This window comes from Streptomyces sp. NPDC000075 (assembly GCF_040301925.1).
Classification (GTDB): domain Bacteria; phylum Actinomycetota; class Actinomycetes; order Streptomycetales; family Streptomycetaceae; genus Streptomyces; species Streptomyces polychromogenes.
Map to the genome: position 1 here is coordinate 1 of NZ_JBEPFL010000043.1, position 55,794 is coordinate 55,794.

General features: G+C 72.6%; 53 protein-coding genes (1 of these 53 only partly in view). 13 read left to right on the top strand and 40 right to left on the bottom strand.

Annotated features, from left to right (window positions below; translation table 11 throughout):
* The 8 genes from ABT403_RS34070 to infC all read right to left on the bottom strand — a co-directional run.
* The coding region (locus ABT403_RS34070; protein WP_351650565.1) for a PP2C family protein-serine/threonine phosphatase at positions 1-780 on the bottom strand (780 nt) is incomplete at its 3' end.
* Between the two features lie 172 nt (positions 781-952).
* Entirely contained in the window at positions 953-3,481 is a 2,529-nt protein-coding gene (gene pheT, locus ABT403_RS34075; protein WP_344159124.1) for a phenylalanine--tRNA ligase subunit beta, read from the bottom strand.
* Positions 3,481-4,608 (bottom strand): phenylalanine--tRNA ligase subunit alpha, encoded by a 1,128-nt coding sequence (gene pheS, locus ABT403_RS34080; RefSeq protein ID WP_344159122.1) that lies wholly within the window; start codon positions 4,606-4,608, stop codon positions 3,481-3,483. The genes pheT and pheS overlap by 1 nt, the downstream gene beginning before the upstream one ends.
* A 160-nt stretch (positions 4,609-4,768) precedes the next feature.
* Positions 4,769-5,893, bottom strand: a complete 1,125-nt coding sequence (locus tag ABT403_RS34085) for a sensor histidine kinase (protein ID WP_344159120.1) — start codon at positions 5,891-5,893, stop codon at positions 4,769-4,771.
* Between the two features lie 56 nt (positions 5,894-5,949).
* On the bottom strand, positions 5,950-6,807 hold the full coding sequence (locus tag ABT403_RS34090) for a TrmH family RNA methyltransferase (protein ID WP_344159118.1): 858 nt from the start codon (positions 6,805-6,807) through the stop codon (positions 5,950-5,952).
* A gap of 112 nt (positions 6,808-6,919) precedes the next feature.
* Positions 6,920-7,306 (bottom strand): 50S ribosomal protein L20, encoded by a 387-nt coding sequence (gene rplT, locus ABT403_RS34095; protein ID WP_007263143.1) that lies wholly within the window; start codon positions 7,304-7,306, stop codon positions 6,920-6,922.
* Between the two features lie 105 nt (positions 7,307-7,411).
* Positions 7,412-7,606, bottom strand: coding sequence for a 50S ribosomal protein L35 (rpmI, locus tag ABT403_RS34100; protein WP_030387121.1), 195 nt, complete (start codon positions 7,604-7,606; stop codon positions 7,412-7,414).
* A 103-nt stretch (positions 7,607-7,709) separates the two neighbouring features.
* Positions 7,710-8,423 (bottom strand): translation initiation factor IF-3, encoded by a 714-nt coding sequence (gene infC, locus ABT403_RS34105; protein ID WP_344159114.1) that lies wholly within the window; start codon positions 8,421-8,423, stop codon positions 7,710-7,712.
* 326 nt (positions 8,424-8,749) lie between these two features.
* Here infC and ABT403_RS34110 point away from each other — a divergent pair, with 326 nt between their 5' ends.
* The gene (locus ABT403_RS34110; RefSeq protein WP_344159112.1) at positions 8,750-9,115 is read left to right on the top strand and encodes a DUF1844 domain-containing protein; all 366 of its coding nucleotides are present in this window, start codon (positions 8,750-8,752) and stop codon (positions 9,113-9,115) included.
* A gap of 84 nt (positions 9,116-9,199) precedes the next feature.
* On the opposite strand, the gene ABT403_RS34115 is transcribed toward ABT403_RS34110, so the two are convergent.
* The 3 genes from ABT403_RS34115 to ABT403_RS34125 are packed head-to-tail and all read right to left on the bottom strand — an operon-like array spanning position 9,200 to position 12,045.
* Entirely contained in the window at positions 9,200-9,940 is a 741-nt protein-coding gene (locus ABT403_RS34115; protein ID WP_344159110.1) for an SseB family protein, read from the bottom strand.
* A 12-nt stretch (positions 9,941-9,952) separates the two neighbouring features.
* Positions 9,953-11,227 carry a type VII secretion-associated serine protease mycosin gene (gene mycP / locus ABT403_RS34120; protein WP_344159108.1) on the bottom strand — a complete coding sequence of 425 codons (1,275 nt, stop codon included), beginning with the start codon at positions 11,225-11,227 and terminating at the stop codon, positions 9,953-9,955.
* A complete protein-coding gene (locus tag ABT403_RS34125; RefSeq protein WP_344159106.1) occupies positions 11,227-12,045 on the bottom strand; it encodes a hypothetical protein in 819 nt (272 codons plus the stop codon). Before ABT403_RS34125 ends, mycP begins: the two co-directional genes overlap by 1 nt.
* A gap of 141 nt (positions 12,046-12,186) precedes the next feature.
* Here ABT403_RS34125 and ABT403_RS34130 point away from each other — a divergent pair, with 141 nt between their 5' ends.
* Positions 12,187-13,380 carry an amino acid deaminase/aldolase gene (locus ABT403_RS34130; RefSeq protein ID WP_344159104.1) on the top strand — a complete coding sequence of 398 codons (1,194 nt, stop codon included), beginning with the start codon at positions 12,187-12,189 and terminating at the stop codon, positions 13,378-13,380.
* A 7-nt stretch (positions 13,381-13,387) separates the two neighbouring features.
* Here ABT403_RS34130 and ABT403_RS34135 read toward each other — a convergent pair whose 3' ends face one another.
* From ABT403_RS34135 to ABT403_RS34150, 4 genes are all read right to left on the bottom strand, one after another.
* A complete protein-coding gene (locus ABT403_RS34135; RefSeq protein WP_344159102.1) occupies positions 13,388-14,668 on the bottom strand; it encodes a haloacid dehalogenase-like hydrolase in 1,281 nt (426 codons plus the stop codon).
* A gap of 153 nt (positions 14,669-14,821) precedes the next feature.
* Complete coding sequence (locus tag ABT403_RS34140) at positions 14,822-15,616, bottom strand: 3-oxoacyl-ACP reductase (protein ID WP_344159100.1); 795 nt, start codon at positions 15,614-15,616, stop codon at positions 14,822-14,824.
* A 5-nt stretch (positions 15,617-15,621) separates the two neighbouring features.
* Positions 15,622-17,001: an aldehyde dehydrogenase family protein gene (locus ABT403_RS34145; RefSeq protein ID WP_344159098.1), complete on the bottom strand. Its 1,380-nt coding sequence runs from the start codon at positions 16,999-17,001 to the stop codon at positions 15,622-15,624.
* A gap of 41 nt (positions 17,002-17,042) precedes the next feature.
* Positions 17,043-18,407, bottom strand: a complete 1,365-nt coding sequence (locus tag ABT403_RS34150; protein WP_344159096.1) for a glutamine synthetase family protein — start codon at positions 18,405-18,407, stop codon at positions 17,043-17,045.
* 77 nt (positions 18,408-18,484) lie between these two features.
* On the opposite strand from ABT403_RS34150, the gene ABT403_RS34155 reads away from it, so the two are divergent.
* The 4 genes from ABT403_RS34155 to ABT403_RS34170 all read left to right on the top strand — a co-directional run bounded on the left by ABT403_RS34155 (position 18,485) and on the right by ABT403_RS34170 (position 22,423).
* Positions 18,485-19,231 (top strand): FadR/GntR family transcriptional regulator, encoded by a 747-nt coding sequence (locus tag ABT403_RS34155; RefSeq protein WP_344159094.1) that lies wholly within the window; start codon positions 18,485-18,487, stop codon positions 19,229-19,231.
* Positions 19,232-19,338: 107 nt separating this feature from the next.
* Positions 19,339-20,796 carry an ethanolamine permease gene (gene eat, locus ABT403_RS34160; protein WP_344159092.1) on the top strand — a complete coding sequence of 486 codons (1,458 nt, stop codon included), beginning with the start codon at positions 19,339-19,341 and terminating at the stop codon, positions 20,794-20,796.
* Between the two features lie 48 nt (positions 20,797-20,844).
* Positions 20,845-21,552, top strand: coding sequence for a gamma-glutamyl-gamma-aminobutyrate hydrolase family protein (locus ABT403_RS34165; protein ID WP_344159090.1), 708 nt, complete (start codon positions 20,845-20,847; stop codon positions 21,550-21,552).
* An 85-nt stretch (positions 21,553-21,637) separates the two neighbouring features.
* Positions 21,638-22,423, top strand: coding sequence for a hypothetical protein (locus ABT403_RS34170; RefSeq protein ID WP_344159088.1), 786 nt, complete (start codon positions 21,638-21,640; stop codon positions 22,421-22,423).
* Positions 22,424-22,948: 525 nt separating this feature from the next.
* Here ABT403_RS34170 and ABT403_RS34175 read toward each other — a convergent pair.
* Complete coding sequence (locus ABT403_RS34175; protein ID WP_344159086.1) at positions 22,949-23,872, bottom strand: LysR family transcriptional regulator; 924 nt, start codon at positions 23,870-23,872, stop codon at positions 22,949-22,951.
* A 70-nt stretch (positions 23,873-23,942) separates the two neighbouring features.
* Here ABT403_RS34175 and ABT403_RS34180 point away from each other — a divergent pair, with 70 nt between their 5' ends.
* Positions 23,943-25,067 carry a TDT family transporter gene (locus tag ABT403_RS34180; RefSeq protein ID WP_344159084.1) on the top strand — a complete coding sequence of 375 codons (1,125 nt, stop codon included), beginning with the start codon at positions 23,943-23,945 and terminating at the stop codon, positions 25,065-25,067.
* On the opposite strand, the gene ABT403_RS34185 is transcribed toward ABT403_RS34180, so the two are convergent.
* The 3 genes from ABT403_RS34185 to ABT403_RS34195 all read right to left on the bottom strand — a co-directional run bounded on the left by ABT403_RS34185 (position 25,036) and on the right by ABT403_RS34195 (position 28,550).
* Positions 25,036-25,770: a helical backbone metal receptor gene (locus tag ABT403_RS34185; RefSeq protein WP_344159082.1), complete on the bottom strand. Its 735-nt coding sequence runs from the start codon at positions 25,768-25,770 to the stop codon at positions 25,036-25,038. The two genes, ABT403_RS34180 and ABT403_RS34185, sit on opposite strands and share 32 nt — an antisense overlap.
* A gap of 4 nt (positions 25,771-25,774) precedes the next feature.
* The gene (locus ABT403_RS34190; protein WP_344159789.1) at positions 25,775-26,323 is read right to left on the bottom strand and encodes a helix-turn-helix domain-containing protein; all 549 of its coding nucleotides are present in this window, start codon (positions 26,321-26,323) and stop codon (positions 25,775-25,777) included.
* 253 nt (positions 26,324-26,576) lie between these two features.
* Positions 26,577-28,550 (bottom strand): Dyp-type peroxidase, encoded by a 1,974-nt coding sequence (locus ABT403_RS34195; protein WP_344159080.1) that lies wholly within the window; start codon positions 28,548-28,550, stop codon positions 26,577-26,579.
* Between the two features lie 269 nt (positions 28,551-28,819).
* Here ABT403_RS34195 and ABT403_RS34200 point away from each other — a divergent pair, with 269 nt between their 5' ends.
* From ABT403_RS34200 to ABT403_RS34215, 4 genes are all read left to right on the top strand, one after another.
* Complete coding sequence (locus tag ABT403_RS34200; RefSeq protein WP_344159786.1) at positions 28,820-29,725, top strand: 5'-3' exonuclease; 906 nt, start codon at positions 28,820-28,822, stop codon at positions 29,723-29,725.
* A gap of 49 nt (positions 29,726-29,774) precedes the next feature.
* Positions 29,775-30,620 (top strand): siderophore-interacting protein, encoded by an 846-nt coding sequence (locus ABT403_RS34205; protein WP_344159078.1) that lies wholly within the window; start codon positions 29,775-29,777, stop codon positions 30,618-30,620.
* A 166-nt stretch (positions 30,621-30,786) separates the two neighbouring features.
* Positions 30,787-32,328, top strand: a complete 1,542-nt coding sequence (locus tag ABT403_RS34210; RefSeq protein WP_344159076.1) for a serine hydrolase — start codon at positions 30,787-30,789, stop codon at positions 32,326-32,328.
* Positions 32,329-32,351: 23 nt separating this feature from the next.
* Entirely contained in the window at positions 32,352-33,335 is a 984-nt protein-coding gene (locus tag ABT403_RS34215) for a pseudouridine synthase (RefSeq protein ID WP_344159074.1), read from the top strand.
* Here ABT403_RS34215 and ABT403_RS34220 read toward each other — a convergent pair.
* From ABT403_RS34220 to ABT403_RS34275, 12 genes are all read right to left on the bottom strand, one after another.
* Positions 33,332-33,988 (bottom strand): TetR/AcrR family transcriptional regulator, encoded by a 657-nt coding sequence (locus ABT403_RS34220; RefSeq protein WP_344159073.1) that lies wholly within the window; start codon positions 33,986-33,988, stop codon positions 33,332-33,334. The genes ABT403_RS34215 and ABT403_RS34220 overlap by 4 nt on opposite strands.
* A 91-nt stretch (positions 33,989-34,079) precedes the next feature.
* Positions 34,080-36,932, bottom strand: a complete 2,853-nt coding sequence (locus ABT403_RS34225; protein ID WP_344159072.1) for a DEAD/DEAH box helicase — start codon at positions 36,930-36,932, stop codon at positions 34,080-34,082.
* Positions 36,933-37,052: 120 nt separating this feature from the next.
* Entirely contained in the window at positions 37,053-38,018 is a 966-nt protein-coding gene (gene tatC, locus ABT403_RS34230) for a twin-arginine translocase subunit TatC (RefSeq protein WP_344159071.1), read from the bottom strand.
* 59 nt (positions 38,019-38,077) lie between these two features.
* Complete coding sequence (gene tatA / locus ABT403_RS34235) at positions 38,078-38,368, bottom strand: Sec-independent protein translocase subunit TatA (protein WP_042814548.1); 291 nt, start codon at positions 38,366-38,368, stop codon at positions 38,078-38,080.
* A gap of 221 nt (positions 38,369-38,589) precedes the next feature.
* The gene (locus ABT403_RS34240) at positions 38,590-38,799 is read right to left on the bottom strand and encodes a hypothetical protein (RefSeq protein ID WP_344159069.1); all 210 of its coding nucleotides are present in this window, start codon (positions 38,797-38,799) and stop codon (positions 38,590-38,592) included.
* Between the two features lie 23 nt (positions 38,800-38,822).
* Positions 38,823-39,056: a CpXC domain-containing protein gene (locus ABT403_RS34245; RefSeq protein WP_344159067.1), complete on the bottom strand. Its 234-nt coding sequence runs from the start codon at positions 39,054-39,056 to the stop codon at positions 38,823-38,825.
* Between the two features lie 15 nt (positions 39,057-39,071).
* Positions 39,072-40,040, bottom strand: a complete 969-nt coding sequence (locus ABT403_RS34250) for a helix-turn-helix transcriptional regulator (RefSeq protein ID WP_344159065.1) — start codon at positions 40,038-40,040, stop codon at positions 39,072-39,074.
* A gap of 44 nt (positions 40,041-40,084) precedes the next feature.
* Positions 40,085-41,041, bottom strand: a complete 957-nt coding sequence (locus ABT403_RS34255) for a helix-turn-helix transcriptional regulator (protein ID WP_344159063.1) — start codon at positions 41,039-41,041, stop codon at positions 40,085-40,087.
* Between the two features lie 126 nt (positions 41,042-41,167).
* A complete protein-coding gene (locus ABT403_RS34260) occupies positions 41,168-41,560 on the bottom strand; it encodes an FKBP-type peptidyl-prolyl cis-trans isomerase (protein WP_344159061.1) in 393 nt (130 codons plus the stop codon).
* 55 nt (positions 41,561-41,615) lie between these two features.
* Complete coding sequence (locus ABT403_RS34265; protein ID WP_344159059.1) at positions 41,616-42,620, bottom strand: FKBP-type peptidyl-prolyl cis-trans isomerase; 1,005 nt, start codon at positions 42,618-42,620, stop codon at positions 41,616-41,618.
* Positions 42,621-42,748: 128 nt separating this feature from the next.
* Positions 42,749-44,110, bottom strand: coding sequence for a Pup--protein ligase (gene pafA, locus ABT403_RS34270; RefSeq protein ID WP_344159057.1), 1,362 nt, complete (start codon positions 44,108-44,110; stop codon positions 42,749-42,751).
* A gap of 58 nt (positions 44,111-44,168) precedes the next feature.
* The gene (locus ABT403_RS34275; protein WP_344159055.1) at positions 44,169-45,407 is read right to left on the bottom strand and encodes an MFS transporter; all 1,239 of its coding nucleotides are present in this window, start codon (positions 45,405-45,407) and stop codon (positions 44,169-44,171) included.
* A 137-nt stretch (positions 45,408-45,544) separates the two neighbouring features.
* Between ABT403_RS34275 and ABT403_RS34280 the strand changes: the two genes are divergently transcribed.
* The gene (locus ABT403_RS34280; protein WP_344159053.1) at positions 45,545-46,543 is read left to right on the top strand and encodes a LacI family DNA-binding transcriptional regulator; all 999 of its coding nucleotides are present in this window, start codon (positions 45,545-45,547) and stop codon (positions 46,541-46,543) included.
* Positions 46,544-46,604: 61 nt separating this feature from the next.
* On the opposite strand, the gene prcA is transcribed toward ABT403_RS34280, so the two are convergent.
* From prcA to arc, 6 genes are all read right to left on the bottom strand, one after another.
* The gene (gene prcA / locus ABT403_RS34285; protein WP_344159051.1) at positions 46,605-47,369 is read right to left on the bottom strand and encodes a proteasome subunit alpha; all 765 of its coding nucleotides are present in this window, start codon (positions 47,367-47,369) and stop codon (positions 46,605-46,607) included.
* A gap of 40 nt (positions 47,370-47,409) precedes the next feature.
* A complete protein-coding gene (gene prcB / locus ABT403_RS34290; RefSeq protein WP_344159049.1) occupies positions 47,410-48,249 on the bottom strand; it encodes a proteasome subunit beta in 840 nt (279 codons plus the stop codon).
* The gene (locus tag ABT403_RS34295; RefSeq protein WP_344159047.1) at positions 48,230-48,781 is read right to left on the bottom strand and encodes an endonuclease VII domain-containing protein; all 552 of its coding nucleotides are present in this window, start codon (positions 48,779-48,781) and stop codon (positions 48,230-48,232) included. The genes prcB and ABT403_RS34295 overlap by 20 nt, the downstream gene beginning before the upstream one ends.
* Before the next feature lie 33 nt (positions 48,782-48,814).
* Positions 48,815-49,027, bottom strand: coding sequence for a ubiquitin-like protein Pup (locus ABT403_RS34300; RefSeq protein ID WP_045947082.1), 213 nt, complete (start codon positions 49,025-49,027; stop codon positions 48,815-48,817).
* Positions 49,028-49,201: 174 nt separating this feature from the next.
* Entirely contained in the window at positions 49,202-50,713 is a 1,512-nt protein-coding gene (gene dop / locus ABT403_RS34305; RefSeq protein WP_344159043.1) for a depupylase/deamidase Dop, read from the bottom strand.
* A 248-nt stretch (positions 50,714-50,961) separates the two neighbouring features.
* The gene (arc, locus tag ABT403_RS34310; protein ID WP_045947094.1) at positions 50,962-52,728 is read right to left on the bottom strand and encodes a proteasome ATPase; all 1,767 of its coding nucleotides are present in this window, start codon (positions 52,726-52,728) and stop codon (positions 50,962-50,964) included.
* Between the two features lie 264 nt (positions 52,729-52,992).
* Here arc and ABT403_RS34315 point away from each other — a divergent pair, with 264 nt between their 5' ends.
* A complete protein-coding gene (locus ABT403_RS34315; protein WP_344159039.1) occupies positions 52,993-53,313 on the top strand; it encodes a ferredoxin in 321 nt (106 codons plus the stop codon).
* 4 nt (positions 53,314-53,317) lie between these two features.
* On the opposite strand, the gene ABT403_RS34320 is transcribed toward ABT403_RS34315, so the two are convergent.
* The 3 genes from ABT403_RS34320 to ABT403_RS34330 all read right to left on the bottom strand — a co-directional run.
* Positions 53,318-53,824 carry a hypothetical protein gene (locus ABT403_RS34320; protein WP_344159783.1) on the bottom strand — a complete coding sequence of 169 codons (507 nt, stop codon included), beginning with the start codon at positions 53,822-53,824 and terminating at the stop codon, positions 53,318-53,320.
* A gap of 314 nt (positions 53,825-54,138) precedes the next feature.
* Entirely contained in the window at positions 54,139-55,035 is an 897-nt protein-coding gene (locus tag ABT403_RS34325) for a tRNA (adenine-N1)-methyltransferase (protein WP_042814566.1), read from the bottom strand.
* 18 nt (positions 55,036-55,053) lie between these two features.
* A protein-coding gene (locus ABT403_RS34330; protein WP_344159036.1) for a site-2 protease family protein crosses the window boundary here: on the bottom strand, positions 55,054-55,794 show its 3' portion. 459 nt of this gene lie beyond the right edge of the window; 741 of the gene's 1,200 nt are visible here — the last part of the coding sequence; its start codon lies off the right edge, out of view — the gene reads right to left on this strand; the stop codon is at positions 55,054-55,056.

Sequence of the window (55,794 nt, forward strand, 5' to 3'; positions counted from 1 at the left end):
AATCGCCGGCGGGGCTTCATATAGCCCCGCCGGCGATTGAGGCGCGGGGTCTGGGGCGGAGCCCCGGGAAACGGTGAAAGGGCGGGGCGGGGAGAGGCTCCCGCAGGGCTCCGGCACGACCGCGCGGCGGAGGAGGTACGGCCACGGGTGGCCGCAGTTGAGGGCCAGGACCGTGCCGTCCGGGGCGATCTGGAGCAGGAGGACGGTGACGAAGTCCTCCGCGACCGGGGACTCCGGATCGGCCGCACAGGCCGAGGGGTGCTCCGCCCGCGCCCGCTCACGCAGGTGCCGCTGGAGGGAGCGCTCCATGCGGAGCAGCACCCCGCCCAGGGCCGGCTCGTCGTACGCGGCCTCCCGGAAGGAGCCGAGGACCGCCGCGGCCGCCCCCAGCGCCGGCAGCCCGTGCCCCCGTACGTCCCCGATCACCATCCGCACCCCGTACGCCGTCGGCACGGCCTCGTACAGGTCCCCGCCCACCGCCGCGCCCCGGCTCGCGGAGAGCTGGGCGGCGCACAGCGCCAGGCCGTCGATCCGCCCGGGCAGCGGCCGCAGCAGCACCCGCTGCGTGGCCCCGGCGATCTCCCGCGAGCGCCGCAGCTCGGCGATGAGGGCCCGCCGGACGTGCAGGGCGCTGCCCGTGGCCAGGATCAGGAAGGCGGCGCAGGTCGCGAGGCCGGCCCCCAGCGGCCCCGGCGTGGACAGCTCCCAGGACACCGCGGCGCCGCCCCAGGCGAGGACGCCCGCCAGGCGCGCCCGGTGCGGATCGCAGCGCGTGATCATCCGTAGGACGCTCCCCTCCGGCTCGTCGGCCGGAACGATTGTGTCGACCTCCTGACGTACCGGACACGGTGCGCCGCCCTTCTCACCCGAATGAGTGAGGATCGTCCGGAATGCGCGAAGGGCCCGTCCGGTGGTCCGGACGGGCCCTTCAGCGGTTCCTGCTCACGGCGGGTCAGGCGCCGCGCAGCACCGCCCCGGTCTGCTCACCGGCGAGGGCCACCGCGGCGTCGCGCGCGGCCGCGATCTCCTCGGCGGTCAGGGTGCGGTCGGGCGCGCGGAAGCGCAGCGCGTAGGCGAGGGACTTCTTGCCCTCGCCGACCTGCTCACCGGTGAACACGTCGAACAGCCGCAGCGATTCGAGGAGTTCGCCGGCGCCCTGGCGCAGCGCGGCCTCGACGGACGCGGCCGGGACGGACGCGTCGACGATCAGCGCGACGTCCTGGTGCGCCACCGGGAAGCCGGAGATCCGCGGCGCCCGGAGGGCCTCGCCGCCGGCCGCCGCGAGGAGGTCGAGGTCGAGCTCCATGGCGCTGGTGCGGGCGGGCAGGCCGAGGGCCTTGACCACGCGCGGGTGCAGCTCACCGGCGTGGCCGATGACCTTCTCGGCGCCGTCGAGGGTGACGACCAGCTCGGCGCAGCGGCCGGGGTGCCACGGACCGTACTGGCCCTGGCGGACGACCAGCTCGGCGCCGGCCTCGGCGGCCAGCACGCGGGCGGCCTGGACCGCGTCGGCCCAGTCGGCCGGGCGGCCCTTGCCCCACCAGCCGGCCTGCTCGCGAGCACCGGCCAGCACGACCGCGGCGTAGCGCGGCTGCGCGGGCAGGGCCGCGTCCAGGGTGGCGAGCTCCTCGTCCGTGGGACGGCGGTCGACGGGCAGCCGTACGGCGGCGCCCGGCTGCTCTCCGGCCAGGAAGACCGAACCGGTCTCGAAGAGCGCGAGGTCGTGGCTGCCGCGGCTGTCGTTGCGGCGCAGCGCGCCGAGCAGACCCGGCAGCAGCGTGGTGCGCAGCGCCGGCTCCTCGTCGGAGAGCGGGTTGACGAGCTTGACGACCCGGCGGCTCGCGTCGTCCGCGGGCAGCTGGAGCTGGTCGAAGACGCCCTCGCCGATGAACGGGTAGCTGAGCGCCTCGACGTAGCCGGCCCCGGCCAGGGCGCGGCCGACGCGGCGGTGCAGCTGCTGGCGCGGGGTCAGGCCGCGGCCGGAGGGCACCTGCGGGAGGGTGGAGGGGAGGTTCCCGTAGCCCTCCAGGCGGATGACCTCCTCGGCGAGGTCGTTGGGCGCGGCGAGGTCGGGCCGCCACGAGGGGACGGTGACGACGAGCTCGTCCTGGCCGTAGACGTCGCAGCCGATCTCCTGGAGGCGGCGCACGACGGTCTCGCGGCCGTACTCCATGCCCGCGACCCGGTCCGGGTGGTCGGCGCGCATCGCGACGGTGCGCGGGGCGCCCGGGGCGATGAGCTCGGTGACCCCGGCCTCGGCGGTGCCGCCCGCGAGCAGCACGAGGAGGTCGACGGTGCGCTGCGCGGCGGCGGCCGCCGCGAGCGGGTCGACGCCGCGCTCGAAGCGCTTGGAGGCCTCGGAGGACAGCTTCAGGCGGCGGGCGGTGCGCGAGATCGACACGGAGTCGAAGTGCGCGGCCTCGATCACCACGTCGGTGGTGCCGGTGACGACGCCGGTCTCGGGGTCGGTGACGGAGTCGGCGATCTCGGTGTTGGCGCCGCCCATGACACCGGCGAGCCCGATCGGGCCGCTGTTGTCGGTGATCACCAGGTCCTCGGCGTCGAGGGTGCGCTTGACCCCGTCGAGGGTGGTGAACTTCTCGCCCTGCTCGGCACGGCGGACGCCGATCTCGCCGTCGAGGCGGGAGCGGTCGTAGGCGTGCAGCGGCTGGCCGAGTTCGAGCATCACGTAGTTGGTGATGTCGACGGCGAGCGAGATCGGGCGCATGCCGGCCTTCTGGAGGCGGCGGGTGAGCCAGATCGGGGAACGCGCCTCGGGGTCGAGGCCGGTCACCGTACGGGCGGTGAAGCGGTCGCAGCCCTGCGGGTCGGAGATCTTCACCGCGTAGCCGTACGAGTTCGGCGCGGGCACGTCGAGCAGCGCCGGGTCGCGCAGCGGCAGGCCGTAGGCGGTGGCGGCCTCGCGGGCCACACCGCGCATGGACATGCAGTAGCCGCGGTCCGGGGTGATGTCGATGTCCAGGACCTCGTCGACGAGCTGGAGCAGCTCGATCGCGTCGGTGCCGGGCTCGTACTCCGGCGGCAGCACGATGATGCCGTGCGTGCCGTCGTCGCCCATGCCGAGCTCGTCGCCGGAACAGATCATGCCGTGCGAGGTCCGGCCGTACGTCTTGCGCGAGGCGATCGCGAAGTCGCCGGGCAGGACGGCGCCGGGCAGGACCACGACGACCTTGTCGCCGACGGAGAAGTTCCGGGCGCCGCAGACGATCTCCTGCGGTTCGCCGGTGCCGTTGGCGGTGCCGACGTCGACGGTGCAGAAGCGGATGGGCTTGCGGAAGCCCTCGAGCTCCTCGATGGTCAGCACCTGGCCGACGACGAGGGGGCCCTTGAGGCCGGCGCCGAGCGTCTCGACGGTCTCGACCTCGAGGCCGGCGTCGACGAGCTTGGCCGCCACGTCGCGGCCGGTCTCGCCCGCGGGGAGGTCGACGTACTCCCGCAGCCAGGAAAGCGGGACGCGCATCAGATCTCACTCCCGAACGGCCGGGTGAAGCGCACGTCACCCTCGACCATGTCTCGCATGTCTTCAACGTTGTGGCGGAACATCAGCATCCGCTCGATGCCGAACCCGAAGGCGAAGCCGCTGTACTTCTCGGGGTCCACACCGCAGGCGACGAGCACCTTCGGGTTGACCATGCCGCAGCCGCCGAGCTCGATCCAGCCCTCGCTGGAACAGGTACGGCAGGGGCGGTCGGGGTTGCCCACCGACGCGCCGCGGCAGACGTAGCACTGCATGTCCATCTCGGCGGACGGCTCGGTGAAGGGGAAGAAGTGCGGGCGCAGACGGGTGGTGGTGCCCTCGCCGAAGAGCTCCTGGACCATGTGGTCCATGGTGCCCTTGAGGTCCGCCATGGTCAGGCCCTCGTCCACGGCGAGCAGCTCGACCTGGTGGAAGACGGGGGTGTGCGTCGCGTCGAGCTCGTCGGTGCGGTACACGCGGCCCGGGCAGACGATGTAGACGGGGGGCTTGCGCTCCAGCAGCGAGCGCGCCTGCACCGGGGAGGTGTGGGTGCGCAGCACGACGCCGGACTCGTCGCCCTGGGTGCCCTCGGGGCCCTGGACGAAGAAGGTGTCCTGCATCTGGCGGGCCGGGTGGTCCGGGGTGAAGTTGAGGGCGTCGAAGTTGAACCACTCCGCCTCGACCTCGGGGCCTTCCGCGACCTCGTAGCCCATGCCGACGAAGATGTCCGCGATGCGGTCCATCAGCGTGGTCAGCGGGTGGCGGGCGCCGGCGGGCACACGGTCGTAGGGCAGCGTGACGTCCACCGCCTCCTCGACCAGCACCCGCTCGTCGCGCTCGGCCTCCAGGGCGACCGTGCGGGCCCCGAAGGCCTTGTTCACGGCGCCGCGGGCCTGTCCGACGCGCTTGCCCGCCTCGGCCTTGGCCTGGGGCGGCAGGGCGCCGATCTCGCGGTTGGCGAGCGCGAGGGGCGAGCGGTCGCCCATGTGCGCGGTCTTCGCCTCGCGGAGCTCGTCGAGGTCGCCGGCGGACGCGAAGGCGGCGAGCGCCTCGTCCCGCATGCGCTCGATCTCTTCCGGTTTCAGTGCCTCGACCTCGACAGGGTCGTACGACTTGTTCGGTGCCGACATCTCTTCCCGTACTTCCGATGGCTGGCTGGTGGGTCCCCGCACGACGCGCACGACTCGATCGGCGTGATCGGCACAAGGACACAAAGGTGCCAAAGGACGAGTCTAAGGGCCGCCGGGGGTGAGGAAGCCCGTGGGCCGCCTGGCGAGACTCTCCGCAGGGTTACTGGGTGAGGTAGGCCGGCGCGCTCACGGGCAGCATAAATCGGAACTCCGCGCCGCCGCCGGGTCCGCGCCCGACGGTGATGCTGCCGCCGTGGGCCTCCACGATGCCCTTGACGATGTACAGGCCCAGCCCGGTGCCGCCGCGCTTGCTCCCCCGCCAGAAGCGGGTGAAGACGCGGCCCATCGACTCCTCGGGGATTCCGGGGCCTTCGTCGGTCACGGTGACGGCTGTTCCCTTCTCGTGCGGCGCTACGTCGATGGTGACCGTTCCGTCGCCGTGCCGCACCGCATTTTCGAGGAGGTTGCCCAGGATCTGGTCGATCTTGTCCGGGTCGGCCCAGCAGTCGGGCAGCGGGCTGCTGACCCGTACGAGGAACCGCTCGGGCGCCTGGCCGTTCGCGGTGAGCGCCTGGACGTGGCGGCCGACGGCCGCGGCGAGGTCGACCGGCTGGCGGCGGACCTCCAGCCGGCCGGAGTCGATGCGGGAGATGTCGAGGAGCTCCGCGATGAGGCGGGTGACGCGGTTGGCGTCGGCGTCGACGGTCTCCAGCATCAGCCGCTTCTGGTCGTCGGTGAACCGCTCCCACTTGGCGAGCAGGGTCGCCGTGAAGCCCTTGACGGAGGTCAGCGGGGAGCGCAGCTCGTGCGCGACGGTGGCGATCAGCTCGGCGTGGCTGCGTTCGGTGCGGCGGCGGGCCTCGGTGCCGCGCAGGGTGACCACGAGGCGGCTCAGCGGGCCGGTGGGGCGGGTGCGCACGTACCGGGCGGAGACCAGCACCTCGCGCCCGCCCGGCAGCAGCAGGTTCCGCTCGGGCTGGCCGCTGCGGGTGGCGAGGCCGCCGTAGGGGTCGGTCAGCGCCCACCAGCGGCGGCCCTCGAGGTCCTCCAGCGGGAGCGCGCTCTCGATGCGGGCGCCGAGGGCGCGTCCGGCCGCGATGGCGGTGATCCGGGAGGCGGCGCGGTTGAAGCAGACGACGCGCCCGGCGTGGTCGGCGACGACGAGCCCGTCGGGGAGCTCGTCGGGGTCGACGGCGAAGGGCGCGCCGGGGGTGTCCGGGAGCCGTTCCCCGGCCGGCCCCGCGGCTCCCGCGGTCACCGGCGAGCTGTTTGTGCCGACGGTCATGTCCCCGTACCCCACATCTCCGGGTAGCTCAGTGGGCCCCCCGGACGGCCACATTACTAGCTGGGGGTCACGGAACGGCACCCTCCGGACGCCCGCTGTGCACGCGCGGACGCGTAGAGGCACACGGCGGCGGCCGTGGCGAGGTTCAGGCTCTCGGCCTTGCCGTGGATCGGGACCCGTACGACGGCGTCCGCGAGCTCCCGGGTCTCCTCGGGCAGGCCCCAGGCCTCGTTGCCGAAGACCCAGGCCGAGGGCCCGCCCATGGTGCCGGCGTCCAGTTCGGCGTCGAGGTCGTCCCGGCCGGCCCCGTCGGCCGCGAGGATCCGTACGCCCGCCGCCCGCAGCCCCGCCACGGCCTGCTCGACGGGGACGCCGACGGCCACCGGGAGGTGGAAGAGGGAGCCCACGGAGGCGCGGACGGACTTGGGGTTGTAGAGGTCGACGGAGGCGTCGGTCAGCACCACCGCGTCGGCTCCCGCGGCGTCGGCGCAGCGCAGGACGGTGCCGGCGTTCCCGGGGTCGCGGACGTGGGCGAGGACGGCGACGAGCTTCGGGCCGGACCGGAGGATCTCCTCGAAGGGGGAGTCCAGGAAGTGGCAGACGCCGACGAGCCCCTGCGGGGTGACCGTCTGCGAGACCTCCGCGAGCACCTCGTCGGAGGCGTAGTGCACCCGCGCCCCGCCCAGCAGCGCCGCCTCGACGATGTCGGCGTAGCGTTCCGCGGCCTCGACGGTGGCGAACAGCTCGATCAGGGTCGCGCCCTCGGGCCCGCGGTGCGCGACCGCCTCGCGCACGGCCTGGGGACCCTCGGCGAGGAACCGGCGCTCCTTGGTGCGGAAGTTGCGCCGCGCCAGCCGCCGTGCGGCGGCCACCCGCGGGGATCGGGGGGAGATCAGCTCGGCGGGGGTGGGCATGGTCTCAGGGTTCTCTCTCGGGTGGTCCGGGGCAGGGTGAACGCACACGGACCCGCAGGCGAACGCCTGCGGGTCCGTGGGTGCCGGCCTCAGTGAGCGGGCCGGCTATGCCTTACGCGGCGGCCTTGGGCGCGTTGACGTCGGCCGGGAGGGCCTTCTGCGCGACCTCGACGAGCGCGGCGAACGCGTTGGCGTCGTTGACGGCCAGCTCGGCCAGGATCTTGCGGTCCACCTCGATGTTGGCGGCCTTCAGACCCTGGATGAGGCGGTTGTACGTCATGCCGTTCTGGCGGGCAGCGGCGTTGATGCGCTGGATCCACAGCTGACGGAAGTCGCCCTTGCGCTTCTTGCGGTCGTTGAAGTTGTAGACCAGCGAGTGGGTGACCTGCTCCTTGGCCTTGCGGTACAGGCGCGAACGCTGACCGCGGTAGCCGGAGGCCGCCTCGAGGATCGCCCGGCGCTTCTTGTGGGCGTTTACTGCCCGCTTGACGCGTGCCACTTTTTAACTCCTTGTAGCGGGGCCGTGGTTGTCTTCACACGGCCCGAATTCGATGGGGTCCCGGTCTCGACGTCCCGCTCCCCCCGAGGGGGAAGCGGAGGAACGTCACTTGCCGAGAAGCTTCTTGATCTTCGCGGCGTCGCCGGGGGCCATCTCCGCGGTGCCGGTCAGGCGGCGGGTGACACGGGACGACTTGTGCTCGAGCAGGTGGCGCTTGCCGGCGCGCTCACGGAGCACCTTGCCGGAGCCGGTGATCTTGAAGCGCTTCTTGGAACCGCTGTGCGTCTTGTTCTTCGGCATAGCGCCGTTATCTCCTCGTCGGTGGCGCCCCCACCGGTCCTCGCGGACCGGCTGGCGGGAGCGTCATGTTGTGTGGGTGATCCGAGACGGGCTTGCCTCGGAATCAGGCCTCGGTGTTCGCCTCGGCGGAGCCGTCGGCGTCGACCTCGGTGGGCTCCACCTCGGCGGACTCCGCCTGAGCGGCCTCCGCGTCGGCCGGAGCGGCCTCGGCGGCGGCACCACCCTGGCGCTCGGCCTTGCGGGCGGCCTGCGCCTCGCGGGCTTCGGCCATCGCCTCGGTCTTCTTCTTGTGCGGACCGAGAACCATGATCATGTTCCGGCCGTCCTGCTTGGGGTTCGACTCGATGAAGCCGAGGTCCTGGACGTCCTCCGCGAGACGCTGCAGCAGTCGGTAGCCGAGCTCCGGCCGGGACTGCTCGCGACCACGGAACATGATCGTGATCTTGACCTTGTCGCCCTGCTTGAGGAACCGAACGACGTGACCCTTCTTGGTGTCATAGTCGTGCGGGTCGATCTTCGGCCGGAGCTTCATCTCCTTGATGACCGTGTGCGCCTGGTTCTTGCGCGCCTCACGGGCCTTCATGGCCGACTCGTACTTGAACTTGCCGTAGTCCATGAGCTTGCAGACCGGCGGGCGAGCGGAAGCCGCGACCTCGACCAGGTCCAGGTCGTACTCCTGCGCGAGCTCAAGCGCCTTCGCAAGCGGAACAATGCCCACCTGTTCGCCGCTGGGACCGACGAGTCGCACCTCAGGGACGCGAATCCGATCGTTGATGCGGGGCTCGGTGCTGATGGATCCTCCTCGGTAGCACCACACGGCTGTCTGGCAGACAACCGCTGACGTCTTTGTGTCGTCAGACCTCAACCGCGGCGGAGAATGAAAAATGCCCCGCCGGGCACAGGCAGGGGCTCCAAAACAACCGGAGCACCGCCGCGTGCGAACCGCGGGGCGCAACTCGGCGGCCTTCCATCGTCCGTACGGAACGATGGATACCGCCTGACCGGATGACCCGCCTCCCCGGAGGGTGGTCGGGTGGGAGATCGGAGCCTCCACTTGTGGGCCGGGCACACAGGTGTCCGGCCGGTCGATGTACATACTACCCCACGCGTGGCAAGGCCGCCGCACGACCTATCGTGGAGCGCATGACTGACGCGACGCCCTCCGATTCCACCACTCCCGACTACGACGAGATGACCCGCGACATCGCGGACGTCCCGGCCGTCGAGGTCATCACCACGGTGGCCGTCCACCTGCTGAGCGCCGCGGCGGTCAACCTGGGCCTGGACAAGCCGGACTCCGAACACAAGGACCTCGACGAGGCCCGCAAGCTGATCACCGCCCTGGCCGGCCTGGTCACCGCCAGCGCCACCGAGATCAGCTCCTTCCACGCGGCCCCGCTGCGCGACGGCCTGAAGTCGCTCCAGCTGGCCTTCCGCGAGGCCTCCCTCGTCCAGGACGAGCCGGGCCAGGGCCCGGGCGAGAAGTTCACGGGCCCGGTCTACGCCTGACCCCGCCGCACGGTTCTGCTCGACCGGCCGAAGGGCCGCCCGCGAGGTGTTCTCGGGCGGCCCTTCGGCGTGCGTACGGGGTCCTCAGCGCGTGAAGAGCGGCTCACCCGGCGGGACCGGGGCGTCGGCCGGGAGCAGGGCCAGGTCCAGGCCTCGGACGAGGCGCCCGCGCAGGGTCTCGTCCGCCGCGAGGGCCTCGGCCACCCGGCGGGCGGCCGGGGCGACCGGCGCCCCCTCGGACAGCACGATCGCGAGGGTGCCGTCGGCGGCGGCCCCGCCGGGGCCCAGGTGGGCGCGGAGCACGGCCGGCTCGGCGGCCACCGCGGCCCGTACCGCCCCGCGCACGGCCGGGTCGGCCAGCGGGTCGGCGTCGGTGCGGCCCTCGGCCAGCGCGAGCAGCGCGGAGCCGGTCAGCTGGTACGGGACGGGGCCGGCCAGGTCGAGGACGATCGTGTCGGCCTTCTCGTGCGCCGCGGCGGCCAGGGCCTGGTGCAGCGGGACCGCCACCGGGCGGGCCGCCGGGTCCCAGAGCGCCAGCGAGGCGATGGAGGTGAAGGCGGGCAGCGCCCGGCGGTTGCCGGCCGTGAGGGTGGGGACGGCCATGTCGCTGGTCTTCTCGCGCTTGAGTCCGGTCTCCGGGTCGGTCTCGACCTCGCCCAGCACCGCCACGACGGGCACCAGCAGCCGGGCGTCCTTCAGGGCCGCGAGCAGTTCCGGCTCCCGCGCGCGGTCCTCGGCCCAGGCGGCCAGGGCCGCGCTCAGCCGGGGGTCGGCGGTGCCGTCGTCGTCGGAGAAACCGGGGTCTGGAATGTTCTTGGTCGCCACAATGACCCGACCCTATCCCGCCGGGGGGAAGGACTCCCCCGCCGCGTCCCGCCGTGCGGCGCGCGGGCGCCGGGCCAGTACGGCGGCCAGCACCAGCAGCGCCGCTCCCCCGGCGGCGGCCGCCGGGGCGGTCCGCCGGGAGCCCCGTCCGGCCGCCGGGGCCGGGTCGGGGCCGGGGCCGAAGAAGCGCCGCCCGGCCGGGACGGCGACGGGGGCCGGGCCCTCGGGGCGCAGCGCGGCGGCTGCCTGGAGGGCGGCGAGCGGGTCGACCGTGCCGTGGCCGCGGGCGTCGTCGCGGCCGCCGGCCGGCCGTCCGGTGGCGGTGTCCTCCAGCACCTTCTTGACCTGCGCCGGGGACAGGCCCGGGTGGGCGGCCTTGACGAGGGCCACGGCGCCGGAGACGAAGGCGGCGGCGGCGCTGGTGCCCCAGCCCTCGTAGTAGGCGCGGTCGGGGTCGGCGATGACCACGTCGACGCCGGGGGCGCTGACGGTGGCGTACCAGTGGCGGGTGGAGAAGGGGGCCTTGCGGCCCTGCCGGTCGACGGCGGCGACGGCGATGACGCCGGGGTAGGCGGCGGGGTAGGAGGTGTGGTCGCCGCGTTCGCCGCCGTTGCCCGCGGAGGCGACAACGACCACGCCCTTGGCGAGGGCGTACTGGACGGCCTCGTCCTCGGCGGCCTCGTGGTGGGCGGAGTCGCTGTCGTCGCCGAGCGACATGTTGATCACGTCGGCGCCGTGGTCGGCGGCCCAGCGGATGCCTTCGGCGAGGGCGCCGGACTTGCTGTCGCGGGCCTTGGCGCGGCCCGGGTCGCCCTCCTCCAGGATCACGCGGACCGGGAGGATCCTGGCGTGGGGCGCGATCCCGAGGACGCCCTGGGAGCGGTCGGGGCCGTGGCCGTGGCCCGCGATGATGCTGGCCATCGCGGTGCCGTGGCGGGCCCAGGCGCGGTCGCCGCGTCCGGCGCCCATGCCGACGAGGTCGGTGCCGTCGAGGACCTGGCCGTCGAGGTCGGGGTGGGTGGAGTCGACGCCGGTGTCGAGGACGGCGACGGTGATCCCGTCGCCCTGGGTGATGCCCCAGGCCTCCTCGGCGCGCAGGGCCTGGAGGCCCCACTGCCGGTCGCGGATGGTGTCGGCGACCGCGGGCGGCGCCCCGGCGCCCACCAGCAGCGCGGCCAGGACGGCGGCCCCGGCGACGCGGAGGGCCGGGGTCGGGGCGGGGGCTGTGGTCGTGGGGGGCTCCGGGGCCGGCGCGGGGGTTCGGGCCGGACGGGTGGTGCGGGGCATCAGGGGGTCTCCTGGCGCGGCCGGCGGGGGGCGGCGGCCTGCGCGTCGGGCTCGGTGCCGGGGGGCGCGGCGAGGGCGCCGAGGGCGCGTTCGACGCGGACCGCGAGGGCCTTGGCCTCGTGGCCCAGCCCCGCTTCGGCGACGGTGCCGGTGCCACCGGGCCGGGCCGCTTCCTCGGCGGGGACGGGGGCGTCCATGGCGCGGCCGTCGGCGAAGGCGGAGACGGCGTAGACGACGGCGGGGGCCTCGGCGACGACGCCGGCCGTCCAGGCGGCCCGGCGGGAGTCGGCGTACTCGTAGGCGGGCGGGGCGGGGAGGCGTCCGCGCAGGCCGTCCATCACCTTGGCCTCGGCGGGGGTGAAGACCAGGCCGACGGTGATCAGGGAGCTGCGGGTGGAGTCCGTGTAGGTGGCGCGGAGCACCCGGGTGCAGCCGGCGGCGGCGAGCGCGGCGCGCCAGTCGGCGGGCAGGACGGCGCAGTCCGCGTCGGGGGCCAGGGCGATCCGGGTCCAGGTGCGGCTGGAGCCGCCGGGTCCGGCCTCGCGGTCCTCGACCACGGGGGGCAGGAGTCCGTCCACGGGGGCGGTGTGCCAGAGGGACGCGGCCTTGCGGTAGGCGGCGTCGGGGGGCAGCGGGCGGTGGTCGGCGCGGTACCGGCTCCAGGTGGTGGCGGCGCCCCCGGCGAGGAGGGCGGAGCCGAGCAGGGCGCAGAGGACGGCGGCGGTGACGCGGGCCGGGTGGTGGCGGGGCGCGGGGGCCGGGGGCGGCGGCTGCCCGGGGTCGTCGAGGACCTCGGTCCGCGGTGTCGTCGTGGTCATGCGGCGGCTCCGCCCCCCGTTCCGTACGGCTGCCTGCCCGTACTCTACGGGGCCGTCGCCCCGGCCCGGGCGGGGACGGGTGGGGGGCAGGGCCGCCCGGACCCCTACCCGTCGGTACGGCCGTCTGGCAAGCTGCCGCCCATGACTTCGGACCGGGCCCGGTACGACCGGGCGACCGCGCGTCTCGACGCGCCCCTGGCCATCGTGGACCTGGACGCCTTCGACGCGAACGCCGACGACCTGGTGCGGAGGGCGGGCGGGAAGCCGGTCCGGGTCGCCAGCAAGTCCGTGCGCTGCCGCTCGCTCCTCGAACGGGTCCTGGCCCGGCCGGGGTTCGCGGGGATCATGTCGTACACCCTGGCGGAGTCGCTGTGGCTGGCGCGGTCGGGGTTCGGGGACGTGCTGCTCGCCTATCCGTCGGCGGACCGGGCCGGGTTCGGGGAGCTGGCGGGTGACGCCAAGCTGGCCGGCGCGGTGACCGTGATGGTCGACGATCCGGCGCAGCTGGACCTGATCGACCGTTCGCGTTCGGGCCGGGCCGAGGAGATCCGGGTCTGCCTGGAACTGGACACGTCCCTGCGGCTGTTGGGCGGGCGGGTGCGGGTCGGGGCGCGGCGCTCGCCGCTGCGGGAGCCGGGGCAGCTGGCGGAGCTGGCGCGGGCGGTGGCCTCCCGGCCGGGGTTCCGGGTGGTGGGGCTGATGGCGTACGAGGGGCATGTGGCCGGGGTCGGGGACGCGGTGGCCGGGCGTCCGGTGCGGTCGCGGATGATCCGGCTGATGCAGGGCGCGGCCCGCCGGGAGCTGGCGGCGCGGCGGGGCGAGGTGGTGCGTGCCGTGCGGTCGGTGGTGCCGGACCTGGAGTTCGTCAACGGCGGCGGTACGGGGAGCGTGGCGGAGACGGCCGCGGAGGAGGCGGTGACGGAGATCGCGGCCGGTTCGGGTCTGTACATGCCGCGGCTGTTCGACAACTACACCTCGTTCCGGGGGCGTCCGGCGGCGCTGTTCGCGCAGCCGGTGGTGCGCCGGCCGGGGGTGGGGGTGGTGACCGTGCTGGGCGGCGGTTATCCGGCGTCGGGTGCGGCGGGGGCGGACCGGCTCCCGGTGCCGTACCTGCCCGCGGGGCTGCGTTACGACCCGCAGGAGGGGGCTGGTGAGGTGCAGACCCCGCTGCTGGGGAGCCCGGCCGACGACCTGCTGATCGGCGACCGGGTCTGGTTCCGGCACGCGAAGGCCGGGGAGCTGTGCGAGCGGTTCGACACGCTGCACCTGGTGGAGGGCGACCGGGTGACCGCGTCCGTCCCGACCTACCGGGGCGAGGGGCTGACGTTCCTTTAGGGGTGGGTCAGAAGACGGTGTCCGTCTGGTCCGGGATGACGCTGGTGTCGGCCCGGCGGACGGGGGCCGGCGTGCCGTCGTGGTCGGTGTAGCCGGTGGTGGAGCAGGGGTAGGGGCTGCTCTTCTGCTTCTTGGGCTCGATGAACATGGGGTTCACGATCCACTTGCCGTCGCTGTTGTCGTAGGCGCGGCACATGAGTTCGCTCTTGTTGCGGTTGACCACCAGGCGCAGGGCGGTGGCGTCGCGCAGGAAGGTGACGTCGGTGTCGGAGTCGCCGGCGGCGAAGACCTGGCGGCGGGGGGCGGGCTGGACCTTCTCGGCGGCCGCGCCGCGGACGCCGAAGACCTCCTTGTTGATCCAGCAGCGCTTGCCGTCGACGTAGGTGATCATCGAGTCGGCGCCGTCGGGGACGGTTCCGCAGCCCTGGAGGTGGGTGGTCAGCTTCCCGTCGCGGGTGGTGTTGCGGATGCCGATGACGTGGTCGGCGGCGACGCCGGCGCCCTGGGCCCAGACCTCGACGACGGGCTGCGGGGAGGCTGAGCTGATCCAGACGTCGAATCCGGCGCGCTGGAGGTTCTTGATGAGGTCGCGCTGCTGGTCGTAGTAGCGGACCCAGCCGGTGGCGGTGGTGGTGCCGACCTGCTGCTTGGCGCCGATGGGGGCGGCGAGGTTCTCGGTGCGGGCGGCGGCGGCGAAGCCGCGGACCTGGGCCGGGGTCCAGCCCTGCATGAGCTGCGGGAGCCAGGCGTAGGCGGGTTCGGTGGTGCGGTGGTCCCAGCCGGCGAAGGCGGGGGCGCCGGTGCGGGTGGCGGAGGCGCCGTAGACGGAGTTGATCTCGTCGGCGCAGGCGGCGCCCTCGGGGGTGCCGGTGGGCAGGGGGGCGCCGGGGCGGGCGAGGGGGGCGCAGGCGGTGGTGAGGGCGTGGTCGGCGGCGGGGGTGAGGTAGCGGCTGGTGCTCTTCCAGTCGGCGGGCCGGCGGATCTTCCCGTTGCGCAGGAGCCAGAACATGGTGGCGTCGCCGACGTCGTTCTTGACGACGGTGTTGTCCCAGTCGAAGACGGCGACGGGTCTGGTGCGGCCGGGGCGGTAGGGGTTGCAGCTGCCGTACTGGTCGATGAGCTGCTGGAGCCGGGCCCGGTTGTCCCCGTACCAGCCGGCGGCGAGCTTCGGGGTGGTGCAGGCGGGGTGCGCGGCCTGGGCGGGGGCGGCGGCGGTGAGGGCGCCGGCGGCCGTCGCGAGGGCGACGGCCGCCGCCTGGATCCGGCGGTGGGTGCGGGGTCGGGTCACGGGGGTGGCACTCCTGGTTCTCGTACAAGATCGTCGGTGACGGTAGAGCACGACAGCCGGGCGTCGTGCGACGCCCGGCTGTCGTGGGGGTGGTGCCGAGGTGAACGTCGGGTGACGGCGGAGCCGGTGTGCGGGGCCCGTCGCCGGGGCCGGCTACAGGGGGGTGACGTACGCGCCCGAGATGCCGCCGTCGACGAGGAAGTCGGTGGCGTTGATGAAGGAGGAGTCGTCGCTGGCGAGGAAGGCGACGGCGGCCGCGATCTCGGTGGGTTCGGCGAAGCGGCCGAGCGGGATGTGCACGAGGCGGCGGGCGGCCCGCTCGGGGTCCTTGGCGAACAGCTCCTGGAGCAGCGGGGTGTTGACGGGGCCCGGGCACAGGGCGTTGACGCGGATGCCCTCGCGGGCGAACTGGACGCCGAGTTCGCGGGACATGGCGAGGACGCCGCCCTTGGAGGCGGTGTAGGAGATCTGGGAGGTGGCGGCTCCCATGATGGCCACGAAGGAGGCGGTGTTGATGATGGAGCCGCGGCCCTGGCGCTGCATGTAGGGGAGGGCGGCCTTGCAGCAGAGGTAGACGGAGGTGAGGTTGACGTCCTGGACGCGGCGCCAGGCGTCGAGCTCGGTGGTGAGGATGGAGTCGTCGTCCGGGGGTGAGATGCCGGCGTTGTTGAAGGCGATGTCGACGGAGCCGTAGGTGTCGAAGGCCGTCTTGAAGAGGGCGTCGACCTGCTCCTTGTCGGTGACGTCGACCTGGACGAAGGTGCCGCCGACCTCCTCGGCGGCGGCCTTGCCGGCGATGGGGTCGATGTCGGCGCACACGACGTTGGCGCCCTCGGAGGCCAGGCGGCGGGCGGTGGCGAGGCCGATGCCGCTGCCGGCTCCGGTGATGACGGCGGTGCGGCCGATCAGGCGGCGGCAGACGATCTCTTCGTTGGTCTGGCTGGACATGGTTCTCAGGCCTCCGTGCTGATGAAGACGTTCTTGGTCTCGGTGAATGCGGTGAGGGCGTCGGGTCCGAGCTCGCGGCCGAGTCCGGACTGCTTGTATCCGCCGAACGGGGTCCAGTAGCGGACGCTGCTGTGGGAGTTGACGGAGAGGTTGCCGGCCTGGACGGCGCGCGAGACGCGCAGGGCGCGGCCGACGTCGCGGGTCCAGAGGGAGCCGGAGAGGCCGTACTCGGTGGCGTTGGCGAGGCGTACGGCGTCCTCCTCGTCCTCGAAGGGCAGGAGGACGGCGACCGGTCCGAAGACCTCCTCGGCGGCCACGGGCGCGGTGGGGTCGACGTCCGTGATCAGGGTCGGCGGGTACCAGAAGCCGGGGCCCTCGGGGGCCGTGCCGCGGACGGCCTTGAGGTCGTCGGTGACGTAGGCGCGGACGCGTTCCAGCTGGGCGGCGGAGATGAGCGGGCCCATCTGGGTCTTCTCGTCGAGCGGGTCGCCCACGACCACGGAGGTGAGGGCGGGGGTGACGAGGTCGAGGAAGCGGTCGTAGACGGAGCGCTGGACGAGGATCCGGGTGCGGGCGCAGCAGTCCTGGCCGGTGTTGTCGAGGTAGGCCATGGGGGCGGCCGCGGCCGCCGCTTCGAGGTCGGCGTCGGCGAAGACGATGTTGGGGCTCTTGCCGCCGAGTTCGAGGGTGACGCGCTTCACCCGGTCGGCGCACTTGGACATGATCTGCTTGCCGACCCGGGTGGAGCCGGTGAAGACGATCTTCGCGATGCCGGGGTGTTCGACGAGCGCGTCGCCGGTGACCGCTCCGTGGCCGGGGAGCACCTGGAAGAGGTGTTCGGGGATCCCGGCTTCGAGGGCGAGTTCGGCGAGGCGCAGGGCGGTGAGGGGGGTGGTCTCGGCGGGCTTGAGGATGACGGCGTTGCCGGCGGCGAGGGCGGGTGCCAGGCCCCAGGCGGCGATCGGCATCGGGAAGTTCCAGGGGGCGATCACGCCGATGACGCCGAGGGGTTCGAGGAAGGTGACGTCGATGCCTCCCGCGACGGGGATCTGGCGTCCGGAGAGGCGTTCGACTCCCCCGGCGGCGAAGTCGAGCAGGTCGCGGACGTTGCCGGCTTCCCAGCGGGCGTTGCCGAGGGTGTGGCCTGCCTCGCGGACCTCCAGGCGGGCCAGTTCCTCGATGTGTCCGTCGACGACCGCGGCGAAGCGGCGCAGGATCCGGGCCCGGTCGGCGGGGGCGGCGGCGGCCCAGCCGCGCTGGGCGGCCGTGGCGCGTGCGACGGCGGCGTCGACGTCGTCCCGTGTGGCGGCCGGGACGGTGGCGACGAGTTCCTCGGTGGCCGGGTTGAGCACCCTCAGGTGGGAGGGGTCCAGCGCTTCGGACACGTGGTGCCTTTCTGGGGTGGGTGGGTGGGATGGACCGGGTCCTAGAGGCGTTCGAAGGAGCGGCGGCGCTCCCAGTCGGTGACCGCGGAGTCGTAGGCGTCGAGTTCGACGCGGGCCATGTTGCGGTAGTGGGCGACGACCTCGGGGCCGAAGGCGGCCTTGGCGATCTCGCTGTTCTCCCAGAGCTCCGCGGCCTCGCGCAGGGTGGTGGGGACGTGGGCGAAGTCGGCGGTGTAGGCGTTGCCGGCGCAGGCCTCGGGGAGTTCGAGGCGGTTCTCGACGCCGTAGATCCCGGCCGCGACCAGGCCGGCGACGGCGAGGTAGGGGTTGACGTCGCCGCCGGGGAGGCGGTTCTCGAAGCGCATGGAGCGGCCGTGGCCGACCACTCGGAGGGCGCAGGTCCGGTTGTCGACGCCCCAGGCGACGGCCGTGGGCGCGAAGGATCCCGGCCGGAAACGCTTGTACGAGTTGATGTTGGGGGCGTAGAGAAGGGAGAAGTCGCGCAGCGCCGCCAGCTGGCCGGCCAGGAAGTGCCGCATCAGCGGTGACATGCCCCCTGGTCCGTCCCCGGCCATGGCGTTGCGTCCGTCGGCGTCGGTGAGCGAGAGGTGGATGTGACAGGAGTTGCCCTCGCGCTCGTCGAACTTGGCCATGAAGGTGAGCGAGACGCCTTCCTGGGAGGCGATCTCCTTGGCCCCGGTCTTGTAGACGGAGTGCTGGTCGCAGGTGGTGAGCGCCTCGTCGTAGCGGAAGGCGATCTCGTGCTGGCCGAGGTTGCACTCGCCCTTGGCGGATTCGACGGTCAGGCCGGCTGCCTGCATCTCGTTGCGGATCCGTCGCAGCAGGGGTTCGATGCGGCCGGTGCCGAGGACGGAGTAGTCGATGTTGTACTGGTTGGCCGGGGTCAGGGCGCGGTAGTCGGCGTTCCAGGCCTGTTCGTAGGTGTCCTGGAAGACCATGAACTCCAGCTCGGTACCGACCATGGCGGTGTACCCGTGTTCGGCGAGGCGCTCCAGCTGCCGGCGCAGGATCTGGCGGGGCGCGGCGACGACGGGGGTGCCGTCGTGCCAGGCGAGGTCGGCGAGGACGAAGGCGCTGCCGGGGTTCCAGGGGATGCGGCGGAGGGTGGCGAGGTCGGGGTGCATGGCGAAGTCGCCGTAGCCCCGGTCCCAGGAGGACATCTCGTATCCGTCGACGGTGTTCATGTCGGTGTCGACGGCGAGGAGGTAGTTGCAGCCCTCGGTGCCGTGGTCGAGGACCTCGTCGAGGAAGAACTGTGCGGCGAACCGCTTGCCCTGGAGGCGCCCCTGCATGTCGGGGAAGGCCAGGACGACTGTGTCGATCTCACCACTGGCGACGAGGGAGCGGAGCTCCTCGGGCGCGAGCGGCGGCTTGCGGTCTACCACGGGGATCTCTCCTTCGGTGAGCCGAGGAGGCCTAAGGTATTGAACAGAACCATTGCTTGGGAAGGGGAGAAGCCGAGATGACCGATACGGCGGGCGACGGGGGCCCGATCGCGCGGCTGAATCCCGTGCTGCGGCAGGTGCGGGCGGGCAACGGTTTCGAGGAGGCGCTCGAACAGATCCTCCAGGTGGTCCGGCTGGGCCTGGTGCCGGGCGGGGAACGGCTGCCGCCCGAGCGGGAGTTGGCGGAGCGGATGGGGATCAGCCGGGTCACCCTGCGCGAGGTGCTGAAGGTGCTCCAGGACCAGGGCCTGGTCGAGGCCCGGCGCGGCCGGTACGGGGGCACGTTCGTGCTGGCCCGCCCCGACACCCCGGCCGGCGGCGCCGAGGAGGAGCTGCGCCGGCGCGTGGCGGGGGTGGACATCGAGGACGTGCTGCGCTTCCGGGAGGTCCTGGAGGTGGGCGCGGCCGGGCTGTGCGCCTCGCAGGGGCTCTCGGAGGAGGACGCGCAGCGGCTGCTGGGCGCGCTCGCCGCCACCCACGACGCCCCGCTCGCCGAGTACCGCCGCCAGGACACCCTCTTCCACCTGACCCTGTGCGAACTGGCCGGCTCGGCCAGCCTGACGGCCCAGTACGCGGCCGTCCGGGCCCGGGTGAACGACCTGCTGGACTGCATCCCGCTGCTGGTGCGCAACCTGGAGCACTCCCAGCAGCAGCACAGCACCCTGGTGGAGGCGGTGCTGGAGCGGGACGCGGAGGCGGCGCGGGCGGTGATGCGCGAGCACTGCTGCGGTACGGCGGCCCTGCTGCGCGGGTTCCTGGCCTGAGGCGGGTGAGGTTCTTGTTACCTCCGTTTTACGCAGGGGTCTTGCGCGCTCCCCGCTCTTGACGCAAAGGTACGCAGCGAAACCTTTCCCCCCGGGCAGGAGCGCACATGGCCGAAGACCTTTCCACCGCGCCCGCATCACCCGCCGTCGGGGACGCCGACGCGGAGTACCACCAGCGCCGGACCCTGCGCCGAGGCAGCGCCGGCTGGCTGCTGCTGACCGGACTCGGCGTCGCCTACGTCGTCTCCGGCGACTTCTCCGGCTGGAACGTGGGCCTGTCCAAGGGCGGCTTCGGCGGCCTGGCCGTCGCCACGGCGCTCATGGGCGCCATGTACGCCTGCCTGGTCTTCTCCCTCGCCGAACTGTCCACCATCCTGCCCACGGCGGGCGGCGGCTACGGCTTCGCCCGCCGCGCGCTGGGCCCCTGGGGCGGCTTCCTCACCGGTACCGCCATCCTGATCGAGTACGTCCTGGCCCCGGCGGCCATCGTCATCTTCATCGGCGACTACGTCGAATCCCTCGGCCTGTTCGGCCTGACCTCCAGCTGGCCCGTCTACCTCGGCTGCTTCGTCGTCTTCATCGGCGTCCACCTGTGGGGCGTCGGCGAGGCCCTGCGCTTCAGCCTCATCGTCACCGCGGTGGCCGTCGCCGCCCTGCTGATCTTCGCCTTCGGGGCGCTCACCGGCTTCGACGTGAACTCCCTCGACGACATCCCGGTGGACGCGAGTGCGTTCGGCTCGAACTCCTGGCTGCCCTTCGGCGTCCTCGGCATCTGGGCCGCGTTCCCCTTCGGCATGTGGTTCTTCCTCGGCGTCGAGGGCGTGCCGCTCGCCGCCGAGGAGGCCAAGGACCCGGTCCGCTCCATGCCGAAGGCCCTGGCCATCTCCATGGGCATCCTCGCCCTGCTGGCCCTGGTCACCTTCTTCGCCGCCACCGGCGCCCAGGGCTCCGACGCCGTGAAGTCGGCCGGAAACCCCCTCGTGGTGGCCCTGGAGGGGGACGGCGGCCCCACCGCCCTCAGCCGCTTCGTCAACTACGCGGGCCTGGCGGGCCTGGTCGCCTCCTTCTTCTCCCTCATCTACGCCGGCTCCCGCCAGCTGTTCGCCCTCTCCCGCGCCGGCTACCTGCCGCGCTTCCTGTCGCTGACGTCGAAGCGCAAGGCCCCGTACCTCGGACTGGTGATCCCGGGTGCCATCGGTTTCGCCCTCGCGGCGGCCACCGGCAACGGGGCGCGGATGCTGAACATCGCGGTGTTCGGGGCGACCATCTCCTACGCCCTGATGGCCCTCTCCCACATCGTGCTGCGCCGCCGCGAGCCCGGACTGGAGCGGCCGTACCGCACGCCCGGAGGGGTCCTGACCTCGTCCGTCGCCTTCGTCCTCGCCCTTTCGGCCCTGGTCGCCACCTTCCTCGTGGACATCGACGCCGCCCTCATCGCCCTCGCCGTGTACGCCGTCGCCCTCGCCTACTTCGCCTTCTACAGCCGCCACCGGCTCGTCGCCTCGGCACCCGAGGAAGAGTTCGCCGCGCTGGCGGAAGCCGAGGCGGAGTTGACCCGCGACTGAAATCCTGATCCCGCACCCTGCTCCCGGCACCACCCTGGAGGTAACACCGTGCCCAGGCCGCTCATCGGCATCACCACCTACGTGGAGGAGTCCACCCGCTACGGGGCATGGGACCTTCCCACGTCGCTCGTCCCGTCCGGCTACTACGAACTGGTCCAGGCGGCGGGCGGCGCGGCCGTCCTGCTGCCCCCGGACGACACGGACCGGGCGGCGGAGGTGCTGGGACGGCTGGACGGGCTCATCGTCTCCGGCGGCCCGGACGTGGACCCCGTCCGGTACGGGGCTCCGCGCGACCCCCGTACGGGTGCCCCCGCCACCGTCCGCGACGAGTGGGAACTGGCCCTGATCCGGGCGGCCCTGACGGGCGGGCTCCCGCTCCTCGGCATCTGCCGGGGCATGCAGGCGCTGAACGTGGCCCTGGGCGGCACGCTGATCCAGCACATCGACGGCCACGTCCACACCCCGGGCGTCACCTCCTGGCACCCCGTCACCCCGGTGGCGGGCACCCGGTACGCGGAACTGGTGCCGGAGGTCGCGGACGTCCCGACGTACCACCACCAGGCCGTGGACCGCCTCGGCCGGGGGCTGGTCGTCTCGGCGTACGCGCAGGACGGCACGGTCGAGGCCATCGAGGACCCCGACCGGTCGAACTGGGTCGTGGGCGTGCAGTGGCACCCCGAACGGGACAAGGACACCCGGGTGATGGCCTCCTTCATCGAGGCGGCCGCCGCCCTGCGGGCGGTACCGGTCTCCTGACGCGGCGCGGGCCACGCGGGGCGTCTCCGCGCGTGGCCTGCGGGCACGAATGGCCCTCCGGGCGGACGGCGCGCACCCTGGAAGGATGCGGACGGAAGCCTACGGAGCGGCCACCGGCCGGCTCGCCGGGTTCCTGGAGAACCCGGTCGTCGGGATGGCGCCGTGGATCGTCTTCTCCCTGCTGGTCGGCCCGGGCCGGTTCGAAATCGCGGTCGCGGCCGCCCTGGCGATGATCGTCGCCCTTGTCGTGGCCGGCCGGGTGGTGCACCGGGGCAGCTCCTGGAAGCTGCTGGAGGTGGCCGACGTGGTCTTCTTCGCCGCCCTGGCCGTCATCGGCGCCCTGGCGAGCGCCGGCACGCTGCGCTGGCTGGAGACCTACGCGGGCGAGGTCTCCAACCTGGCCCTGACGGCGATCGCCTTCGGCTCGATGGCCGTCCGGATGCCGTTCACCCTCCAGTACGCCCGCGAGCAGACCGACCCCTCGCTGTGGCACGCGCCCGCCTTCCTGCGCACCAACTACGTGATCACCGGGGTGTGGGGGCTGGCCTTCCTGGTGGCGGCCCTGGCGGGCGGCTTCGGGGACCTGGTCCTGCGCAACCCCGACAACATCTGGACCGGCTGGATCATCCAGATCCTGGCGATCGTCGCCGCCCTGCGCTTCACCGCCTGGTACCCGGGGGTCGTCCGGGCCCGCGCCCGGGGCGAGCCCGGACCGGGCCGGGCCTCCCTGCTGCTGCCGCTGGCGGGGCTGCTGGTGCCGATCGGGATCGCGGTGCTGGTGTTCGACGGGAACGTGTGGTGGCTGGGCGTGGCCCTGATCGTGGGGGGCGGGCTGCTGACGAAGACGCTGCAGGCCCGGGTCCAGGACTGAGCCCGGGCCCGGGCCGTGGCGAGCGGACCGTCGTCAGCCGTCGGAGTGGGCCCGCTCGGCTGGGACCACTAGCTGAAGGCGACCGACCGGAGCTTCAGCTGCGCCGTGCCGCGGCCCGTGAGCGGGCGCAGCGTGAACCAGTCGCCCTCGCACTCCGGGTCGGTGAACACCGTGGCCGTCGAGGTGGTGCGGTTGCGGGGGGGAGTGCGCAGGGGAGCTCGCGCTCGGGTCGGCCACCTCGGGCAGGGTGATGCACTCGCCGCTCTTGGGGTCGAGCAGGATCCCGATGTGCGTCCTGCCGTCCAGGCCGACGTACGAGTCCTGGAATTCGCCGACGGCGGCCGACGCCGACGCCGGGATGGTCAGGACGAGGGACAGCGCGCCGAAGGCGGCGAGGGCCGCGTGGCGAAGACGCATGGGTGATTCCTTTTCACAGGGGTGGGCAACGCGCATCACCTTCCCGTCGCGGCCGCCCCGGGTCACCGCCCGCCCCGCGCCGAAACGATCCGCCCTCGCCCGTCCGGCCTACACCCCGCGCCGGGTCAGCGACAGCAGGTCCCGCGCCGGGCCCGCCGGACGGGAGCCGGTCGGCCAGACGGCGCGCAGGGCGCGGGCCAGCGCCGCGCCCGGGACGGGCACCTCCACCAGCCGGCGGGTCGACAGCTCGTCGTCCAGGGCGAGCTCCGACAGGACGCACGGCCCGGCCCCGCTGAGCGCCGCCGCCTTGACGGCGGTGGTCGAGGCCAGCTCCAGCAGCGGCTGGGCCAGCCCGCCGGACGGGGCCAGCGCGGCGTCGAGCACCTGCCGCGTCCCCGAGCCGCGCTCGCGCAGGATCAGCGGGCTGCCCGCCAGCTCCGCCGGTTCCACCCCCTTCGAGCGCCGCGCCCAGGGGTGGTGCGGGGCCACCGCCACCACCAGGCGGTCCTGCGCGATGACGGCCGAGTCCAGGCCGTCCGGGACGGACAGCCCCTCGACGAACCCGAGGTCGGCCTCGTGCGCGAGGACCCGCTGGGCCACGTCGGCGGAGTTCCCGGCGTGCAGGGAGACCGCCGTGCCGGGCCGCTCCCCGCGCAGGGCGATCAGCCAGCCCGGCAGCAGGTACTCGGCGATGGTCATGCTGGCGGCCACCCGCAGCCGCGAGTCCCGCCGCCCGCGCAGGGCCTGCGCGCCCGCGTCGAAGGCCTCGGCGGCCTCCACCACCCGCCGGGCCCAGTCCGTGACCAGCGCGCCCTCGGCCGTCAGCGTCGAGCCGCGCGGGGAGCGGTCCACCAGGGCGACGCCGAGGCGGGTCTCCATCGCCCGGATCCGGCTGCTCGCCGCCGGCTGCGTGATGCCCAGGCGGCGGGCCGCGCCGCTCAGGCTGCCGACCCGCGCCACCGTGAGCAGCAGCTCCAGCACGCCAAGGTCCGGCACACGGTGTGCGAGCGGAACCGTCTCCTCGTTACCCATAACATCAGTTTATGGCCTTATAGACGTGCGACCTCTGCCGTACGGCCCCGGCCGACGGGACGCTGGACCCATGGCCACCACCGCCGTGCGACCCCGCACCGTCATAGAACTCGCGCCCCGGGCCCACAAGGCCCCCGCGCTGCGCCACCTCGGCCCCAACTGGTACGCCTCCGTCATGGGTACGGCGATCATCGCGAACGCCGGGGCCACCCTCCCCTACCAGCTCCCGGGCCAGCGCGTGGCCTGCCAGCTCGTCTGGGCGCTGTCCGCCGTGGCCCTCGCCGTCCTGCTGACCGCCCGCGCCGGGCACTGGCTGCACCACCGCGACCAGGCCCGCGCCCACCTCCTCGACCCGGCCGTCGCCCCCTTCTACGGGTGCCTGGCGATGGCCCTGCTGGCCGTCGGCGGCGGCACGCTCATCGTCGGCAAGGACCTGATCGGGACCGGCGCCGCCGTCGCCGTGGACACCGTCCTGTTCACCGCCGGCACCGTGATCGGCCTGGTCATGGCCGTCGTGGTGCCCTACCTGATGGTGGTCCGGCACAAGGTCGAGGCCGCGCAGGCCTCTCCCGTCTGGCTGCTGCCCGTGGTCTCGCCCATGGTCTCCGCCGCCGTCGGCCCCCTGCTGGTCCCCCACCTGCCCGCCGGGCAGCCCCGTGAGGCCCTGCTGATGGCCTGCTACGCGATGTTCGGGATCAGCCTGCTGGCCGTCCTGCTGCTGCTCCCCCTGGTCTTCGGCCGGCTGATCACCCACGGCCCCCTGCCCCTGGCGCTGACCCCCGCCCTCTTCCTGGTCCTCGGCCCCCTCGGCCAGTCGACCACCGCCGTGAACCAGCTCGCCGACGTGGCGCCCGGCGCCGTCGAAGCCCCCTACGCCCAGGCCCTCGGCGCCTTCGCCGTCGTCTACGGGGTGCCCGTCATGGGCTTCGCCCTGCTGTGGCTGGCCCTCGCGGCCGCGATGCTGGTCCGGGCCGCGAGGGACGGCATGGGCTTCGCGATGACCTGGTGGGCGCTGACCTTCCCCGTCGGCACCTGCGTCACCGGCGCCGCCGGGCTGGCCCGCCACACCGGGCTGGACGCCTTCGCCTGGCTGGCCGCCGTCCTGTTCCTGGGTCTGGTCACCGCCTGGCTGCTGGCCGCCGTCCACACCCTGCGCGGCCTGTTCAGCGGGCGGCTGCTGCCGAAGACCGCCTGAGCGCCGCCGCCAGCACCGCCGGGGCCTCCGCCAGCGAGGGCCCGTACCAGGTCAGGTGGCGGCCGCTGACGAGTGCGGCGGGCAGGCCGGGGAAGGCCTCCGGGCCGTCGTCCGCCGTGAAGCGGTACGGCTCGTCGGGGAGCACCACCAGATCGCAGCCGCTCCCCGCCAGTTCCTCCACCGGCACCCTGGGATACCGCTCGGGGTGCCCCGCGTAGGCGTTGCGCACCCCCAGCCGGGCCAGCAGGTCGCCCGCGAAGGTGTCCCGGCCCAGCACCATCCACGGCCGGCGCCAGATCGGCACGAAGGCGGTCAGCTCCCCGACGGGCTCCACCCGCGCCCAGGCCTCCTCGGCCCGGTCCAGCCACTCGGGGCGCTCCAGCCCCAGCGCCCCCACCAGCAGCCGGTCCAGCTCGGAGAAGGCCTGCGGCAGGTCGCGGATCTCGGTGACCAGCACCTCCAGCCCGGCCGCGCGCAGCGCCGCCAGGTCCGGGGCCCGGTTCTCCTCCTCGTTGGCGATCACCAGGTCGGGGCGCAGCTCCGCGACGGCCCGGACGTCGGGGTTCTTCGTCCCGCCGATCCGTACGGCCTCCCCCAGGCCGGCGGCCGGATGGGTGCACCAGTCGGTGACCCCGGCGAGCAGGCCCGGCGCGCTCACCGCGACCGCTTCGGTCAGGGAGGGCACGAGCGAGACGACGCGCACCGGCTCAGTGCCCCGGCGAGGGCGGCTCGGAGGTGGCGTGGATGTGGTCGCCGACGGCCACGACCAGCAGCCGGGTGTCGTCGCTGACGGCCCTCCAGCGGTGGCGCACCCCGCCGGAGAGGAACAGCGCGTCGCCCTCCTCCAGCCGGTAGGCGCGGCCCTCGGCCTCCACCTGGCAGGCGCCGGAGACCACGTACATCAGCTCGTCGTTGCGGTGCTGGTACTCGCGGCCGGCGTCCTGGTCGCCGTTGAACTCCAGCGCGTGCAGCTGGTGGTGGCCGCGTACGAGGGGACGCACCCCGCCCACGGGCCCGAGCCCGGAATCGTCACCGGCCCGCACCAGGTCCACCGTGCGGGCGGTGTCGGAGGCGGCGAGCAGGTCGACGGCCGTGGTCTCCAGGGCGTCCGCGACCCGCTCCAGCGAGCGCATGCTGGGGCGGGCGCGCTCGTTCTCTATCTGGCTCAGGAAGGGCACGGACAGCCCGCTGCGCGCCGACACCGCGGCCAGCGTGAGGTGCAGCGCGCGGCGCCGCTTGCGCACCGCGACGCCCACCCGCAGCGGCTGCTCCTTGGCGTCCTTCTCCTTGTCGTTCACGTCGGGGCCGCCCGCCCGGGCGAAGCCGTACTCCGTGCCGTCCGTGGCGTCCGCGATGTTCCCGTCTTCCTTGCCGTTCATGTCGGGGCTGCCCTCCCCTACCCGTGGTCGCACATCGGTGTGCTGTAAGCACCTTACGCAGCAACCGCCCCCGGATTCGCGCGCAAGGGCTCTCCGGGCCGCTCCCCGGCCGATTCCCGTACCCGCCCGGTCACCCCGCGTCGCCGTCGCCGGCCCGCCACAGCACACGGTCGCCGTCGAGGACCACCGCGTCCCCGCCGGGGCGGACCAGCAGCCGGGCGCCCGGGTGACCGGCGGTGCCGCTGCTCCAGGCGGCCTTGCCGTCGGCGGTGCGCACGGTGAGCTCGCCGTCGCGGGAGAAGGCGGCCTCGCTGCCCTTCCCCGCGGTGCCCGCGCTCCAGCGCCGGGCTCCGGAGGGGTCGAGGAGGACGAGGTCCCCGTCGGCGTCGAGGGTCAGCCGGGCGGCGCCGGCGTCGAGGACGTCGCCCGCGCGCAGCACGGTGCCGGGGTGGACCTCCAGGGAGACCTCGAGCCGGCCCTCGGCCAGTTCCCGCAGGACGGGGATCGAGGGGGTGAAGGCGTAGAGGGCGCCCTCGGTGCGGATGAACCGGCCGAAGCGCAGGGTGGTGGCGCGGCTGCCGCCCTCGGACTCGCTCTCGAAGGCGACGGGCGAGCCGGGGCCGAGGACGGGGTCGGCGCCGGTGCGCGGGTTGCGGCCGGCCGGGAAGTCCGGCTCGTTGATCCACTGCTTGGCCACGAACTCGAACTGCTGGACCAGGTCGGCCTGGTAGCCGATGAACACCAGCCCGCGCGAGGCCCCGTTCGTGCCCTGCCCGGGTTCCTGGGCGGGGTCGTAGGCGGGGCCGTACGGGATCCCGCGCCGGATGATGCGGTGGCCGTCGGTCACGGCGGGGTCGAGCGGGGGGCGGCCGAGGGCGGGGACGAGGCCGTCGCGCGGGTTGCCCTTGCGGATGTGCGCGAACAGCGGGGTGTGCCAGCCCTGCGGGTCGTCGCGGTAGGAGACGGCGGTCGGGCCGGTGCCGGCCGGGCAGGGCCGTTCGGCGAGGGGGCAGCCCGCGACGGGGGTGCCGCCGGGCCAGCGGCCGACCAGCCGGGCGGCGAGCCAGGTGTCGGTCGCGTCGGCGGGCGCGGCCCCGGCCCGCTTGAGCTCGGCCAGCCGCTCGCGGGCCTGGGCCCACCAGCCGGGCACGTCCTGGGCGAGCCGGCGGACGACCTGGAAGGAGCCCCCGGTGGCCCAGGCGGGCAGTCCGGCGGGCCGGTTCCCCGCCTTCTCCTGTCCGACGATGAACTCCCCGGCGGGGACCAGCCGGGCGCCGGGCTTGCCGAGCACGGTGTTGCCGGTCGCCGGGTCGGGGGCGTTGAACCCGCGCACGCCCGGCTGGCTGATGCCGTCGGTGAAGCCGAAGTGCTCGTGCCCGCGCAGGGCGCCGGGCAGGGTGCCGGCGTCCTGCCGGAAGACCAGCACCCCCTGGGCGGGCCCGAGGGCCTGCTGGTGGCGGTCGACGGCCTCGGCGAGCTTCCTGGGGTCGTCCGCCGCCAGGTTGAGGATCGCGTGCACGGCCCGGTGCGGCCCCTCGCCGCCGAACAGCCAGGAGTCGGGGGAGCTGTCGCCGGTGTCCCCGAGCGCCTCGGCCCGCTCGGCGGGCCCCTGGGCGAAGGCCTCGGCGGTGCTGCCGGCCGGCAGTGCGGGGAAGGGGTCACGGCCGGCGAGGAAGCCCAGGCCCGCATGGGTGAGGGAGAGCCCGGTCCACTGGGCGGACAGGGAGGCCGGGTCGGTTCCGCCCGCCTTGGTCCGGGCGGCGCTGAAGGCGGCGTTGAACCTGGCCATCTCCTCGGTGGTGGAGATCTGCGGCAGCAGCCGGCGCAGCCAGCGCCGGGCCAGGACCGGCTCGCGGAAGCGGAGGAACAGCAGGCAGGCGTGGTCCTTGCGGGAGCCGGCGAGGATGTCGCCCTGGCTGTCGCGGTCGGAGCGCAGGGGCAGGTCCGCCGCGTCGGCGGCGGCCGGCGGGGGTGCGGCCGCCGGCCGCGGGGCCGTCGTCGCCGCGGCCGCGGCGCGGGGGCACGCGGCCAGCGCGGCGGCGGCCACCGCACCGGCCCTGATCACGGTCCTGCGGGCGGGGTCGGTGGACTGGACGGCATCCATCGGGGCTCCTGGGGGCTGGGGGCGGGGCCGCGCCGCACCGCCCCCGCCGCGCGCCGACGGCGCGCGCGGGCAGGGGCGTACGGAACTCCTCGCACGGGGACCGGGCGCGGCCGAGCGGCCCGCCTGTGATCAACACCCTCGGGGAGGAAGCGCGGGCGCGCGCGCCGGACGAACTGTTTGAGTGATCATTCGCCCACCAGGGGTGACGGCCCTGCGGCCGGGCGGGTTGCGGCATCATCGCCTGCATGACGACGACCACACGACGGCTGATGCTCCTGGACACCGCGTCCCTCTACTACCGCGCCTACTTCGGCGTCCCGGACTCCGTGAAGGCCCCGGACGGCACCCCCGTCAACGCCGTGCGCGGGCTGCTCGACTTCATCGGCCGGCTGGTGCAGGACCATCGCCCCGACGACCTGGTGGCCTGCATGGACGCCGACTGGCGGCCGCACTGGCGGGTCTCGCTGATCCCCTCGTACAAGGCGCACCGGGTCGCGGAGCTCACGGAGTCGGGTCCGGACGTGGAGGAGACCCCCGACACCCTGGCCCCGCAGGTCCCGATCATCGAGGCGGCGCTGGACGCGTTCGGCATCGCCCGGGTGGGGGTCGCCGGGTACGAGGCGGACGACGTGATCGGCACCCTGACGGCCCGCGCCACCGGCCCGGTGGACATCGTCACCGGCGACCGGGACCTCTACCAGCTGGTCGACGACGCCCGGGCGCGCCGGGTCCTGTACCCGCTCAAGGGCGTGGGCAGCCTCCAGGTGACCGACGAGGCCTGGCTGCGCGAGAAGTACGGGGTGGACGGCCCCGGCTACGCGGACCTGGCGCTGCTGCGCGGCGACCCGAGCGACGGACTGCCGGGAGTCCCGGGCATTGGCGAGAAGACCGCCGCCAAGCTGCTGGACGCGTACGGGGACCTGGCCGGGATCATCGCGGCCGTCGACGACCCGACGTCGAAGCTGACCCCCACCCAGCGCAAGCGCCTGGACGAATCCCGCCCCTACCTGGCGGTGGCCCCGAAGGTCGTCAAGGTGGCCGCGGACGTGCCGCTCCCCGCCTTCGACCCGGCCCTCCCCCAGTCCCCCGCCCGGCCCGAAATGGTCGAGGCGCTCGCCCATCGGTGGGGTCTGGGAGGAGCGGTGTCACGCCTGAGCAGCGCACTGCGCCCATGAGGTGCTAACTTAGGTAATCCTAAGCTTCGTAAGCACCAGGGGAGAGACCGTGGCAGAAGGACGCACCCGTACCGTCGGCACCGCAGTCGTCGTACGCACCGAACGGCTGACACCGCACATGGTGCGGCTCGTGCTGGGCGGAGACGGACTGGCCGGATTCGGCGCGGGCGCGTACACCGACCACTACGTCAAGCTCCTCTTCGAACCCGAGGGCGTGCGCTACCCGGAGCCCTGGAACCTCGACGTGATCCGCGCGACGCACCACCGCGAGGCCTGGCCCCGCCAGCGCGCCTACACGGTCCGCGCCTGGGACCCGGAGCGGCTGGAGCTGACCCTGGACTTCGTCGTCCACGGCGACGAGGGCCTCGCCGGCCCGTGGGCGGCCCGCGTCCAGCCCGGCGAGCTCGTCCACTTCCTCGGCCCCGGCGGCTGCTACGCCCCGGACCCCGCCGCCGGCTGGCACCTCCTCGCGGGCGACGAGAGCGCCCTGCCGGCGATCGCCGCCTCGATGGAGCGGATGCCGCGCGGGGCGCGGGTGTACGCCTTCGTGGAGATCGACGGCCCGCAGGACGAGCAGGACATCGCCACCCCGGACGGCGTCACCCCCGTCTGGCTCCACCGGGGCGACCGCCCGGTGGGCGCGGCCCTGCTGGAGGCCGTCACCTCGCTGGACTTCCCCTCGGCGGACGTCCACGCCTTCATCCACGGCGAGGCCGGCTTCGTGAAGGAACTCCGCCGCCACCTGCGCCTGGACCGGGGGGTGGCGCGCGAGCGGCTCTCCATCTCCGGCTACTGGCGCCAGGGCGAGACGGACGAGGGGTGGCGGGCGATCAAGCGGGACTGGAACGCCACGGTGGAAGCCGAACAGGACCTCCCGGCCCGAGCCGCCGCCTGACCCCTGCGATATCCAGCCCCGCCGGCGTTTGAGGCGCGGGCGCGGAGCGCCGTGTTCGTAGCCGCACCGGCGTTTGAGGTGGAAACGGAGAAAGGGCGGGGCGGGGAGAAGCTCCGCGCAGCGGCCCCGCCGCGCGCCGGACTCACCCGAACGCCACAATGGCGACATGCGCACGCACCGCGCCGCCGCGTTCGCCGGGGCGGCGATCCTGCTCACAGCCGGGACGGCCGCGGCGGAGCCGACCCCGCCCCCGCCCCCCAGACCCCGCATCAGCGACGCCGCCGTCGCCACGGCGGTGAGCCGCCTCGACGCGGACGTCGCGGACGTCATGCGCCGCACCGGCATCCCCGGCGTGGCGGTGGCCGTGGTCCACCGCGACAAGGTGCTCTACCTCAAGGGCTTCGGCCTCCGCCGCACCGGCGAGAGCGCGAAGGTGGACCCGGACACCGTCTTCCAGCTGGCCTCCGTCTCCAAGCCGCTCTCCTCCACCGTCGTCGCCGGCGCCCTGCGCGACCCCGCCGCCTGGGACGAGCCCCTCGGCTCCTCCCTGCCCGGCTTCGCGCTGAAGGACCCCTGGGTGACCTCCCACGTCACCCCCGCCGACCTGTTCTCCCACCGCAGCGGCCTGCCCGACCACGCCGGCGACCTCCTGGAGGACCTCGGCTACGACCAGTCGTACATCCTCGGCCACCTCCGCGAGGAGCCCCTCACCCCCTTCCGCGCGAGCTACGCCTACACCAACTTCGGCCTCACCGCCGCCGCCGAGGCCGTCGCCCGCGCCCACGGCACCACCTGGCAGAAGCTCAGCGCGGACACCCTGTTCAAGCCCGCCGGGATGACGCACACCAGCACCGAGTTCTCCGCCTACGCGAACGCCTCCGACCGCGCCTACACGCACGTCAAGAACCCCGACGGCACCTGGAGCCCGCGCTTCGTCCGCGACGCCGACGCCCAGACACCGGCCGGCGGGGCCAGCTCCACCGCCCGGGACATGGCCCGCTGGCTGCGGCTCCAGCTCGGCGACGGGGTCCTCGACGGGAAGCGGATCATCCCCGCCGACAGCCTCAACCGCACCCGCCTCCCCGAGATCGTCTCCCAGCCCCAGACCTTCCGCGGGGTCCCGCAGTTCTACGGCCTCGGCTGGAACGTCAGCTACGACGACGCCGGCCGGCTGCGCCTGGGCCACTCGGGCGGCTTCGAACTCGGCGCCAACACCAACGTCACCATGCTCCCCCTCGAACAGCTCGGCATCGTCGTCCTGACCAACGCGGCCCCCGTCGGCCAGGCCGACGCGATCGCCCTGGACTTCTTCGACACCGCCGAGCACGGCGCGCCGACCGCCGACTGGCTGGCCCTGACCGGCGCCCTGTACGCGCAGGAGCTGAACGAAGGCCACCGCTCCACCACCGACTACGCGCACCCGCCCGCCGGAGCCAAGCCCGCCCGCGCGGCGAGCGCGTACACCGGCACCTACGAGAACCCCTTCTACGGCCCGCTCACCGTCACCGCCGACGCCAAGGGAGCCCTGACCCTCTCCCTCGGCCCCAAGCCCCTGCGCTTCCCGCTCACCCCCTACGACGGCGACACGTTCAGCTTCGAGACCGCCGGCGAGAACGCCATCGGCCGCACCGGGGTGACCTTCTCCGACGGCAAGGTCCGCATCGAGTACCTGGACGCCGAACACCTGGGCACCTTCACCCGGAAGTAGGCCGGCCGCCTACCCTGGTCCCGATGAGCCGCAGATCCCACATCCCGCCCGCGCCCCTCCCCCAGCGGGACGGCATCGACCCGGTCCGGATGCGCCTTCCCCCCGACCCCGAAGGGCGCTGGCCGCACCTGGGCGACTACCTGGCCGAGCGCTACGCCGGCACGCGCGGCGCCGAGTCGATGGCGCGGCTGCTGGACGCCGGCCGGGTGCTGGGCGAGGGCGGACGGGTGCTGCGGCCGCGGGACCCGTACGAGCCCGGCGGCTGGCTCTGGTTCCACCGCGACATGCCCGCCGAGCCGCCCGTGCCCTTCCCGATCCGCGTCGTCCACCGCGACCGGCACCTCCTGGTGGTGGACAAGCCGCACTTCCTGGCGACCACCCCGCGCGGCAGCCACGTCACCGAGACCGCCCTGGCCCGGCTGCGCCGGGAGCTGGACCTGCCCGCGCTCAGCCCGGCGCACCGCCTGGACCGGATGACGGCCGGACTGGTGATGTTCAGCGTCCGCCCCGAGGACCGGGGCGCCTACCAGCTCCTCTTCCAGCAGCGGCGGGTCCGCAAGGAGTACGAGGCCCTCGCCGCCCACGACCCGGACGTGTCCCTGCCCCGGACGGTGCGCAGCCACATCGAGAAGGTGCGCGGGGTGATGGCGGCGGTCGAGGTCCCGGACGCCGAACCCAACGCCGAGAGCCTGATCGAACTCGTCGCCTCCCGGGGCCCGCTGGGCCGCTACCGGCTGACCCCGCACACCGGGCGCACCCACCAGCTGCGGGTGCACATGAACGCTCTGGGCCTGCCCATCCTCGGCGACCCGGTCTACCCGGTGGTGGCCGAGCCGGCCGACCCGGCGGACTACCGGCGTCCGCTCCAGCTGCTGGCCAGGACCCTGTCCTTCACCGACCCGGTGACGGGCCTCGACCACCACCTGGAGACGGGCCTCACCCTCCAGGCCTGGGACGACCTCGAGGGCTGGGAAGCCGGCCCGGCGGCCGGACCGGCCGCGACCTAGTGGGCCGGGCCCAGGCCCGCGATCCGCAGCGCCGCGTCGGCGGCGGCCTCCGCGAAGGCCGCCACCGGACGGCCGGGGTCGGAGCGGCGGATCAGCATGACGCCCTCGATCAGACCGAACACCAGGTCGTTGCGCAGGGCCAGTCCGGCGCCGTCCCCGGCCAGTTCGGCTCCGAGGGGGGTGGCGTCGAGCAACGCCCGGTAGTTGTCGCGCAGTTCCTCGCGCATCCGGCGGAACCGCGCCAGCCGCGGCCGGTCCAGCTCGGTCAACAGGTAGAGGGCGCCCAGGTCGTACGGTCCCCCGCACAGCAGCAGCACGTCCGAGCGGCACAGCTCCCACAGCCGCCGTTCGGCGGGCCGGCCCGCCTCGGCCAGCAGGCGGCGGGAGAGCGCCAGCGACGGGGCGACGGTGGACTCCAGGAGTTCGGCGAGGAGTTCCTCCTTGCCGCTGAAGTAGTGGTACATCGTGGCCTGGCGCATCCCGGCCCGCTCGGCCACCGCCCGCGTGGTGGTGGCCGCGTACCCCCGCCCCGAGAACAGCTCGGCCGCCGCGCAGAGGAGTTCCTCGCGCGGCGGCCGGCCGCTCGGCGTTCTCAGCTGATCGGCACGCGGCCGACCGACCCGTCTCGGCCCTTCACCCGTTCCCCCACTCATACGTCCGATCGTCGCACAGGGCGCCGCGAACCGATCATGGCGAGAGATGAGATCCGGCCGCCCACGGGCTCGGAGGAAGCACCGAAAGGCACTACCCGACCGAGCTGTAGGCCACGACACCCCGCAGCAGGGCGTCGACGGCCTTGCGGGCGTTCTTCGCCACCGTGCTCCCCCCGGCCGAGGACGGCGGGGCGGTGGAGGCCGGGGCCGCCGCCGCGATCTGCCCGAGGACGTCGATGACCTGCTTGCACCAGCGCACGAAGTCACCGGCCGGCATCTCGGCCTCGCGCAGCACCTCGTCCAGGCTCTTGTCGGAGGCCCACTGGTAGGCCGCCCACGCGAAGCCGAGGTCCGGCTCGCGCTGGCCCACGCCCTCCGCCTGGTTGATGCGGTGCTCCTCCTCCAGGGCGTCGAGCCGGCCCCAGATGCGGACCATCTCGCCGAGCGCCGCCTTCGCCGGGCCGTTCGGCACCTTCGGCGGGGCCGCGTCGTCGGACTGGCGGGCCTCGAAGACCAGCGCCGAGACGCAGGCGGCCAGTTCGGCCGGGTTCAGCCCCTCCCAGACGCCCTCGCGCAGGCACTCGGAGGCCAGCAGGTCCAGCTCTCCGTAGAGCCGGGCCAGCCGCTTGCCGTGCACGGTGACCTCGTCCTCGCGCAGGTAGTCCAGCTCGGTCAGGAGCGCGTGGATCCGGTCGAAGGTGCGGGCGATGGTGTTCGTCCGGCCCTCGATGCGCCGCTCCAGCTGGAGGGTGTCGCGCTTGAGCCGGTGGTAGCGCTCCGCCCAGCGGGCGTGGTCCTCGCGCTCGTCGCAGCCGTGGCAGGGGTGCGCGCGCAGCTCGGCGCGCAGCCGGGCGATCTCGCGGTCGTCGGCGGCCGCGGCCCGGCCGCGCCGCTGCCGCTCGGGCTGGATGTTCCCGGCCTTGTTGCGCAGGGCGGTCGCCAGGTCCCGGCGGGACTGCGGGGAGCGGGGGTTGAAGGTCTTCGGGATCCGCATCCGGTCGATGGCCTCGACCGGTACCGGGAAGTCGATCGCGGCGAGCCGCTTGACCTGCCGTTCGGCGGTGAGCACCAGCGGGCGCGGGCCCTCGTGGTACTCGTACCCGCGGTGCCCGTTGCTGCGGCCGCCCGGCACGCCCGGGTCCAGGACCAGCGCGAGCCCGGCGAACTTGCCCGTCGGCACGTGGATGACGTCGCCCGGCTTGAGCTTCTCCAGGGAGCTCGCCGCCTGGGCGCGGCGCTGCGCCGCCCCCTGCTTGGCCAGTTCGGTCTCCCGGTCCTTGAGGTCCCGGCGCAGCCGCGCGTACTCCTCGAAGTCGCCGAGGTGGCAGGTCATGCCCTCGCGGTAGCCCTCCAGCCCCTCCTCGTTGCGCTGGACCTGGCGGGAGATCCCGACGACCGAGCGGTCGGCCTGGAACTGCGCGAAGGAGGTTTCCAGCAGTTCGCGGGAGCGGTGGCGCCCGAACTGCTGGACCAGGTTGACGGCCATGTTGTACGAGGGCTTGAAGCTGGAGCGCAGCGGATAGGTGCGCGTGCCGGCGAGACCGGCGAGCTGCACCGGGTCCATGCCGCGCTGCCAGAGCACCACGGCGTGGCCCTCGACGTCGATGCCGCGGCGGCCGGCCCGGCCGGTGAGCTGGGTGTACTCGCCGGGGGTGATGTCGGCGTGCTGCTCGCCGTTCCACTTGACGAGCTTCTCCAGGATGACCGTGCGCGCGGGCATGTTGATGCCCAGGGCGAGGGTCTCCGTGGCGAAGACGGCCTTGACGAGGCCGCGGACGAACAGCTCCTCGACGACCTCCTTGAAGGTGGGGAGCATGCCCGCGTGGTGGGCGGCGATGCCGCGCTCCAGGCCTTCGAGCCACTCGTAGTAGCCCAGGACGTGGAGGTCCTCGGCCGGGATGGAGGCGGTGCGCTCCTCGACGATCTCGCGCACCTTGAGGCGGGCGGTGTCGTCGTTGAGCCGCAGGCCCGCGTAGAGGCACTGCTGGACGGCGGCCTCGCAGCCGGCCCGGCTGAAGATGAAGTTGATCGCGGGCAGCAGGTCGTCGTTGTCCAGGCGGGCGATGACCTCGGGGCGGCCGGGGGTCCAGATCCGGCTGCGGGAGCGGCGTTCGCGCTCGCGGTCGGCCTCGCGGACCATCTTGCCGCGCCGCCGGTCCTTGGGGCTGTAGGTGCGGCTGTTCTCCTCGCGGGCCATGCGCAGGAGGTCGGGGTTGACCTCCCGGCGGGCGGAGCCGCGGCCTCCGTGGTCGGACTCCTCCTCGAAGAGGTCGTAGATCCGGCGGCCGGCCATGACGTGCTGCCACAGCGGTACGGGGCGCTCCTCGGAGACGATCACCTCGGTGTCGCCGCGCACGGTGTCGAGCCAGTCGCCGAACTCCTCGGCGTTGGAGACGGTCGCGGAGAGGGAGACCAGGGTCACCGACTCGGGGAGGTGGATGATCACCTCCTCCCAGACGGCGCCGCGGAAGCGGTCGGAGAGGTAGTGCACCTCGTCCATCACGACGTAGCCGAGGCCGCTGAGTGCCTGGGAGCCCGCGTAGAGCATGTTGCGGAGCACCTCGGTGGTCATCACGACCACGGGCGCGTCGCCGTTGACGCTGTTGTCGCCGGTCAGCAGGCCGACCTTGTCGGCGCCGTAGCGCTTGACGAGGTCCGCGTACTTCTGGTTCGACAGGGCCTTGATGGGCGTCGTGTAGAAGCACTTGCGGCCCTGCTGGAGGGCGAGGTGCACGGCGAACTCGCCCACGATGGTCTTGCCCGAGCCGGTCGGGGCGGCCACCAGGACGCCTTTGCCGGCCTCCAGTGCCTTGCAGGCCTCGACCTGGTACGGGTCCAGGTCGAATTCGTACATCTCGCGGAAGGGGGCCAGGGCGGAGGCCTCTTCGGCGGCGCGGATCCGGGCAGCGGCGTACCGCTCGGCGGGTGAGAGTTCTTCGGTCATCTTGCTGTCGAGCCTACCCGCCGCCTCTGACAACAGTCTCGACCATTTATGTGATCAGCCGGAGGCTCCCTGAGGTCCTCCGGGGCCGGCCGGCCCGCCCGGGCCGGCCGGCTTCACCTCTCAGGTGGCGTCGTCGTACCCGTTGATCTGGCGGCGGCCGCCGTCGGACTGCTCGGGGAGGGCGGAGGGGGCCGGGGCCGCGTCCGCCGCGCCGATGGACGAGGGGGTCAGGTCCAGGTCCGAGGCCTCGTCGTCGTCGAGGTCGGCGTCCGGGTTGGCGCGCCGGCGGCGGCGGTCGTTGAGGAGGCAGACCCCGAGGGCGAGGAAGTAGAGGGCCACGATCGGCGAGGCCAAGGTCAGCATGGTGACCGGGTCGCCGGTGGGCGTGGCGAAGGCCGCGAAGATCGTGATGCCGAGGACCATGCCCCGCCACCAGCCGGCCAGCCGCTTGGCGCTGAGGACCCCGGTGAAGTTCAGCAGGACCAGGATCAGCGGGAGCTCGAAGGCGAGGCCGAAGACCACGACCATGCGCGTGACCAGGTCGAGGTAGTCGTCGACCGGGAGCAGGTTCTTGACGTGGTCGGGGGTGAAGCCGAGGAGGATCTCCGCGGTCTGCGGGAGGATCTTGTACGCGAGGACCGCGCCGGCCAGGAACAGCGGGGCGCCGACGGCCACGAAGCTGAGCGTGTACCGCTTCTCGTTCTTGTGCAGGCCGGGGGCGGCGAACGCCCACAGCTGGTACAGCCAGACCGGGGCGGACAGCACCAGGCCCGCGGACAGGCCGACCTTGAGGGCGATGGAGAACGGCCCGGTCAGACCGTTGGCGGTCATCTCGGCGCAGGGGGCGCCGTTGCGCTGGTGGGTGGCCCCGTTCACGCAGCCGACGGAGGAGAGCATCGGCTCCAGCAGGAAGTCGATGATCGGCCGGAAGAAGTAGGCGCAGACGATCGTGATCAGGCCGATCGCCAGGACCGACTTCAGCAGGCGGTTTCTCAGCTCACGCAGGTGCTCGACGAGCGGCATCCGCCCTTCGGCGTCCTTCGGAAGCCGATCTCGTTTCCCCTGCTTGCGGGCAGACTTGAGCAACCCACGTCCCTTGTCTCGTTGCAAATGACCGGCGTGCTGGGGGGAGGGCCCCCCGGGTGTCAGCCCTGGGCGGTGCGGCCCGGCTCGCCGACCGGACGGGAGCTGGTGACGTCACCGGGCGCCGCCTGGATGGTGCGCGGGGCGACGGGCTGCTGGGTGTCGGCGGCCGGGGCGGCGGCGGGCGCGTCGTCGGCCTCGCCGTCCTTCTTCATGGCCTTGGCCTCGCTCTTGAGGATCCGGGCCGACTTGCCGAGCGAGCGGGCCATCTCGGGGAGCTTCTTGGCACCGAACAGCAGCACGATGACAGCGATGATCAGAAGGATCTCGAGGGGCTTCAGATTGCCGATCATGTGTGTCTTCCTTACTCACCGAAACGGCTGGTTTGTGGTGGCCTCGCGATACCGGACAGACGTCGTCCCGTACCTCTCTGACATGGATCGTAACCCCCGGGGGTGAACGCCCGGCAATCCCCAGGGGGGTCAGCGCTTGCCGGCGGCTCCGACGGTACGGGTCCGGCCGCGCGGTTTCCATAACCACTACGTGAACGCTGCGCACCGGGCGGAGAGGCGGCCTAGGACCGGAGGGAGCCCTCGCGCCGGGCGGCGCCGGCCAGGTCGGTCGCGGCCCGCTCCAGGTCCCCGGAGGCCTCGGTGATCCGGCGGCTGGCCAGGGCCACCTGCCCCGACAGCCGCCGGACCTCCAGGAAGACCCGCAGGGCCAGCACGGACAGGACGGCGACCCCGAGGAAACCCAGGGCAATCGCAAGCATCGGCCACAGCATGGGACGAGCCTAGCGCCCCCGTCTCAGAGACTGCGCAGGGTGCTCACTCCGCCACCGGTCAGCAGCTCCACGATGCGCTCACCGGCGGGTTTGCGGACCTGCGCGGAGCATTCGGGGCAGGTGAAGGAGTAGAAGGTGGTCCGCCGGCTGCCGCCGATCGCCAGCCTCAGGGCACCCGCCGCGAGCTCGAAGCGCGCCCGGCACTCGGGACAGGCGGCCTTGAAGGTGACCGGTTCCGCACCGGAAGATGGCGACATCTCTCCGTGCTCCCTCTAGACCTGTTCCCCGTACCCCGCGAGTGCCTCTGTGGCGGCCTTGCGGGCGCTGTGCGCCAGCTCGGGCGGCGAGACGATCCGCCCGTCGCGGCCCAGGCGCAGCGCCAGCCGGCGCAGGGAGGCGGGGTCGGGACTGCGCAGCGCGATCCTCAGGCCCCCACCGGGCAGCTCCTCGGCGCTGTCGTGCGGGTAGTACTCGGCGACCCAGCGTCCGCCGGGGCCGACCTCGACGACCACCTCCGGGTCCTCGGCGGCCGGCTGGACCAGCCCCTCGGACAGGTCCCGGGGCTCGATGGCGGGCGGTTCGGAGCGCTCGTCGAGGAGGCGGATCTCGGCGACCCGGTCGAGGCGGAAGGTGCGCCGCGCCTCGGAGAGGTGGCACCAGCCCTCCAGGTAGGTGTGCCCCACCGCGAAGAGCCGGATCGGGTCGACGGTGCGCTCGGTGAGCTCGTCGCGGGCGGGCGAGTAGTAGCGCAGCCACAGCCGGCGCCGCTCGGAGATGGCCCGGTCGACGTCGGCGAAGACCCCGCCCTCGGACTCGAAGGTCACCGACAGCCGGGAGCTGGCCCCGGCGGCCTCGCCGGCGGCGGCCTCCAGCTTGGCGGTGGCCCGCAGCAGCGCGTCCCGGTCGCTCTCGCGCAGCCCCGGCAGGGTCGCCACCGCGCGGGCGGCGACGAGCAGGGAGGTGGCCTCGTCGGCGGCCAGGCGCAGCGGCTCGGCGGTGGACTCCCCCGAGGCGTCGGCGTTGTGCCACCAGATGCGGTCGCCGTCGGTGTCGATGTCGAGCAGGTCCCCGCCCCGGAAGCTGGTCCCGCACATGGGCAGGACGTCGAGGTCCGAGATCAGCTCGTCCTCGGTGATCCCGAAGGCCCGGGCGACGTCCGCGACGTGCGCTCCGGGGCGCTCGCGCAGGTAGGTCACCAGGGACAGCATCCGGCGGGTCTGGTCGATGGCGTTCGCGGCCATGCTGGTACGTCTCCCCCTCAGGGCGTTGCTAGTGAAGTTCCTGGTCAGCCCTGGGCGACGGCGCGCAGCCGGTCCACCACGTCGGCCCGCAGGTCCGCGGGTTCCACCACCACGACGTCCGGGCCGAACTCCACGAGCCAGGCGTCCAGCCCGTGCCCGTAGGGGATCTCCAGCTCGTCCCAGCCGTCGGCGCCCTCGCGGACCGCGGTGGCCTTGGCCCGCAGCGGGTAGCCGGACCCGGCGCGCAGCCGGATCAGCGCCGAGCGCTGGGCGCCCTCGCCGGCCCAGGCCGCCACGGTCTCCCGTACGGTCACCACGTCCGGGACCTCGGCGGTGTACTTGCCGGCCCGCGAGCGGACCTTGCCGGTGATCCGGGAGAGCCGGAACACCCGCTCCGCCCCGCGGTCGCGGTCGTAGCCGGCGAGGTACCAGTGGCCGCGCCAGCACTCCAGGGCCCACGGCTCGACCTGGCGCGGCTCGGGCCGGGCGGCGTTGGACTTGCGGTAGTCGAACACCACGGGCCGCCGGTCGCGGCAGGCCAGCATGAGCGGCTCGAAGGCGGCCTCGTGGACGGGGATGCGCGGCTCGATCGCGCTGTGCTGGCCCTCGTACGGGTCGCCGGTCTCCGGCATCCCGCCGGCGCGCAGCTTCTGCAGGGCGCCGCTGGCCGCGCCCGCGAGGCGGGCCTGCTGCCAGACCTTGGCGGCCAGCCCGAGGGCGGCGGCCTCCTCGGCGTCCAGGGAGACGGGCGGGAGGCGGTTGCTGTCGCGGCGGGCCAGGTAGCCGGTCTCGCCCTCCAGGTTCTCCACCGTCTCGATCACCAGGCCGAGTTCGCGGAGGTCGTCCTTGTCCCGCTCGAACATGCGGTTGAAGGAGTCGTCGTTCCCGGCTTCCAGGTACGCCTCGATCGACCCGCGCAGCTCACGCTTGCTGAGGGGACGTCGGGTCCCCAGCAGACACAGCGCCAGATTCATCAGCCGCTCGGCCTTGGCGATCGCCATCGACGCCCGTCCCCCGCTCCTCGACACACACACTCGTGACCGTTGACCGTACCGCCAAGGCGGTCCCGGACAAAAGCGAGGGCCCCCGCCTCACGGCGGGGGCCCTGCCCGGTGACTGCCCGTGGATCAGGCGGCCATCAGGTCGCAGACGAAGATCAGCGTCTCGCCCGGCTTGATGGCACCGCCCGCGCCCTGGTCGCCGTAGGCGAGGTGGGGCGGGATGACCAGCTTGCGGCGGCCGCCGACCTTCATGCCCTGGACGCCCTGGTCCCAGCCGGGGATGACCTGGCCGACACCCAGCTTGAACTGCAGGGCGGAGCCGCGGTTCCAGGAGGCGTCGAACTCCTCGCCGGTGGAGTAGGCCACGCCCACGTAGTGGACGGAGACCACGGAGCCGGCCTTGGCCTCGGCGCCGTCGCCCTCCCAGACGTCCTCGATGACCAGGTCGGCCGGGACGGGGAAGTCGGGGAAGTCGATCTCGGGCTTCTCGAGCTTGCTGCTCACGGAACTGCTCCTCATGCGTACGGATGCGGGCCCCTCGCCGCGGAGGCGGAAAAGGGCAACCCGACCAGTCTTACATTGCTCCGACGATGTCCACGACGAAGACGAGGGTGGAGTTGGCCGGCAGGTCCTCACCCTTGGCCTGGTCCTTGTACGCCTGCTCCGGCGGGATCACCAGCAGGACGCGGCTGCCGACCTTCTTGCCCACGAGGCCCTTGTCCCAGCCCTCGATGACCTGACCCTCGCCGATCTTCGTCGAGAACGGCTGCCCGGTCTTCCAGGAGGTGTCGAAGAGCTTCGCCGCGTCCTTGCCCTGGTTCGGGGCCCAGGCCGCACCGCTGTACTGCATGTAGACGGTCTGGCCCTTCTGGACCTCCGGACCCTTGCCCTCGATCAGGACCTTGTCGACCAGCTCCTTCGGCGGGTCGTTCTTCGGGATCGTGATCGTGGCCTCCTTGTCCTCGTCGGCCTTGACCTGCGGCAGGTCCGACGGGATCGGGGCCTGGGTGCCCTCGGCCTTCTTCGGCATGACCTGGTCCACGTCGATCACGAAGACCAGGTTGTCCTTCGGGCCCACGCCCAGCTGCGGCTGGCCCTGGTCACCGAAGGCGGCGGCCGGCGGGGCCACGACCAGCAGACGGCTGCCGACCTTCTTGCCGAGCACGGAGTCGCTGAACAGCGGCAGGATCTGCTGCGAACCGGCCGGCACCACCAGCGGCTGGCCGTCCTTGTCGTAGGAGCCCTGGAGCTCCTTGCCGCTCTTCCAGATCTTGCCGGTGTACTTGGTGACCACGAGATCGTCCTTCTTGATCTCCGGCCCGGTGCCCTCCTTGAGGACGTTGACCACGAACTTGCCGCTCGGCTCGCCCTTGGGGACGGTGATCTCGGCCTTCTTGCCCGCCTCACCGGCCACGGTCGGCATCGGGTCCGCCGACGCGACCGGCTTCGGCACGTCGGCGGGCTTGGAGGCGGAGGCCGACGGAGAGGAGTCCTTCTTCCCGGAGTCGTCGCCCCCTCCGCAGGCCGCGGTGAGCATCAGAGCCGGCACGATGAGCGCGGCAGCAAGTCGGCGTCGCACAGTGGTCCTCAGGGTCGCTGGAATGGTCCGTCCTAGCGGCCCACTCTACGGGCTGCCCCCTGCGCCACAAGGCTCTGGCATGCGAGGACCCCGCACGCCGACGCGTACGGGGTCCCCTGCCGGACCGGTCACATACCGGCGATGAGCTTCTCCACCCGGTCGTCCACCGACCGGAACGGGTCCTTGCACAGCACGGTGCGCTGCGCCTGGTCGTTGAGCTTGAGGTGGACCCAGTCGACGGTGAAGTCCCGCCGCTGCTCCTGCGCCCGGCGGATGAAGTCGCCGCGCAGCCTCGCCCTGGTGGTCTGCGGGGGCACCGACTTGCCCTCGAAGATCTTCAGGTCGTTGCAGACCCGCTCCGCCTGCCCCTTGCGCTCCAGCAGGTAGTACAGGCCGCGCCGGCGGTGGATGTCGTGGTACGCGAGGTCTATCTGGGCGACCCGCGGGTTGGACATCGTCATGTTGTGCTTGGCCCGGTAACGCTCGATCAGCTGGTACTTCATGACCCAGTCGATCTCGCGGCCGATCCGGTCCAGGTCCTCGGCCTCGATGGCCTCCAGGGTGCGGCCCCACAGCTCCAGGACCTGCTCCACGACCCCGGTGCGGATCCCCCGCCGCTCGGCGAAGTCCAGCGCCTTCTCGTAGTACTCGCGCTGGATCTCCAGGGCGGAGGCCTCGCGGCCGCTGGCCAGGCGCACCTTGCGCTGGCCGGTGATGTCGTGGCTGACCTCGCGGATGGCCCGGATCGGGTTCTCCAGGGTGAGGTCCCGCATCACCGTGCCCGCCTCGATCATGCGCAGCACGAGGTCGGTGGCGCCGACCTTGAGGAGCATGGTCGTCTCGGACATGTTGGAGTCCCCGACGATCACGTGCAGGCGCCGGTAGCGCTCCGCGTCCGCGTGCGGCTCGTCGCGGGTGTTGATGATCGGACGGGAACGGGTGGTGGCGGAGCTGACGCCCTCCCAGATGTGCTCGGCCCGCTGGCTGACGCAGTAGACCGCGCCCCGGGGGGTCTGGAGCACCTTGCCCGCACCGCAGATGAGCTGGCGCGTGACGAGGAAGGGAATCAGGATGTCCGCCAGACGGGAGAATTCACCGTGCCGGGCCACGAGGTAGTTCTCGTGGCAGCCGTACGAATTGCCCGCCGAGTCGGTGTTGTTCTTGAACAGGTAGACGTCGCCCGCGATTCCCTCCTCGTGCAGGCGGCGTTCGGCGTCGACGAGCAGACCTTCGAGAATGCGCTCGCCCGCTTTGTCGTGGGTGACCAGTTCGGTCAGACTGTCGCATTCGGGTGTTGCATATTCCGGATGCGATCCCACGTCGAGGTACAGGCGGGCGCCGTTCCGCAGGAAGACATTGCTGCTGCGGCCCCATGACACGACACGGCGGAAGAGGTAGCGCGCCACTTCGTCAGGAGACAGTCGGCGCTGTCCCCTGAACGTGCACGTGACGCCGTACTCGTTCTCCAGCCCGAAAATGCGGCGGTCCATGACTGAACATTACGCCTTCTGCCCTCTTCTGAAACCGGGTTCGAGAACGGCGTTCCGATCAGTTTTTGATCAACTGCTCCGAAGGGGCCCCCGCCGAACCCGCCACGGCCCGGGTCCGGCCGCCCCCGGACAGGGCCGTCTGAGTGGCCGTCAGGACCAGCAGGGCCGCCACGCCGGCGCCTCCGGCCACCGCGAAACCGGCGGTCGTCCCGCCCATTTCCACGGCCGGACCCGCAGCCGCCGTACCGAGGGCCGCGCCCACGCCGAAGAAGGTCACCAGCCAGGAGAAGGCCTCCGTCACCGTGCCGGCCGGGGCGTGCCGGTCCACCACGATGAACGCGCAGGCCAGCGAGGGCGCCAGGAACACGCCCGACAGCGCGGCCAGCGCCGTCATCGCCACCGGGCCCACGGTCAGCATCAGCGGCAGGTAGCCCACGGCCAGCAGACCCACCAGCAGCCGCAGCCGCCGCTCCGGAGCCCCGGCCCACTGCCGGGCGCCGTAGACCACACCGCCGACCAGCGCGCCCAGGCCCAGCGCCGCCATCAGCCAGCCGTACACCGCCTGCCCACCGTGCCCGTCGGCGTAGGCCACCGCCGCCACCGCGATCGAGCCCAGCGCCATGCCGACGAAGAAGAACGCGCCCAGCAGCGCCAGCAGCCCGCGCGAACGCAGCGCGCCCAGCCAGTGCGCCTCGCGCGGCACCGAGCGCCAGGTGCGGGAGGGCTCGGAGAGCACCACCATCAGCACACCGACCAGGCCGACCCCGTTGAGCACCAGCAGCGCGGCCGCCGGGGACCACAGGGCGACGCACAGCGTCACCAGCAGCGGGCCGACCGTGTACATGACCTCCTGGGCCACCGCGTCCATCGCGTACGCCGCGTGCACCCGCTCCTCACGGCCGCCGAGCACCGACGGCCACAGGGCGCGCAGACCGCCCTCCAGGGGCGGCGTGAACAGCCCGGAGACCAGCACCGCCGCGTACGCGGCCGCCATCGAGGCCGTACCGGCGGCCGCCAGCCACACCATGCCCAGCGCGGAGACCAGCGCCGCCGGCAGCTGCACCCGCGGCTGCCCGTACAGGTCCACCGCCCGGCCCAGCAGCGGCTGCCCCACCGCGTTGGCCAGCCCGTAGGCCGCCGCCAGCGCGCCCGCGAGGCTGTAGCTGCCGCCCTCGGAGCGGATGAAGAGGACGATGGCGATGGCGGCGGTGCCGTTCGGCAGCCGGCCCAGCAGCGTTCCCGCCAGCAGTCTCGCGGCGTGACGCGTCCTGAGCAGCTCCGCGTATCCCGCGGCCATGAGCGCCCCCTTCTGCCCGGAGTCTCCACCGGGGTAATACGTATAACTCGACCCGTCATACGTACCATGGCCGCAGACCCCGGGTCCACCCCGAGGACCAGCCCCACCCGCCCCACCTGGCACTTCAGGAGTTTCCTGTGACGAGACCCACCAGCCGCGACGTCGCCACCGCCGCCGCAGTCTCCCAGGCCACCGTCTCCCTCGTCCTCGGCGACAAATGGCGCGGCCGCGTCTCCGAACGCACCGCCGCCCTGGTCCGCGAAACCGCCTCCACCCTCGGCTACCGGCCCAACCTCGCCGCCCGCAACCTGCGCCTCGGCAGCACCCGCACCGCCCTCCTCGTCGTCCCCGCCCTCACCAACGAGTTCTTCGCCCGCGTCTACACCGGCGCCGCCCGCGTCGCCGCCGCCCACGGCTTCGGCGTCGTCCTCTACCCCTCCCCCGACGGCACCGGCCCCGCCCGCGACCCCTTCGCCTCCGCCCGCGCCGCCCTCGACGGGGTCATCGCCTCCTCCATGGCCGCCGCGGCCCTCGACGCCATCGGCGGCGACGACCTCCCCCTCGTCATGCTCGACAGCGACCCCGCCTCCGGCCGCGCCGCCGCCCACGTCAACCTCGCCATGGCCGACGGGGTCCGCCAGGCCGCCGAACACCTCCTGCACCTCGGCCACCGGCGCTTCCTCCACCTCGCCGCCGACGTCGACACCTGGACCTTCCACATCCGCGCCCGCGCCCTCGCCGCCCTCCTCGGCCCCACCGCCGAGCTGCGCACCGTACGGGCCGCCCTCACCGTCGACGCCGCCCGCACCGCCATGGAGGCGGCCCTCGCGGACCCCGCACAGCGGCCCACCGCGATCCTCTGCGACGACGACGTCCTGGCCGCCGGCGCCTGCAAGGCCGCCCGGCGCCTGGGCCTGCGCGTCCCCGAGGACCTCTCGGTCACCGGCATCGACGACCTCGGCCTGGCCACCGCCGTCGAACCCGAGCTCACCACCGTCCGGCTGCCCGCCGAGCAGGTCGGCGAACAGGGCATGCACGCCCTCCTCGCCGTCCTGGAGGGCACCGCCTGGACCGCCCCCGACATCCCCGTCGAACTGGTCGTCCGCGACTCCACCGGCCCCGCCCCCGCCCCCTGACGCACGCGGGCCCCGGCCCGCCCCCACAGGGGACGGACCGGGGCCCACCGGTACGCGCGGACTACTCGGCGTCGTCCTCCGGCGCCTCGTCGTTCAGCACGGCGTCCACCTGGGCGGCGGCCGGAACCTCCGCCTCCAGCAGCCGCGACAACTGCCGGCCCCGGATCCGCTTGAACTTGCGCTGCTGCGACCGCGTACGGTCCAGCACCGCGACCTCCAGCCGCTCGGCCGGGATCGCCTTGTCCGTCCCGTTGGCCTGGCTGGACAGCGCCTGCACCGCCAGCTTCAGCGCCTCCGACAGGGTCATCCCGTCCTGGTGCCGCTGGTCGAGGTAGTTGCTGATCTGCTCGGCGTTGCCGCCGACCGCGACCGAACCGTGCTCGTCCACGATCGAACCGTCGTGCGGCAGCCGGTAGATCTGGTCCCCGGCGGCCGTCGCACCGACCTCCGCCACCACCAGCTCCACCTCGTACGGCTTCTCACCGGCCGAGGAGAAGATGGTGCCGAGGGTCTGCGCGTAGACGTTGGCCAGACCGCGCGCCGTCACGTCGTCACGGTCGTAGGTGTACCCGCGCAGGTCGGCGTAGCGGACGCCGCCGATGCGCAGGTTCTCGTACTCGTTGTACTTGCCGGCGGCCGCGAAGCCGATCCGGTCGTAGATCTCGCTGAACTTGTGCAGCGCGCGGGACGGGTTCTCGCCGACGAACACGATGCCGTCGGCGTACTGCAGCACGACGAGGCTGCGGCCGCGGGCGATGCCCTTGCGGGCGTATTCCGCCCGGTCGGCCATGGCCTGCTGGGGTGACACATAGAACGGAGTCGACACCGGCTTTCCGTCCCTTTCTTCTGGGCGACGAGAGGACTGGTCAGAGCAGGGCGGCGCGCGGGCCGTCGGGCTCCTGGAGCCGGCGGTCCGTCACCTTGCGGGCGAGCGCCTGCGACTCGTCCTCGTCCAGCCTGCGGAAGCCCTCGTCGGTGATGACGGTGACGATGGGGTAGATGTGGCGGTACAGGTCCGGGCCGCCGGTCGCCGAGTCGTCGTCGGCGGCGTCGTAGAGCGCCTGCACGACGAGCGTGGTGGCCTGCTCCTCCGTCAGGTCCGGGCGGTAGAGCTTCTTCATGGAGCCCCGGGCGAAGATGGAGCCGGAACCGGTGGCGGCGTAGCCGTGCTCCTCGGAGCGGCCGCCGGTCACGTCGTAGGAGAAGATCCGGCCCTTCTCCTTGGCCTCGTCGTAGCCCGCGAACAGCGGCACGACCGCCAGCCCCTGCATGGCCATGCCCAGGTTGCTCCGGATCATGGTCGAGAGCCGGTTCGCCTTGCCCTCCAGCGAAAGGGTCGCCCCCTCCACCTTCTCGAAGTGCTCCAGCTCCAGCTGGAACAGCTTGACCATCTCCACGGCGAGGCCGGCCGTACCGGCGATGCCGACCGCGGAGTACTCGTCGGCCGGGAACACCTTCTCGATGTCCCGCTGCGCGATCATGTTCCCCATGGTCGCCCGCCGGTCACCGGCGAGGACGACCCCGCCGGGGAAGGTGGCGGCGACGATGGTCGTCCCGTGCGGGGCCTCGACGATCCCCTCCGGGAGCTTCCGGTTCCCCGGCAGCATCTCGGGCGCGTGCGCGCCCAGGAAGTCCATGAAGGACGACGACCCCGGCGTCAGGAAGGCTGCCGGTAGACGCCCTGTGTTACGAGTGTTGGCTTCCACGCGTTCCCTCCAGATATTCAGCGGCCCGAAGAATACGGTCCGGGCTGTCCTTCAACAGGCCAAGGCCGGTGTTGCAGTTGAAGCAAAGTACGCCACGGACCCTACCCGTCTTGTGGCAGTGATCCACATGCACGGCCGGAGCCCGGAGGCAGAGACAGCAGAGACCGGCTTGCTCTGCGATCATCTGGTCGCGTTCGGCCTCGGTGATCCCGTATTTGCGTTTGAGGTGACCCGCCCGCCCTTCGACGGCCCGGCACGGCTTGCAGCGCGTATGCAGCCCGTCGGAGGCGGACGCCTTGCGGTGATAGTCGGACTGCGGCTTGGCCTCCCCGCAGCACGTGCAGAGCTTGTGTCCTTGCGGCACGTCCGCACGCAAGCCGGTCGCCCCCACTTCCGTCGGCGGCGCCTTGAGGTGGTACCTCGTGGCGCAGTCCCGGCAATGCCGCTGCAAGCCGTCCATGTTTGATCGCTTGATGGAGAAGGCCGCGCGCGGCTTGACTTCCCCGCACCGCACGCAGCGCTTCAAATCCATGATCCAACCCCCGACGAGCCTGCGATCCGAAGGCTACTCGCCGCCTTTCTGAACGAAGCTTCGAACGAAGTCCTCGGCATTCTCCTCGAGGACATCGTCAATCTCGTCAAGTACCGAGTCGACGTCGTCGGAGAGCTTCTCCTGCCGTTCCTTGAGGTCGGACTGCGCTTCCGCGGCCTGCTCCTCGACCTCCTCGGTCGAGCGAGTGGCCTTCTGCTGTCCGCCGCCGGTGTCCTTGGTCGCCATGTCTACCTCACCCCGCTCGGTTCGCGCGCTCACACGGAGAGACCCCGGGATTCGGGACCTCTCAAGATCAGACCCTATGCCGGACCCTACAAGGCGGGTCCGGCATTCGTCCCCGTACTTTCACAACGTCCGGCTGCTTTCATGATTCCCTCGCCGGAGGCTTTTCAGGCCCGCTCACTGCCCCGAAAGCACCCGCACCAGGTCCTCCGCCGTGCGGCAGCGGTCCAGGAGCTCCTTGACGTGCTTGCGGGTCCCCCGCAGGGGCTCCAGGGTCGGCACCCGCTGGAGGGAGTCGCGGCCCGGGAGGTCGAAGATCACCGAGTCCCAGGAGGCCGCCGCCACGTCGTCCGCGTACTGCTCCAGACAGCGCCCCCGGAAGTACGCCCTGGTGTCCTCCGGCGGCTTGCTCTCGGCCCGCTCCACGGCCGGCTCCTCCAGGAGCCGCTTCATCTTGCCCCGGGCCACCAGGCGGTTGTACAGCCCCTTCTCGGGCCGTACGTCCGAGTACTGGAGGTCGACCAGGTGCAGCCGTGCCGCGTCCCAGCCGAGTCCGTCGCGCCTGCGGTAGCCCTCCAGGATCTCCCGCTTGGCGATCCAGTCCAGCTCCCCCGCCAGGCTCATCGGGTCGGTCTCCAGCCGGCCCAGCACGTCCTCCCAGCGGCTCAGGACGTCCTTGGTCTGCTCGTCGGCGTCGGTGCCGAACCGTTCGTCCACGTACTTCCTGGCCAGCTCGAAGTACTCCATCTGGAGTTGTACGGCGGTCAGGGTGCGCCCGCTGCGGAGCGTGATCAGGTGCTGGAGGTCCGGGTCGTGGGAGACCTGGTGCAGGGTGCGCACCGGCTGGTCCACGGCCAGGTCGACGCTGATGAACCCGTCCTCGATCATGGACAGGACCAGGGCGGTCGTGCCCAGCTTGAGGTAGGTGGAGATCTCGGAGAGGTTCGCGTCCCCGATGATCACGTGGAGCCGGCGGTATTTCTCCGCGTCCGAGTGGGGCTCGTCGCGGGTGTTGATGATGGGGCGCTTGAGGGTGGTCTCCAGCCCGACCTCGACCTCGAAGTAGTCCGCGCGCTGGCTGATCTGGAAGCCGTGCTCGCGCCCGTCCTGCCCGATGCCGACCCGGCCCGCGCCGGTGACGACCTGGCGGGAGACGAAGAAGGGCGTCAGGTGGCGCACGATGTCCGAGAAGGGGGTCTCCCGCTTCATCAGGTAGTTCTCGTGCGTCCCGTAGGAGGCGCCCTTGTTGTCGGTGTTGTTCTTGTAGAGGTGGATCGGCTGGGCGCCGGGGAGCTGGGCGGCCCGCTCGGCGGCCTCGGCCATGATCCGCTCGCCGGCCTTGTCCCACAGCACCGCGTCGAGGGGGTTGGTGATCTCCGGCGAGCTGTACTCGGGGTGGGCGTGGTCGACGTAGAGCCGCGCCCCGTTGGTCAGGATGACGTTGGCGAGACCGATGTCCTCGTCGGTCAGCTGGCTGCTGTCCGCCACCTCGCGGGCGAGGTCGAAGCCGCGGGCGTCCCGCAGCGGGTTCTCCTCCTCGAAGTCCCAGCGGGCGCGTCGCGCCCGGTGCATCGCCGCCGCGTAGGCGTTGACGATCTGGGACGAGGTGAGCATGGCATTGGCGTTCGGGTGCCCCGGGACGGAGATCCCGTACTCCGTCTCGATCCCCATTACTCGCCGTACGGTCATGCGGCCCTCCTTGCCCGGCGGCGCTCCCGTTCGGGGCGGCGCTCAAGTACCGCTGGTGCTCCGGTGCGTCATGTGCGGTGCCCGTCCCGCACTGCGGATGCGGCGGTACGGAAGAGCCTAGAACCACTCCGCACTGGTGGGGAGATCATTTCAGTCATTGACTTCGCCTTGTTCACGGCCGGAAAAGGCGGGCGGTAAAGCAGGCGGCTGCGGGTGCCGTGAGAGGCACCCGCAGCCGCCTCGCACCGTCAGAGGTACTGACCGGTATTCGCCACCGTGTCGATGGAGCGTCCGGTGTCCGCGCCCTGCTTTCCGGTGACGAGCGTACGGATGAATACGATCCGCTCGCCCTTCTTTCCGGAGATCCGGGCCCAGTCGTCCGGGTTGGTGGTGTTCGGCAGGTCCTCGTTCTCCTTGAACTCGTCCACGCAGGCCTGGAGGAGGTGGGAGACCCTGAGGCCCTTCTGGTTGTGTTCGAGGAATGCCTTGATGGCCATCTTCTTCGCCCGGTCGACGATGTTCTGGATCATCGCTCCGGAGTTGAAGTCCTTGAAGTACAGGACTTCCTTGTCGCCGTTGGCGTACGTGACCTCGAGGAAGCGGTTTTCCTCGCTTTCCGCGTACATCTGCTCGACGACGGTCTGGATCATGCTGTGGACGGCCACCTCGGGCGAGCCCGAGTGTTCGCTGAGGTCGTCCGTGTGCAGCGGCAGCGAGGCCTTGAGGTACTTCGCGAAGATGTCCTTCGCGGCCTCGGCGTCCGGGCGCTCGATCTTGATCTTCACGTCGAGGCGGCCGGGCCGCAGGATCGCCGGGTCGATCATGTCCTCGCGGTTGGAGGCGCCGATGACGATGACGTTCTCCAGGCCCTCCACACCGTCGATCTCGGCGAGCAGCTGGGGGACGATGGTGTTCTCCACGTCCGAGCTGACGCCGGATCCGCGGGTGCGGAAGAGGGACTCCATCTCGTCGAAGAAGACGATGACGGGGGTGCCTTCGCTGGCCTTCTCACGCGCACGCTGGAAGACGAGGCGGATGTGCCGCTCGGTCTCGCCGACGTACTTGTTGAGGAGCTCGGGGCCCTTGATGTTCAGGAAGTAGGACTTGCCGGCGGCCTGTCCGGTCACCTCGGCGACCTTCTTGGCAAGGGAGTTGGCGACGGCCTTGGCGATGAGCGTCTTGCCGCAGCCGGGCGGGCCGTAGAGCAGGATGCCCTTCGGGGGCCGCAGTTCGTGCTCCTTGAAGAGGTCCGGGTAGAGGTAGGGGAGCTCGACGGCGTCGCGGATCAGCTCGATCTGGTCGCCCAGGCCGCCGATCTTGTCGTAGTCGATGTCCGGGACCTCTTCGAGGACGAGGTCCTCGACCTCGCTCTTGGGGACCACCTCGTACACGTAGCCGGAGCGGGGTTCGAGCAGGAGGGCGTCGCCGGGGCGGATGGTGATGTCCAGGAGCGGCTCGGCGAGCCTCACCACCCTCTCCTCGTCGGTGTGCCCGACCACCAGGGCCCGCTCGCCGTCCTCCAGGATCTCCTTGAGGGTGACGATGTCCCCGGCGCGCTCGAATTCCATGGCCTCGACCACGTTGAGCGCTTCGTTGAGCATGACCTCCTGGCCGCGCCGGAGGTCTTCCGGGTCGACGCTGGGGCTGACGTTCACGCGGAGCTTGCGGCCACCGGTGAAGATGTCGACGGTGCCGTCCTCGTTCGCCTGAAGGAAGACACCGAAGCCGGCCGGCGGCTGCGCGAGCCGGTCGACTTCCTCCTTGAGGGCCACGATCTGGTCCCTGGCCTCACGGAGGGTATTCGCCAGTCGTTCGTTCTGCGCGGAGACGCCTGCCAGATTCGTCTGGAGCTCGACGATCCGCTCTTCGAGAATCCTCGTGTGACGCGGAGAGTCGGCGAGCTTGCGTCGCAGGACGGCGATTTCCTGCTCGAGATAGGCAACCTGGCCAGCGGGGTCCTCAGACCCTCGCCCGGGCCGGATGCCGCGGTTGATGTCATCGTCGTGGGCTGCCACGGTCCTCACCTCCTCCAAGGGGAGCTGGACGCTTCCTGACCCTACCTGGGCTGGTGGTGATTGAAACCCCTAGATCACAAAGACGGTAGGGGTGTGTCCGATCTTCACCCTTGCGTACTCCCTCACGCCAGGGAAATACCCACCCTTCAACATCGGAAAGCAGCCGGTTGTAAGGTCGAAGCGTTCAACACCCGTCCGGGCCCGCGCGACTTGCCCAGAGCCGCTTCCGGAACGGATCAATCAGCGCAGGGATCGGCAGGAGATATGACCGTGCAGCAGGAGGCCCCGACGGGCGGCGCCGGAGGGGCCGCGGAGGCCCTGGAGGTCTGGATCGACCAGGACCTCTGCACCGGCGACGGGATCTGCGTCCAGTACGCCCCGGAGGTGTTCGAGCTGGACATCGACGGTCTGGCGTACGTGAAGAGCCCCGAGGACGAGCTCCTCGTGGAGCCCGGAGCGACGACTCCGGTTCCCCTGCCGCTGCTGCGGGACGTGGTCGACTCGGCGAAGGAATGCCCCGGTGACTGCATTCACGTAAGGCGCGTTTCGGACAGGGTCGAGGTGTACGGCCCGGACGCCGAGTGACGGTTCAAACACGTCCGGCGGTCGAGTCCGTAAGCTCCTGGCGGAATTTCCCGCCGGTCCAGCGCCACTTGGCGAGCTGCTTGACGTCGGGGCTGTAGCGGGGCACGGAGGGCGAGGAGTAGCCCAGCAGGCTCGCGGTGACGGTCCGGTCGCGGACGGTCAGATCGGTGGCCGTGCGGCGCGTGGCGGGGTCGAGCAGGGTGGCGACGACGCGGGGCCGGGCCCCGGGGGCGGCCTCCCGGGCCAGTACGTAGATCGCGTGGGGCGGGGTGCCGGATCCGGCGTCGCAGCGTACGGCCGCCACGGTCTCGGGGCGGCCGTCGCCGTCGAGGTCGCCCTGGGCGGCGGCGGTGACGGTCTGCCCGGCGCCCTTGCAGTCGAGGGGGTAGGCGACGTCGTGCGCGTCGGGTGCGGCGGCGGTCTGCGGGCCGCTCGCGGTCCCGGGGGCGGGGGTGGCCCCGGTGGCCCGGCCGGGCTGGAGCAGGCCGGCGCCGGCTATGACGGCGGCCATGGCGGTGGCCGTGGCGACCCAGTGGACGGGCTTGGCCCGGCGGTGGGCGAGGTGCTCGGGCGACAGGTCTTCCAACGACGGGGCGGGGTCGGTGGGGCTGTGCGTCACGCGGGGTGTCTCCTGTACGAAGGGTGACGGTGAGCCAGCATCGTGCCATACCTCACACCGGGGTGGAACGGCCGGGTCCGCACCGGTGCGCGCGCACCCGGTACGGACAACGAAAAGGCGCTGTGGCGCAGTTCCGGGTGGTCTTCCGGGAACTGCGCCACAGCGCTTTCGTGTTGGGCCGCCGCCGGGCGGGGCGGCGGGGAGGGTTAGGCGGAGCGGTCGCTGCCGGGGCCCTCGTAGTCCTCGCCGTAGGCGCCCTTGGCGGGGCGGCGGCGGCGCATGGGGGGCTCGACGCCGTCCGCGAGGCGGCGGGCGGTGACGAGGAAGCCGGTGTGGCCGATCATCCGGTGGTCCGGGCGGACGGCGAGGCCTTCCACGTGCCAGTTGCGGATCATCGATTCCCAGGGCTGCGGCTCGGCGAAGCAGCCGATCTCGCGGATGGACTCGACGGTCTTGGACAGCTGGGTGGTGGTGGCCACGTAGCAGCAGAGGATGCCGCCGGGGACGAGGGCCTTCTTGACCGCTTCCAGGCACTCCCAGGGGGCGAGCATGTCGAGGATGACGCGGTCGACGTCGGTCTCGTCCAGGTTGTCCTGGAGGTCGCCCACGGTCAGCTTCCACGCGGGGTGGGGGCCGCCGAAGTAGCGTTCGACGTTGGCGGTGGCGATCTCGGCGAAGTCCGCGCGGCGCTCGTAGCTGTGGAGCATGCCCTGGTCGCCGATGGCGCGCAGCAGGAAGCTGCTCAGGGAGCCGGAGCCCACTCCCGCTTCCACGACGCGGGCGCCGGGGAAGATGTCGGCGAAGGCCAGGATCTGGCCCGCGTCCTTGGGGTAGACCACGGCGGCGCCGCGGGGCATGGACAGGACATAGTCGGGGAGCAGGGGGCGCAGCGCGAGGTAGGCGACGTTGCCGGTGGTGCGGACAACGCTGCCCTCGGGAGCGCCGATCAGCTCGTCGTGCGGGAAGGAACCCTTGTGGGTGTGGAAGTTCTTCCCGGCTTCGAGCGTGAACGTGTAGTGGCGGCCCTTGGGGTCGGTCAGCTGTACCTGGTCCCCGACCTCGAAGGGCCCGCGTCGGCGGGCGGCACCGGTCGGTTCGGACATGTGACCAGTGTATTGGCTTCAGGACTGGGGCCGCGCCATGGCCTTCACGAAGGCCTTCTCGACGTCGAGGGCGGACAGGACGCCGTAGATCTCGCCGCCGGTCTCGAGGACGAGGTATTCGGTGGCGGGGGTGGTGCGGAGGTGGTCGAGGAGGGCTTCTCCGGTGAGCTCCGCCGAAACCTTCATTCCGTCGGTGAGGTCCTGGGCGAGGGTGCTGACGGCGACCCAGGGGCGGCGGTGTTCGGGGACGGAGGCGATGGCGGTCTCGCGGACGATGGCGGTGGGGTCGCCCTGGCCGTCGACGACGACGAGGGCGCGGGCTCCGGCTTCGTTGGCGCGGCGCAGGGCTTCGGAGAGGGGGGTGGTGCTCTGGACGGGGACGGCGCGCCGGGTGAGGGCGCGGGCGCGCAGTTCGGGGAGGTGTTCGCGCAGGCGGGCCATGCGCAGGCTGTTGCCGGCGCCGGTCCAGATGATCGCGGCGAGGATGGCGGCGAGGAGGGCGTCCATGACGGTGTCCATGCCGCCGATGTCGCGGGCGGGGTTGCCGAGGACGCCGGTCTGGGTGATCAGGGGCAGGCCGATGAGGACGGTGACGGCGAGGGCGCGGCCGACCCAGGCGGCGGCGACGGTGCCGGCCATGGGTTTGCCGGTGATGCCCCAGATCAGGGCGCGGAGCATGCGGCCGCCGTCGAGGGGCAGGCCGGGCAGCAGGTTGAAGGCGGCGACGAGGAGGTTGGAGATCATCAGGCCGGCGAGGAG

What these genes read in the sequence shown, in the direction of transcription:
- pheT (WP_344159124.1), bottom strand. Translation starts at nt 3,481, where the DNA reads ATGCGCGTCCCGCTTTCCTGGCTGCGGGAGTACGTCGACCTCCCCGCG.
- pheS (WP_344159122.1), bottom strand. Translation starts at nt 4,608, where the DNA reads ATGTCGGCACCGAACAAGTCGTACGACCCTGTCGAGGTCGAGGCACTG.
- ABT403_RS34085 (WP_344159120.1), bottom strand. Translation starts at nt 5,893, where the DNA reads ATGACCGTCGGCACAAACAGCTCGCCGGTGACCGCGGGAGCCGCGGGG.
- ABT403_RS34090 (WP_344159118.1), bottom strand. Translation starts at nt 6,807, where the DNA reads ATGCCCACCCCCGCCGAGCTGATCTCCCCCCGATCCCCGCGGGTGGCC.
- rpmI (WP_030387121.1), bottom strand. Translation starts at nt 7,606, where the DNA reads ATGCCGAAGAACAAGACGCACAGCGGTTCCAAGAAGCGCTTCAAGATC.
- ABT403_RS34110 (WP_344159112.1), top strand. Translation starts at nt 8,750, where the DNA reads ATGACTGACGCGACGCCCTCCGATTCCACCACTCCCGACTACGACGAG.
- mycP (WP_344159108.1), bottom strand. Translation starts at nt 11,227, where the DNA reads ATGCCCCGCACCACCCGTCCGGCCCGAACCCCCGCGCCGGCCCCGGAG.
- ABT403_RS34125 (WP_344159106.1), bottom strand. Translation starts at nt 12,045, where the DNA reads ATGACCACGACGACACCGCGGACCGAGGTCCTCGACGACCCCGGGCAG.
- ABT403_RS34130 (WP_344159104.1), top strand. Translation starts at nt 12,187, where the DNA reads ATGACTTCGGACCGGGCCCGGTACGACCGGGCGACCGCGCGTCTCGAC.
- ABT403_RS34140 (WP_344159100.1), bottom strand. Translation starts at nt 15,616, where the DNA reads ATGTCCAGCCAGACCAACGAAGAGATCGTCTGCCGCCGCCTGATCGGC.
- ABT403_RS34155 (WP_344159094.1), top strand. Translation starts at nt 18,485, where the DNA reads ATGACCGATACGGCGGGCGACGGGGGCCCGATCGCGCGGCTGAATCCC.
- eat (WP_344159092.1), top strand. Translation starts at nt 19,339, where the DNA reads ATGGCCGAAGACCTTTCCACCGCGCCCGCATCACCCGCCGTCGGGGAC.
- ABT403_RS34170 (WP_344159088.1), top strand. Translation starts at nt 21,638, where the DNA reads ATGCGGACGGAAGCCTACGGAGCGGCCACCGGCCGGCTCGCCGGGTTC.
- ABT403_RS34175 (WP_344159086.1), bottom strand. Translation starts at nt 23,872, where the DNA reads ATGGGTAACGAGGAGACGGTTCCGCTCGCACACCGTGTGCCGGACCTT.
- ABT403_RS34180 (WP_344159084.1), top strand. Translation starts at nt 23,943, where the DNA reads ATGGCCACCACCGCCGTGCGACCCCGCACCGTCATAGAACTCGCGCCC.
- ABT403_RS34195 (WP_344159080.1), bottom strand. Translation starts at nt 28,550, where the DNA reads ATGGATGCCGTCCAGTCCACCGACCCCGCCCGCAGGACCGTGATCAGG.
- ABT403_RS34200 (WP_344159786.1), top strand. Translation starts at nt 28,820, where the DNA reads ATGCTCCTGGACACCGCGTCCCTCTACTACCGCGCCTACTTCGGCGTC.
- ABT403_RS34210 (WP_344159076.1), top strand. Translation starts at nt 30,787, where the DNA reads ATGCGCACGCACCGCGCCGCCGCGTTCGCCGGGGCGGCGATCCTGCTC.
- ABT403_RS34215 (WP_344159074.1), top strand. Translation starts at nt 32,352, where the DNA reads ATGAGCCGCAGATCCCACATCCCGCCCGCGCCCCTCCCCCAGCGGGAC.
- ABT403_RS34220 (WP_344159073.1), bottom strand. Translation starts at nt 33,988, where the DNA reads ATGAGTGGGGGAACGGGTGAAGGGCCGAGACGGGTCGGTCGGCCGCGT.
- ABT403_RS34225 (WP_344159072.1), bottom strand. Translation starts at nt 36,932, where the DNA reads ATGACCGAAGAACTCTCACCCGCCGAGCGGTACGCCGCTGCCCGGATC.
- tatA (WP_042814548.1), bottom strand. Translation starts at nt 38,368, where the DNA reads ATGATCGGCAATCTGAAGCCCCTCGAGATCCTTCTGATCATCGCTGTC.
- ABT403_RS34240 (WP_344159069.1), bottom strand. Translation starts at nt 38,799, where the DNA reads ATGCTGTGGCCGATGCTTGCGATTGCCCTGGGTTTCCTCGGGGTCGCC.
- ABT403_RS34245 (WP_344159067.1), bottom strand. Translation starts at nt 39,056, where the DNA reads ATGTCGCCATCTTCCGGTGCGGAACCGGTCACCTTCAAGGCCGCCTGT.
- ABT403_RS34250 (WP_344159065.1), bottom strand. Translation starts at nt 40,040, where the DNA reads ATGGCCGCGAACGCCATCGACCAGACCCGCCGGATGCTGTCCCTGGTG.
- ABT403_RS34255 (WP_344159063.1), bottom strand. Translation starts at nt 41,041, where the DNA reads ATGGCGATCGCCAAGGCCGAGCGGCTGATGAATCTGGCGCTGTGTCTG.
- ABT403_RS34260 (WP_344159061.1), bottom strand. Translation starts at nt 41,560, where the DNA reads ATGAGGAGCAGTTCCGTGAGCAGCAAGCTCGAGAAGCCCGAGATCGAC.
- pafA (WP_344159057.1), bottom strand. Translation starts at nt 44,110, where the DNA reads ATGGACCGCCGCATTTTCGGGCTGGAGAACGAGTACGGCGTCACGTGC.
- ABT403_RS34275 (WP_344159055.1), bottom strand. Translation starts at nt 45,407, where the DNA reads ATGGCCGCGGGATACGCGGAGCTGCTCAGGACGCGTCACGCCGCGAGA.
- ABT403_RS34295 (WP_344159047.1), bottom strand. Translation starts at nt 48,781, where the DNA reads ATGGATTTGAAGCGCTGCGTGCGGTGCGGGGAAGTCAAGCCGCGCGCG.
- ABT403_RS34300 (WP_045947082.1), bottom strand. Translation starts at nt 49,027, where the DNA reads ATGGCGACCAAGGACACCGGCGGCGGACAGCAGAAGGCCACTCGCTCG.
- dop (WP_344159043.1), bottom strand. Translation starts at nt 50,713, where the DNA reads ATGACCGTACGGCGAGTAATGGGGATCGAGACGGAGTACGGGATCTCC.
- ABT403_RS34315 (WP_344159039.1), top strand. Translation starts at nt 52,993, where the DNA reads ATGACCGTGCAGCAGGAGGCCCCGACGGGCGGCGCCGGAGGGGCCGCG.
- ABT403_RS34320 (WP_344159783.1), bottom strand. Translation starts at nt 53,824, where the DNA reads ATGGCCGCCGTCATAGCCGGCGCCGGCCTGCTCCAGCCCGGCCGGGCC.
- ABT403_RS34325 (WP_042814566.1), bottom strand. Translation starts at nt 55,035, where the DNA reads ATGTCCGAACCGACCGGTGCCGCCCGCCGACGCGGGCCCTTCGAGGTC.